Below are 43,542 nucleotides of genomic sequence, written 5' to 3'. Positions count from 1 at the left end.
TTAGGTTTACTGGCCATGGCGTGTTACAGCCTTCTAGCTTATAGTCTGCTACGTCTACAATTTCTGGATCTACATCATCTGGTGTAACAGTAAATGTTCTTTCACAAGTCATAACTTGTTCACACTCATCAGAAACCTCGTATCTAATGGTTATACTTCCTCCACAAGCATTTGGAGCTTCAAGCGTATTAACATCGACCTCGTTTTCACCTATATAATATTTTTCTACAACTGTTCCGTTTCCTCCTGAATAAGAGAACCCCGATAGCCAATTTCCAAATGCAGTATTAATGTCTCCTTGTGAAGTACACATGGGAATGGTTTGGTTATCTGGACACACTTGATTTAAAGGAATTAATGGCTCACCATTTACTTCAAAATCAGCTTCCGCTGTACATCCTACTACCCCTGGTGCAAACTCTAGTGTTGCAGACACTGAATAAGTTCCTGCTTCAGTAACCTCAAGAGTATTTCCTGTTTCGCCTATTATTTCTTCTCCATTTTTATACCAAACATACGTAAAGGTATTTCCATCTGGAGTTGCTGTGGCTGTTAGTGTTATACTGTCTTCTGTACAAGCAATGTCTTCACCTTCTATACTAACTGTAACCTCTGGCGTATCCGCTAAACTAAATGGACCTGCTAAATCTTTTAACTCTGCTGTAAATGAATCTGAAGATCTTGTTTTTACAATTACACTTCCTAAAGGACTTACACAATCTATTCCTGGAGAACTACTTGAATCAAACCCTAACGCTGATGCATTAATTGCTATTTCAGCAAAAGTTAATTCTGAATAATTTGCTACAATATCTCCCCCTTTACTAATTGTTCCCCATGGTCCTGCTGGCACACTTCCTCCATCATTTACCTGAGCAAATATAGCTTGTGATCCTGGTGGTAAATCACTTCTTAATTGAACTTGCGCATACCCATAATTACCTGCTCCATTACCTCCGTCATATTGCACATAACCATTATTATCTTGTGCAAATTCAAAAGGTCTTAGAGGCAATGTATTATGAGTATCGAAGTAAGAATCTGGCACTCCTACTAACTCAACCCACACATACAATTTAATAATTGCATTTTGTCCTCCATTTGCATAATTAACAGAAAGAATAATATCTCCATGCTGAGCAACTGACCCATCAGGATTAAATAAGTAAGGTGTTCTACCACCTGTTGCTGCTAAGTTCTCGACAGACTGAATAGTACCTCCTACTAAATTCACCTTCTTTCTAAAGTACTCGAAATCTAAATAGCTATCACCACTATCATTTCTTGTTGATGCACCTAATAGCGCCCATTCATCGGTACCAACTGTGGCACCTTCTCTTCTTAAATGCCCAAAAACATCAATGATATCGTTTTTCTGTGGTACTGAAGCGTCAGTAATTGTCCACGTATTTGGATTATCATTGTTTTTATCTGACCCTCCTGTAAACACATTGGAATCAGAATTGTTTCCTTGGGCATTTTGATCTCGAATAAACACCGCATCAATCCAAAGCCTACCATCAACAACTGAATAAATTGGAAAACTCATTCTAATTTCTGCCGAAGCATTATCGTCAACCAATAAATTTGCTGTAGTAGCCGTTGGAGTTTCGTCAATAACTCCTCTACCAGAAGTTCCTATGAACCAATCATCGGTTCCAAATCCTGCTAATGCCGAAAAACTTACTTCTCCTGAGTAAACATCTGAGTCTATACCAAAATTGGCATGAACAGATGATTCGGTATTAACTGTTTGCGCATTAATTGTTTGCATTGAAAACAAAAAAAGCACAGCAAGAAAACTTGCTATACTCATAGAGTACTCAAATAAATTTTTGTTAATGCGTCTTTTTAACGTGTTAAATCCCGTCTGCCAACAGACAGGTTTTGTTTCATCAAGCAACATATTGTAATATTTTACATAGTTATTGTATTTGATTTTTTGTTAATAAAAGGGTCACCCAACATACCAACCTAAAAAAATTAAGCCAGCTGTAAAACATCTTTAAAAGAGGTTGTTAAATAACTCAGGGTAATTCGTTAATTCTTAAACGAGAGGTTTAATTTTGAGAGGTAAGAGGGAATTTACTTGTGAGAGATTCAGCTCAGTAGAGAGTATGAGCCACTGTAAAGTTAATCAATTAACACACATTTAACAACTTTATTTCTTATAGCTTATAGTAAAAAAGGGGTTTTTCCTTAACCAGAAAATTACACTTCATAAGTGAATTAAATGCTACGGAGCTTATAAATGTGTTTGAATTTATGGAGTTATTTTTCAGGAAAAAAACTTTAATCAGGTATAAAACAACTTAGTTCTGAAAAGCTTTTAACTACGTTTGAAGTGTATTATTTATCCTTTAGTAAATCTTTATTTAGCTTTAAAAGCTCCTACTTATTATTTTTATCAAACCATTCTTGTGTTCTTAATAGAGAATTTTCTCTTACATCTTGCCAGAATAAATTAATATCTCCTGAGTGGTAATTCTTCAAAAAAGACATAAAAAAACGTAACGGAAATTTTGGGTTTGTAGACCAAATTAAGCCATTGTTGGTAACATCAATCTTTAATGCTTTAGTATATAATTTTCCATCACTATAAAGAAACCCCTTATGCTGTTCTATTGATGTGTTTAATTTTTCATCCCATGTTATTGGGTTAGAAGTTACTGCTCCTTTATACCAATATTTATTTTTAGGATATTTACCTTTTTTAAAGGTATTCCAAGAAACAAAACCACCAACTTCTCGAGGTGAACTCATTGGTCTTACAGTTCTAAATTCATCAGGGAGAATTTTTATTCCAGGTAAATACGCTGCGATTAATTTTTCTTGCAAAGGTGAGTTATCAAAAAAATCCTTTAACAATTGTACTCCGTGTCTAGCTCCTTGACTATGACCTGCTATAATAATTGGCCTATTATTATTATAGTTTTTTAAATATACTTTGAATGCTTCTTTAACATCTTCATATGCTAAATCTAAAGCATTTTTACCCTCACTTTTATAATCCTTAACAAAAGAACGGTAATGTGCTTGCCTATATAATGGAACATACATTTTACCTGACAACGCAAAAGCAGACGCCTGAAATAAAACGGCTTTATTAATTATTTTGCTTTTTTGCTCCTTATCTGTGATGGGAACATTCCAACGAATGTCTTTTTTGCTTGTATTTAAGGTTGGGTATATATAAAACACATCTGCCTTTAATGTATCTATATTATTGGAAGCATATTTTTTAAAATCATCACTATACTTAGATGGTAAAACAGCCCATGAGCTTTCTAATTCATAATTAGGTTTAATTGGTATGATTTTATCTGAAAAAGTTTGTGTTTTATACGTACCACAACTCGTTAACATAAAAAACAACTGTAAGAAAAGAAATTTCAACAATAACCTAACCACCATTTTCAATTTAGTTTTTTGGAATTCTACATTTAGGAAAATCTTCTCTCTATAATTTCGATTAATCTGTTTTCGTATTCTTCTTTCGAAGACCAATCGTAATCAGGTTTAATCATTTTATTGATGAACTTTTTTGCCTCTTTTTCTGTTTTAAAAGTATTGAGCTGTGAAACAACTCTATTAAAATCATTTTGATCACCATCAAACAAATGTTTTACAAAAGCAATTCGATCATTCAAATCTATTTGTATGGTTTTTTGAAAGTAGTCATTTACCGTTTTTTTAGGTTCTGCTTTGGTAAACAAATCGGTCATTACATCTACCGATATTGTGTCTTGCAACTCATCTTCTAAAGTTGGGGTTTTCTTTTCTCCAACATCTTTAACATCATTTTTTACATTGTCGTCATCACCGTGTAACAACTCTTCAAGCTCATCAAAAGGTTGTTCTAAGATTTCTTCAACAATTGTTTCACTTTCAATTGACTCTATAACTTTATCTGCAATTTCTTCTGCTTCTTGTTCCAGTTCTTCTTCTAATTCTTCCTCTAAATGATGTATAACTCTCTCCTCATTAACTTCTTCTTCATTTTCAGTTATCTCATCGTTTACCGTTTTTTCTACACTCCCTTCTGAAACATCTTCAACAACAACTTCTTCTTTATTTGTTATTTCAGTTTCTTCAATTAAAACCTCTTCTATCACAGCTTCAGAATTCTTCTTCTCTTCTGCTAGAATAATATCTTCTAACAACTCCTCTTTGGTTTTTGTAGGATTAGGAGTATTGTTAATATACTCTTCTACATACGCCAAAACCGAAAGCTTTTCGTACACTTCATACGCTTTCTGCTTTAACTCAAACACATCTTCTTTATTTTTCATTTGTAAGATACTGTGCGCTAAACTGGTTAAATCGGATGCTAGTTTTTTGTGCATAAGTTGTCGTTTGATTCTACTATTTGATAGTAAATTTTAATAAATTTGTTCCTTGTTCGAAAGTAATACAAAAATCAATAATTAGAGCTTAAAATTACAAAATGTTTCTTGAAAATACAGTAAATCACACAGAACAATTTGGTTGGATTGAGGTAATTTGTGGCTCAATGTTTTCGGGTAAAACCGAAGAATTAATTCGCAGACTTAAACGCGCGCAATTTGCAAAACAACGTGTAGAAATTTTTAAACCCGCAGTTGATACTCGATACGACGATGAAGAAGTAGTATCACATAACGAAAATAGAATTCGCTCTACTCCCGTACCTGCATCTTCAAACATTCGTTTATTAGCAAACGATGTTGATGTAATTGGAATAGACGAAGCGCAATTTTTTGATGATGAAATTGTAGCTGTATGTAACGATTTAGCTAATAGAGGTGTTCGTGTTATTGTTGCCGGTTTAGATATGGATTTTAAAGGAAACCCGTTCGGACCTATGCCAGCATTAATGGCTACTGCCGAATATGTTACCAAAGTACATGCAGTTTGTACTCGTACCGGAAACCTAGCACATTTTAGTTACAGAAAAGCACAAAGCGATGACTTGGTACTTTTAGGAGAAACTCAAGAATATGAGCCACTAAGTAGAGCTGCTTATTATAAAGCTATGAAAGAGCAACAAACTAAAAATAAAGAAAAAACCAACAATGAATAACAACCATGTTACTGTTTTAGAAATTGATTCGGAAGCTGTATTACACAACTTAGCGTATTTTAAACAAAAGCTACAACCACAAACAAAAATTTTAGTCGTTGTAAAAGCTTTTGGATATGGAAGTGAGGCTGTAGAAATTGCTAAAATTGTACAAGATAAGGTTGATTATTTTGCTGTTGCTTATTCTTATGAAGGAATTTTATTACGTGATGCAGGAATAAAAACTCCTATTTTGGTATTACATCCGCAAATTCAAAATTTAAAAGATATTGTTAAGTACAGACTAGAACCTAACTTATACAACTTTAAAATTTTTGATGCTTTTATGCAACTTGCTGATGAAGCTCCTTTAATGAATTACCCTATTCATATAAAGTTTAATACTGGCTTAAATAGGTTAGGTTTTTGGCATACTGATGTTCCAACTTTACTTACCGAGTTAAAAAAATCGAACAACGTAAAAGTTGAATCTATCTTTTCTCATTTAGCAGCTAGTGAAGACCCAAATGAGCAAGAATTTACTATTGGTCAAATTAACAATTTCGCTTATATCGTTAAACAATTTTACGAGCATTTAGGATACGAACCGATGATTCACATTTTAAATACTTCGGGAATTATAAACTACCCTCAAGCACAATTTGATATGGTTCGTTTAGGAATTGGTTTATATGGTTTTGGAAACAACGAGCAAGAAACTGCTCAACTTAAAAACACACACACGTTAAAATCTATTATTTCACAAATCCACCTAATTCAACCAGGAGAAACTGTTGGATACAACAGAGCTTTTGTTGCCAACCAACCAACGAGAACTGCTACTATTCCTGTTGGGCACGCTGATGGTATTTCAAGAAGACTTGGAAACAAAGAAGGATTTGTTATTATCAATAATCAAGCTGCCCCAATTATAGGAAATGTATGTATGGATATGATTATGGTAGATGTAACAAAAGTTGACTGTAACGAAGGTGATGAAGTAATCATTTTCAACCATCAACAACATATAGAATACATAGCTCATAAGTGTGAAACCATTCCTTATGAAATACTTACTGCGTTATCACAACGAATAAAAAGATTGGTGAAAAGCTAATTTTTTCATACTTTTCAATTCAATTAACTATTAAATCAAATATATGGGAATGCTTAAAGAGTTTAAGGACTTTGCAATGAAAGGTAATTTAGTTGACATTGCAGTAGGTTTTGTTATGGGTGCTGCTTTTAACAAAGTAGTTGCTTCATTTACAGGAGGAATTGTTTCTCCTTTAATCGGACTATTATTTAACGCTGACTTCAAAGACTTAAAATACGTGATAAAAGAAGGTGTTGCTGATGAAGCAGGCGCTGTAACTGGCGAAGTTGCTGTAATGTATGGAGAGTTTTTGACTAACGTAATCGATTTTCTAATTGTTGCTTTTGTAATGTTTATGATTGTAAAAGGTGTTAACGCAATGAAGAAAAAAGAAGAACCTGCTCCTGAAGCTCCAAAAGGGCCTTCTCAAGAAGAATTATTAGCTGAAATTAGAGATTTACTAAAAAAGTAAATCAGTAAAAATAAAAAAGGAGTTTTTTTTGAAAAACCTCCTTTTTTATTTTTATTACTCTTCTAACAATTCAATTACTCTTGGTTGAATTATCCATATTCCAATAGGAAAAAACCAAAAACCCAACATATACCATCCATAACCTTCTTTTTGATTCCTTAAAACTACTATAGATTTTGACAGAAAATAAATAGTATGAATCATAAAGAACATTATTACTAAATGTAAAGGGATAATCACATAAGCAACAACCCCATATTCATGAATGTTTTCATTAGTTATTTTATATCCTCCAAAGAATACCGCAACTAAAAAGTAAATAACTACAAATGCAATTTGAATTTTAAACCTCTTTAAATTAAGTATAGATTTATCTTTTAATTTACTATGTAGCTTTTCCCCTACACCTAAAGTCCAAAACGTGAATAATGAAAAAGCAATAACAAATAATAAGCTCTTTATTATTCCATCAGGAAAAACTGACAATACTATCATAGATAAAAACATTACCCATGGTTTTATTGTAATAATTTTATCGAAAAAATGTTTCATATTATTTTAAATATGTTTTCCTTTTTTCCAACCGTGTTTTCCTAAATACTGTTCTCCAGATTCTACTGCACCGTCTTCAATACTTGTCCCCATAGAGTCATTCCAACGATTTAAATATCCAAAAAGAGAAATTACCCCTAACATTTCAACAATTTCTCCTTCATTCCAATATTTATACAATTCTTCTTTAATCTTTTCATCTACCATATTTGGCACCATCGAAGCTGCTAGTGAAAAATCTAAAGCAGCTCGTTCAGCATCAGAAAAAGCAGGATGCGTTTTATATTCCCAAATATTATCTAATTGCTCTTGTTCTGCTCCGTAACGCTCTGCAGCACGAATTGCATGTGCTTGACAATAACGACAACCCGTTGCATTACTACTCACCCAAGCAATCATTCTTTTTAAAGCCGAAGTTACACGACCGTGATTCGCCATTACCGCCTTATTTAAATTGATAAATGCTTTGGAAATTTCTGGTCTGCGTTGCATGGTTAACACCGAATTCGGACAAAAACCTAAGGTTTCATTATAAAAATCAGACAACTGTTTTGTTTCTGCATCATGATTCGGATCTAAAGGAGTTACTAAAGGCATAGTTCTATTTTTAAATTTTTAATACTAACTTTTTACAGTAAGTTTGTGTTATTATTTCGAACAACTAAGTCGAAACACACAACAACATACTTACGCAAGAAACAAAAAAATATCAAAATATGGCAACGAATACTGTTACAACTGTTTGGAAAGAGAATATGCAATTTGAAAGTGATAATCCTAGCGGACATTCAATACTAATTGACACTTCTGCAGAGTACGGGGGAAATGACTCAGGATTGCGCCCTAAAGCTATGATGCTTTCTTCTTTAGCTGGTTGCTCTGGTTTAGATGTTGTTTCTCTTTTTGATAAAATGCGCTTAGATGTTGATGATTTTAAAATTGTAGTAACTGGAGAATTAACTGAAGAGCATCCAAAATACTACCACAAAGTTTTAGTAGAGTATCATTTTTATGGAAGTGATTTAGACGAGAAAAAAATTAACAAAGCAGTAAATTTATCCATAGAAAAGTATTGCGGAGTGATGGAAATGTTTAGAAAATTTGCTGATGTAACCACAGCTATTCACTTACACAACAACTAATTTATTTTCAGACTGAATTGCTATGCGTTGGAGTTTTAAACCAGAGCCAAATACTAACAAAGTAACTCAACTAGCTAAAGAATTAACCATTGATAAAACCTTGGCTAAAATCTTAGTACAACGTGGTATTGAAACTTTTGAAGATGCTAAACAGTTTTTTCGACCGTCATTAAACGACTTACACGATCCTTTTTTAATGAAGGACATGGAACTTGCAGTTCAGCGTATAGAAAATGCCATAGCAAACAACGAAAATATTTTAGTTTTTGGTGATTATGATGTAGACGGAACCTCTGCGGTTTCATTAATGTCGTCATACTTAAAAACAATTCATCCAAATATTGCAACTTATATTCCAGATAGATACGAGGAAGGATATGGTGTTTCTTTTCAAGGAATTGATTTTGCTGAAGACAATGGATTTTCTCTCATCATAGCTTTAGACTGCGGTATTAAAGCTATTGATAAAGTTGCCTACGCTACTGAAAAAAATATTGACTTTATTATTTGTGACCACCACAAACCTGGGAGTGAAATTCCTAAAGCAGTTGCCGTTTTAAATCCTAAGCAAATAGATTGTAACTATCCATATGATGAATTGTGTGGCTGTGGCGTTGGTTTTAAATTGATTCAAGCATTAGCTTCAAAAAGAAATCAAACTATTGAAGATTTAATTCCGTATTTAGATTTAGTAGCCACTGCAATTGCAGCTGATATTGTTCCAATGACTGGTGAAAATAGAGTTCTAGCTTATCATGGATTACAAGTTATTAATTCACAACCTCGTAATGGTATTAAAGCCATTATTCATCAGTTACAAAAAAAAGAACTCACTATTACTGATGTGGTTTTTATTATCGCTCCGCGAATAAATGCTGCTGGGAGAATGAAACACGGGAACTATGCTGTTGAACTGTTAACCGAAATGGATTTTGATTCAGCAGTTGAATTTGCTTCTGCTATTGAAAAATTTAATTCAGATAGAAGAGAACTGGATAAAGCTATCACTCAAGAAGCTTTATTACAAATTGAAAATAACAACGAACAAGAAAATTACACCACAGTCGTTTTTGATGAAAATTGGCACAAAGGAGTCATTGGTATTGTAGCCTCACGTTTAACAGAAACTTACTACAGACCTACTTTGGTCTTTACTAAAAGTGGTGAGAAATTAGCTGCCTCTGCTCGTTCGGTAAAAGGATTTGATGTATATAATGCTTTAGAAGCATGTTCTGAGTTTATAGAACAATTTGGAGGACATAAATATGCTGCTGGTTTAACACTCTTACCCGAACAATATGAAAACTTTAAAAAGAAGTTCGAAGAAGTAGTTAAAACTACTATTGATAAAAACTTACTAACTCCGGAAATTACCATTGACGCTGAAATTGATTTATCAGAAATTACTCCTAAATTTTTCCGTATCATCCAACAAATGGCTCCTTTTGGTCCACAAAATATGAAACCTGTTTTTACAACTACTGCTGTAAGAGATAATGGTTATGGTAAACAAGTAGGAGCAGACAATAGTCATTTAAAACTGAATATCATTTACGGCTCTGATCAAAAAACATACAATGCTATTGGATTTGGTTTAGGTAATAAAATATCTACCATTCAAAATGATTTTGATATTGCTTTCACGCTAGACGAAAACACATGGAATGGTTATACTTCTATTCAACTAATGTTAAAAGATTTAAAGTAGTAAAACCCTCTGTTTTTTTATTTAGAATAATTCCAAATAAACTTATATATTTGTTATCGAAATAAATATAGTTATGGACGGAATTACTAAAATATACGACAACAACATAGGTATTTCTTTTCATTGGAAAGAAAACGATTCAAACTTAGTTCAATTAATATTTAGAGACACAGGATTTCATTTAACTGAGCAAGAAATAGAATTATTTTTAGACAAAGTAACTGACTCTAAACTCCAAAAAAATTGTGCTACTTGTAGTAAGGGTAAAGATTGTAGATCCATTTTACTTCAAACTCCCTCTAATAAAGTAAGTATGGCTGTATCATCAGTTGAACTGTGGCAAATAGACGATCTTTTAAAAGGCACTTTATTTCAACTAAGAATGAATAATTATTTAAATGATATCTGTAAAAATTAAAAAGGCTTGCAAAATTTGCAAGCCTTTTTAATTATTTATCTTCTTTAATCAAGTACATATATACTGGATAATGATCACTATAACCTCCCGTATATTTCCCGTAAGAAAAACTCCTAAAAGGATACCCTTTATAACGCCCACTTTTTTGAGTCAAAAAGCGCTTGTTAAAGATCCCTGATTTAAACATTTTATAGGTTGAAAAATCTTTTTCCCCTTTATCTAATAAAGGAGAAGTAAACATAATTTGGTCAAATAAATTAATATTATCTCTGTATCCTAATGTATTAAATCCACGACGGAACATATCTTCATAAGGATTATAAATATCTCCTTCTTTTACATTCTTCTTCTTACTTTTAGTTTGTAAAACAGTTTTAAAGCTAGAGTTAATAGGATCATCGTTAAAATCTCCCATAATTAACACTTTCGGATTTGGATCGTTTTCTTTAATCTTCTCAATTATTTGTTTTACTTTATAAGCTGCTTTCTCTCTCAAAGGTCTACTCTTTGCTTCTCCACCTCTACGAGAAGGCCAGTGGTTAACGATTACATGAACCAACTCATCATCTAAATACCCAGTTACCAATAAAATATCACGCGTATCAACTTTGAAGTTTTGATCGTAAATATTAGGATTAAACGCTTCAAAATGAATTGGCTTAAAATAACGTGGTTGATATAATAATGCTACGTCAATTCCTCTTTTATCAGGAGAGTCAAAATGAATAATTTCGTAACGCTTGCTCTTTAATCTTTCAGATTTTACCAAGTCTTCTAAAACTTTTCTGTTTTCAATTTCAGCTACTCCTAAAATTGCTGGACTTGTTTTTGCTTTTTCCTCTCCTAGTTGTGAAATAACTTCACCTAGTTTATCTATTTTATCCCAATACACTTCTTCTTTATCTCCTTTCATTTCCATGATTGGACTTGCTTCATCATTTTTTTCAGAATCATTTTCTGTATCAAAAAGGTTTTCTAAGTTGTAAAACCCAACAGTTCTTATTTTAAATTTTTTCTGATTTTGTTGTGAGTATGTAGAAAACACAACAAAAGCACATACTAAAAAAGTAGCTATATTTCTCATTTAATAAATTTTACGCGGCAAAAATAAAACAATTTTCAAGCCAAAAGTTTTTATTTAACAGAATATTGCGTTTCATAATGTTAACTTAACATTAAGATAATTATAATTTTATTAATTTTGCATCCCTTTTGCTGTACTTTTAAGCAACTGGAATTAACTTAATTAAATATTTTATAAACAAACATTTATGAGAAATTTTACGATAGCAATGTTATTACTCTTTTTCAGCTCACTAGCTATAAATGCGCAAAACATTGTGAAAGGAGTCGTAATAAACAACGATTCTGAAAACCCTATGCAAGGTGTTTCTGTAAGTGTAAAAGAAGCAAACATTTCTAGTGTAACAGATGCTAGTGGTGCTTTTACATTAAATGAGTTACCAAACGGAAGACAAATTGTAACGGTATCCTTCTATGGATATGAAACTCAAAATTTTCCAGTAGAAATATCTGGCAAAGAAATAGATTTAGGAAACATCTATATGTATGAAGATATTTCTGAAGATCAAGACTTAAGTACTATTACTATTACTGATGATGAATTAAGTAGTGATGAAAGTGCTGCTGATAACATCTCTGGTTTATTACAAGCTACACAAGATGTATATTTACGTACAGCTGCTTTTGAATGGAGTAGTTCTTTTTACAGAGTTCGTGGTTTAGATTCTGAAAACGGTAAAGTTTTGATTAATGGTGTTGAAATGAACAAATTGTACAATGGAAGACCTCAATGGAGTAACTGGGGAGGCTTAAATGATGTTGTTCGTAACCAAGAATTCAATAATGGATTTTCACCTTCTTATTATACTTTTGGTGGAGTTCTAGGATCTACAAATATTAACACTCGTGCTTCTGAATACAGAGAAGGAGGAAGAATTAATTATGCTTCTTCAAATAGAAGTTATAATCATAGATTAATGGCAACGTACGCTTCTGGTTTAATGGAAAATGGCTGGGCAATAGCGGTTTCTGGTAGTAAAAGACATGCAGATGAAGGTTTTACAGATGGAACTTCATATAATGCACACTCAATATTTTTTTCTATAGAAAAGCAAATTAATAAAAATCATAGTTTAAACTTTACTGCTATACAAGCTCAAAACAATAGAGGTAAATCTGCAGCTAATACTGATCAAGTTTATGATATTAAAGGGATAAAGTACAACCCTTATTGGGGATATCAAAATGGAAAAATCAGAAACTCACGTATAAAGAGAGTAAATGAGCCGATTTTAATGTTAAATCATTATTGGAACATTGGAGACAAGACCACTTTAAATACAGGGGTAGCATATCAATTTGGTGAAATTGGTAATAGCCGTATTGATTTTAATGGAGGTAACGATCCTAATCCTACTTATTACAAAAACTTACCTTTCTATTATCTTAACAATCCTAATTACCCTAATAGTCCGAGTAGTTTTGATTATGCTGAAGCATACAAATCATTAACAAACTTCCAAAATGATGGTCAACTAAATTGGACAAATTTATATGCAGGTAATGAAAATAGTGGTGATAATGCTCGTTTTGCTTTATATGAAGATCGTAATGACGACACACAACTAACAGTTAATTCAATCTTAAACACTGAATTAACAGACAACATTACATTAACAGGAAGTTTAGAGTATAGAAAACTAGACTCAGAGAATTTTGCTTATATTCAAGATTTATTTGGTGCAACTGGATATTTAGACATCAACAAATTCGGAACTCAAGGTACTGATGATTATCAAAATGACTTATTAAACCCTAACAGGGTAGTAAAAGAAGGGGATAGATTTAAGTACAACTTTAAATTAGCATCTGAAGTATATGGAGGTTTTGCACAATTGCAATTTAAATATAATAAAGTAGATTTTTATGTTGCGGGTTCTGCACACAACACAACTCACCAAAGAGATGGATTATATAAAAACGGGATTTTCCCAGGAGACCCAACAGATTCTGCAATACCAAATTCTTTTGGAAAATCTAAAAAATTAGATTTCTTAGGTTTTGGAGCTAAAGGAGGGTTAACTTATAAAATTTCTGGTCGCCATTTATTAGACTTTAACGGAGGTTATATTAGTAAAGCCCCATCAATTCGTAATTCTTTTGCAAATTCTAGATCAAACAACTTAACTGTTGCTGATGTTAGTAGTTTAGAAAACGAAAAAATTATGTCTTTTGATGCTAGTTACATTTTAAGAACTCCTTTCTTTACAGGTAGATTAACAGGGTACTACACAGGAATTCAAGATGCTACGGATATCGCATTTTACTTTCTTGGAGGTAACAACTTATTTATCCAAGAAGTTGTAACAGGTATCGATAAAAAACACATTGGAGCTGAATTAGGTATTGAAGCACAAGTATTATCTACACTTAAATTAAAAGCTGCTGCTAACTTTGGTAAGTATACTTATGATAATAACCCTAATGTAGCTTTAGCAACAGAAATTAGCGACGCATCTGGGGCGCAAGGTTTTGATGAGAGAGGGATTAGAGATTACGGTCAAGCAAATCTTAAAGGTTATAAAGTAGCTTCTGGACCACAAAAAGCATATTCTTTTGGTTTTGAATATAGAGACCCAGAATATTGGTTTGTAGGAGTTACTGGTAACTATTTAGATGATGCCTATATAGATCCTTCACCTATCAAAAGAACAAATAGCTTTAGCATAGACCCTAATACAAATACTACTTTTACTGATTTTGACCCAGCAGTTTCTAAAAAATTATTGGCTCAAGAAGAGTTTGGAGGATACTTCACATTAAACGCTATTGGAGGTAAAACTTGGAAAGTTGGTAAAAATAAGTATATTGGTTTCTTTGCTAGTGTAAGTAACATACTTAACGAAGAATTCAAAACAGGAGGTTACGAACAAGGTAGAACAGGTAATTATCAATTAGAAAGAGATGATCATGCTGCAGGAAATCCTAACTTCGGAAGTAAATACTGGTATGGTAGAGGAACAACATATTTCTTTAATGTAAATTATAGATTCTAAAAACACGATTAAAATGAAAACAATAAGCATATTTAAATACGTAGCAATATTTTTTATTGCATTATCTTTTTCTTCTTGTGTAGAGGATTATGATTTTACTATTCCAAAGACTGGAGATGATATAAATTACGCAAACTTAAAATCGTTAAACGAAGTTGCGGCATTATACACCAATCGAATTGAAGATATTAAAGAGGATATCACTACATCTGGTTATGTAGTATCAGACGATAGAGAAAGTAATTTTTACAAAACGCTTATCATTCAAGATAAGCCAGAAGACCCAACAATAGGTTTTGAAGTTAAAATAAATAAATCAAACCTAGGAGCTGAATTTAGCCAAGGTAGAAAAGTATACATTAAACTTAATGGGCTTTCTATAGGTAAAGATTCTAGAACTCAATCTTTTCAAATTGGTGTAAGAGGCGGAAGCAGAATGTACTCAATTAGCGAAAATGATTATGCTAAACATATCGATCGTTCTTCTGAAATTGCAACTATTATACCTACTGTACTAAAAGCAGATGAGTTACAAGATTCTAACATTAATACGCTGGTTAAAATAAACAACTTACAATCTAAAACTAAAGGATTAACTTTTGCAGATCCTGATAGCACTTATGATCAAAACAGATACTTTGTAAGTTGTGACACCTTTGATGAAATAATCTTAAGAACTAGTGGTTTTGCTAACTTTAAATCATTACCAATTCCAGATAAAAAAGGAAGTATTACTGCAGTGTTAAACAAATACAACAGCTCTTATCAGTTAAAAATTAACGATGCAAAAAGTGTTGATTTCACAGAAGAATATGGGTGTTTTAACAATCCAACTCCTGCAACTTTAGCAGAAATTAAAGCTTTATATAATGGAGGCAGCACAAGAATTCTTCAAGGTTCAACAATAAAAGTAGTAATTACTTCTGATCTTGCTAAAGGTAATATTTCTAATAGAAATGCATTTGCTCAAGAAGGAAACACAGGTATTGCTTTACGTTTTAGTGACACTTATAATTTAAATTTAGGTGATGAAATTGAAATCGCTGTAGGTGGCTTAATATTAAATAAGTATAACGGTTTATTGCAGTTAAACTTAGCCACTTCAGATATTATTAATACAACTGCTGGTACTTTACCAACGCCAGAAGTAATTACTTTAGCACAAGCTTTAACTGGTGATTACGAAAGTAGATTAGTTAAAATTGAAGGTGTTCAATTTAAAGATATTGCAAAGAAATATCTTGGCGCAAACACTTTAACATCAGATTGTACAGACGAATTAAAAGTTGTTTCAATAAGAAGTAGCGCTTTATTCCAAGATAATCAAGTAAGTGATAAAAAAGGAAGTATTACAGGTGTTATGAGCAACTCTAATGGAGCACAAATTTATATTAGAGATGAAACTGATGTTAACTTCACAGAGGCTTATACTTGTACTTCTACTGGAGGTAGTGGTTCTGAGACTCTTTTCTTCTCCGAATTAGCTGACCCTAATAATCTTTATAAAGCTAGATTCATCGAAATTTACAATCCAACTTCAGCAAGTATTGACTTATCTGGATGGGTACTTAGAAGATACACTAACGGTAACACTACTAGTAGCACATTAGATTTAACAGGAAGCACAATTACTGCAGGACAAGCATTTGTTATTGCTGCCTATGCATCAGACTTCCAAGCTACTTATGGATTCGCAGCAGATTTAGATGGAGGTGGTATAGTTAATACAAATGGTGATGATAATTTTGAACTAGTTGATCCTTCTGGTAATGTAGTTGATGTTTTTGGTGTTCCTGGTGAAGATGGTAGTAACACTAACCATGAATTTGAAGACGGAAGAGCTTACCGTAAATCTTCTATAACACAAGGTAATCCAACTTATACTTTCTCTGAGTGGGAAATATTAAATGACACAGGTGCTGCTGGTACAACTAACTCACCTCAAGACGCTCCTGGTATTTTTACTCCTGGCGTAAGATAATCTCTTAACTTTATAAAATCAAAAACCCAAGTTTTAAAACTTGGGTTTTTTTATGCATATTTATCTTGTAAAAAAGCACCTATGTTTTCTTCTAAGCAAAGAATAAATAACGCATTTAAAAAAGCAAAAGAACTTCCTTTGAATAAGGAATCTAAGTATATTATATTTTCTGATTGTCATAGAGGTGACAATAGTTTTGCAGATGATTTTTCTCACAATCGTAAAATTTTTCATTTTGCATTATCCCAATACTTACAAAAAGAATTTACCTATATAGAATTGGGTGACGGTGATGAACTTTGGGAAAACAAGTTTGTAAATATTTTCAATGCGAATAAAGACGTATTCTTATTACTTCAAAAATTCCATCAGAAAAATAAGCTGTATTTTATTTGGGGGAATCACGATATGGATTATAAAAACCCTAAAAATATTACTAAAAACCTGAGTTCATTTTACGACACTATTGATGGAAAAGAAAAAGAATTACTTCCTAACGCTTCGTTTTCAGAAGCTATTCGACTAACGCAAAATGATGGTAAATCAATTTTTTTATTACATGGGCATCAAGCAGATTGGTTTAACTATATTTTTTGGAGATTGAGTAGATTTTTGGTTCGTGTTTTGTGGAGGCCTTTACAACTAATCGGAATTAAAGACCCTACAAGTCCAGCTCAAAACTTTAAAGAACTTATTAAAGTTGAACACCGATTAGAAAAATGGATAAAAGAAAACAATAATCAAATGATTATTACTGGACATACTCATCGTCCACGTTTTCCTTCTTGCGAAGAGTTACCACATTTTAACGATGGCAGCTGTGTTCATCCGAGGTGCATAACTGGTTTAGAAATTGAAAACAACGAAATAACCCTAATAAAATGGCATGTAATAACTAATGAAGACGGAACCATGCAAATAGTTAGAAGCATTTTAGAAGGTCCTGAAAAAATAGTCGATTATATATAGCATTTTAACTATTTACTTTCTCTTAACCTTACAGGTTTTTCTATAACAGTTTATTAAATTACGCTTAATATTAATATAAAAAGAAGAAAATACTTTTGAGTGTCCTTTTTATTTAGGACGCAGTCATTATAAATTTATTAGTTTTTGTCGACTATTTATTTGACTTACCATACTGCCTTGTTTCAAGGCAGTTTTTATTTAATGTTTGATTAACATAAACTTAACATAAATATTGGTTATTTGCCGCGACAAAAATTAATAAACAACACAACTAATGAACTGTAAAACTGCACTTACAATTGTAAGTATGTTTGTATTATCAAACATGTATGCGCAACAACCAAACTCACCTAAATTTGGCAAAGGATTATTTAATCTAATAGGAAAAGACAGCACTTGGTCTATGAAAATAGGTGCCAGAATGCAATTTTTAACAACAGCAGAATGGGATTCAAATAAAGACGGATTACACAACCCTACTTCTTCAATGTTAGTACGAAGAGCTAGACTTAAATTTGATGGTTTCGCTTTTTCTCCTAAATTAAAATATAAATTAGAGTTAGGTTTATCTAATAGAGATATCGGTAAAGCTTCTTCTGTTACAAATGACGCTCCAAGATATATTTTAGACGCCGTTGTAAAATGGAATTTTTATGAAAACTTTGAATTATGGGTAGGTCAAACTAAATTACCAGGAAACAGAGAACGCGTTATTTCTTCAGGAAACTTACAACAAGTAGATCGTTCTTTATTAAACAGTAGGTTTAATATAGACCGTGACATGGGATTCCAGATAAGACATCACTTTAACTTATCTAATAATTTTATCGTTCGTGAAGCTTTATCTTTTTCGCAAGGAGAAGGAAGAAATATTACTACAGGAAATTTAGGAGGTCACCAATATACGGGTCGTCTTGAGTTTTTACCTTTTGGGAAGTTTACTGGTAAAGGAGATTACTCTGGTAGTGATTTAAAATTTGAAGAAAAATCAAAATTATCAATTGGAGTTACTTACGATTACAACAATAATGCTGTTAAAAATAGATCTAACCAAGGTAGCTATATGCTAATTGATAATGATGGTGAAATTGAGAATAGCAATGTATTCAAATCTAACATTTCTACACTTTTTATTGATGCTATGTACAAATACAAAGGATTTTCTTTTATGGGAGAATATGCTGATAGATCTGCAGATAAAACATCATATGTTAATTCAGAAGGAAACACTAAATACGTTCAAGTTGGTAACTCATTAAACCTACAAGCTGGTTATCTATTATCAAAAACCTTAGAAGTATCTGGTAGATATACAAATGTTGATTGGGATAAAGCAATTGGTAGAAGTACCGAAAATCAATATACTTTAGGAGTATCAAAGTATATAGCTGGTCATAAATTAAAAGTACAAACTGATATAAGCTATTTAGATTTAGCTTCTAGCACAAACGAATTAATGTATCGCTTACAAGTTGACATTCACTTTTAAAAAAAATAACGTAAACCTAACATAAACACCAACAAGTGTTCGTAGATTTGCAAGTCGAAATTTAAAGATAAAAAATGGGAGATCCTTATATTTTAATGTTAGTCGCTCTAGCCGTTTTAGCTATTGTTGACTTAGTAGTGGGAGTTAGTAACGATGCTGTTAACTTTTTAAATTCAGCAATCGGTTCTAAAGCAATTAAAGTAAGAAACATTATGATAATTGCTAGTGTTGGGGTGTTTATGGGTGCTATTACTTCTAGTGGTATGATGGAAGTTGCTCGTAAGGGTATTTTTAACCCTAACATGTTTATGTTTCAAGACATCATGTTTATATTCATGGCAGTAATGATTACTGATATTTTATTATTAGACATCTTTAATTCATTAGGAATGCCTACCTCTACAACGGTTTCTATTGTATTTGAATTATTAGGAGCTGCTGTTTGTATATCATTAATTAAAATTGCTGCCAACGATAGTCAATCTATTTCAGACATTTGGAACTATATTAACCATAAAAAAGCAATTCAAATCATTAATGGTATTCTACTCTCAGTAGTGGTAGCCTTTTCTGTGGGTGCTATTGTTCAGTTTATATCTCGTTTAATTTATTCATTCAATTTTGAAAAAAGAGCTAACTACATTAACGCTTTGTTTGGTGGATTTGCAATTACTGCAATTACCTATTTTATCATTATAAAAGGAATGAAAGGAACTCCTTTTTATAAGGATGTAAAACACTTAATTGAAGGAAATACTTTAGCAATTATTGCCATAAGTTTTGCTGCTTGGAGTTTAATTTCACAAGCATTAATTAGCTTGTTTAAAATCAACATTTTAAAATTAATTATTGGGGTTGGTACTTTTTCTTTAGCAATGGCGTTTTCAGGTAACGATTTAGTAAACTTTATTGGTGTACCTATCGCTGCATGGAACTCTTACCAAGCTTGGGAGGTTTCGGGTATAGCACCTGATGCTTTTTCTATGGGAATTTTAGCTAAAAAAGTACCTTCTAACGTATGGTTATTATTATTAGCAGGTGCTATTATGGTTGTTACTTTATGGACATCTAGCAAAGCTAAAAACGTAATTAAAACAGGTATTGATTTATCTCGTCAAGGAGATGGGCACGAAAAATTCCAACCAAACCCATTATCAAGAATTGTTGTAAGGGGAGCTATGGGAATTAACGCTGCTATTAGCTATATAGTTCCTAAACAAACGTTGGCTTTTGTTGATTCTAAGTTTCAAAAACCAGTAATTGAGTTACCTAAAGATAAAACTTACGAAATGCCTGCTTTCGATTTAGTAAGAGCAGCTGTAAACTTAATTGTTGCTGGTATTTTAATATCTATAGCAACTTCTATGAAGTTACCGCTTTCTACTACTTATGTAACTTTTATGGTAGCAATGGGTACCTCTTTAGCTGATAGAGCTTGGGGACGTGAAAGCGCGGTATATAGAGTTGCTGGTGTAATTAATGTTATTGGTGGTTGGTTCTTAACAGCTATTACTGCTTTTATTGCTGCAGCAATCGTAGCATACTTAATTAGTTGGGATATGGTAATGGTACCTGTTCTATTGGCTATTGTTGCTATACTAATTGGTAGAAACACATTATTACATAGAAAAAAATCGAAAGAAGAGAAAAAACAAATGCATTTTGAAAGAGCTGAATTAATTACCATTAATGGTGTAATTGAAGAAAGTTCAGACCATATTGCAGGTGTTGCAGATAGAGTTAACAAACTTTACTCTAGCGTTGTAAAAGATTTAGCTACGCACGATTTAGTTAAGCTACGTAAAACGGACAAACACGTTACCAAGCTTAACGACGAAATTGACAGCTTAAAAGATGGTGTATTCTACTTTATTAAATCGTTAGATGACACCTCAGTTCAAGCAAGTAGGTTTTATATCCTAATTTTAGGATATTTACAAGATGTAGCACAATCTATCAGTTATATTTCTAGAGCTACTTATAAGCACGTAAATAACAATCATAAAAATCTTAAAAAAGGTCAGATTAAAGACTTGAAAAAGATTGACAACACACTTTCTAAATTATTAGAAGACATTAGTGCTACTTTTGGAAATAGAAGCTTTGATAATTTAGAGCACATCATTAACGAAAAGAAAGAGTTATTAAAAGATGTAGCTACTTCTATAGAAAAACAAGTAGAACGTATTAGAACGGACGAAACAAGTCCTAAAAACACTACTTTATACTTTAGTATTTTAATAGAAACTCAAGACTTAGTATCTGCTTTAATGAGTTTACTAGAAACTTACGAAGAGTTTCATATAAGTACAAAAGCTATCTAATTAATTTAGGCAGTTTACAAACTAAAAAACCGAGCAAATTGCTCGGTTTTTTTATTCTTTTATTTTCAATTTAACGTTTTTTCATCGGACGCATTAATCCTTCTTGTGCAACAGAAGCCACCAGCTTTCCTTCTCTGGTATAAATATTACCACAAGCAAAACCACGAGCCCCGAATGAATTTGGGCTTTCTACCGAAAACAACATCCAATCACTAAAATCAAAATCACGGTAAAACCACATCGAATGGTCTAAACTCGCCATTTGAGTATTCCCAAAATTAGCAACACTCGCATTAGGATTTAAACACGCTGTTAAAATATTATAATCTGAAATATAGGTTAAAATCTGTTGTTTTATTGCTAATTCTAAATTAGATGAATCTCCTTTTAACTTAAACCAAACATCAACAACCGGTGGTAAATCTTTTTTATCTAACGGATTTACAATTTGAACAGGTTTAAAATCAATAGGACGTTCAATACTTAAAAAATCTTTCATTTTTTGAGGTAAAAACGCACCAAATTGATCTAACATATCCGTCCAACTCAACAACTCCTCTGGTTGTTTTATAGCTGTTTTTATTGGCATTTGATGTTCATACCCTTCTTCTTTTCTGTGAAACGAACACGCTAAAATAAATATCGTTTTATCTTGTTGGTGTGCAGTAACTCTTCGTGTAGAAAAACTACCTCCATCTCTAATTATTTGAACGTTATATGTGATGGGTAGTTCTAAATTTCCTGCTTCTAAAAAATAAGAATGTAACGAGTGTAACATTCGCTCTTTAGGTACCGTTCTGTAAGCAGCGTTTAACGATTGTGCTAATACCTGACCTCCAAATACATTCGGACTCCCTATATCTCTACTTACTCCGTTATAGTTACCATTTCCTAAATCGTCGAGAGTAAGTATATTTAATAATTCTTCTGTGTTTTTCATTGACTAATTCTAATCGTAGTTACACTACTTTTTCTATATGTTTAAAAGGCTTTTTTTGATTGAATTCTGTTGGTTGAATCTTTTTCAAAAACAAGCTTAAAATCCTATTCGGAATACTGTTTTTATGTCGTAAATAAATGGTTAAATCTTGCGGAACCGCTCCTACAGAACTTTTAATTTCACTAGCAGTTCTACCAAAATTAATGGTTTTTAGTTGATGTTTTATTGATAAAGAAATATAATCGTACAACATTCGCTGATAAATAGCATAGGTTTTATTATACTGATAATCGATACCTACAAAATGCGCATCTAACGAGTTTTGACTAATAATTCCTGATAAAAATCCAACCAATTTATCTTCTAACCAATAGGCTTTTACAATGTAATTATCTCCTAAATTTTCTTTTAAGAGCTTATAGGTTTCTAAATTAAAATCTCCCAAATTAAAACTCGCTTTGTTAGATACTGTTTTGTACAACAACGTCATTTCTGGTAATAGCTGTTCTAAATTTTCCGTTTGAACATCTACCACTCGCAAATCAGCACTTTGTTTTAACGCTCTTCTTGCTTTTACTCTAAATTTGGTTTTAAAAGCTGCTAAATAATCATCAAACGTATGCCAATTGTCTTCTAAAACCAATAGCATATTCGGATCTACGTTAAAAGAATTGTACCCTTCTTTATACAGTGTATCGGTAATAAAAAGCGATTCGTTTACAAAATCTTTTAGCATAAAAGCATCTATTGTGTTCTTTGAAACTTCCTTTTCAAAATCGATAATAGCTTGTGCTATTTCTTTTAAAACTTGCTTTTTGTCTTGATTGTGTTTGATGAAAACTCCGTGTTCGCCACTTACAAAAGTATTACCACAAGTAAGTACTTTAAAAGGTCTTTCGGATGGTAGAATATGGAGTTTCCTTCCCATACATTTTACCCATTCTACAATTGATTGTAAATTATTCTGAACACTTTCTAGGTAAAAATCTATTACTTGAACCGTTGCTAAAGCAATTGCATTTTTTGCTTCATCAAACAATAAAATATAAGCGAATTGAATTTGTGGATTTCCTTTTTCTAGCGCAGCTAAATAATTAGGGTGGAAATATAAATTATCAGAACATTGAAGTTCTTGCCAAACTTCTTCAGGAATATCATCAACCGACGAAAAATAACATACGTTCGATGATTTTTTTTTACACAATAGTTTACTTACCAAATCCCTTAAATTAATTGAGTGTAAATTACTAAAAGTTTATCAATTATTTCTTTTTCAAATTTTTCTAAAACAAAGCAAAAAACCACTGCTAAAATAACAGTGGTTTTTTTTAATGGATGTTTTTGCAATTATTTACAATAAGGTATTGTAACAAAACCTTCTACAAAATTATCTGCGCTCGAATCTGCTTTTAATTTTACTGTAATCTCGTTGCTTGTAATTCTAACAACCTCAACAGTTCCTTGAAAATAATTTATAGGTGTCGTGCCTTTTTTATTAAAAATAACGTTTACATCCTTATAAATTCCTAGTTCAGGTTTCACATAAGCAGAAATTGCCAATTCAAAATTAAAAATATCTGAATTACAATTCGCTTCAACGTTGGTAATATTTATTGAAACTTCATCACCAGACATAAATGCTTTACCTCCTTGAGCTGTAAAACTCGTACCAAATACTTTTCCTGATAGTTTTGTGTTTGCTATTCCTGAAATATCTGAATCATTATCAGAACAAGCGCTTATAAATAGCATTGAACACACTAAAACTACATAGCTAATTTTAAAAATTCTTCTCATTTTTTATACTAATTATCCTACAATATTGATGATTTTACCCGGAACAATAATTACTTTCTTTGGCTCACGTCCTTGTAATTGTTGTTGTGTTTTTTCGTGTGCCATCACTACTTTTTCTATCTCGTCTTTGCTTAAATCTAGTGGTAACTCTAAAGTAAAACGCATTTTTCCATTGAAAGAAACCGGATAGTTTTTAGAGCTCTCAACCAAGTGTTTTTCTTCAAATTTTGGAAAATCTACGGTTGAAATTGATTCGCTATGTCCTAACTGACTCCATAATTCTTCTGCGATATGCGGTGCATACGGAGAAATTAATACTAACAATGGTTCTAAAATAGCACGTTTGTTACATTTTAAAGCCGACAACTCGTTTACCGCAATCATAAAAGTAGAAACGGATGTGTTGAACGAGAAATTCTCAATATCTTCTTCTACTTTCTTAATTGTTTTATGTAAGGTTTTTAACTCGTCTTTGGTTGGTTCTGCATCAGAAACGTTGATACCGTTTTCATCTGTGAATAATTTCCATAATTTCTTTAGGAAAGAATATACTCCTGAAATCCCTGAGGTTTTCCAAGGTTTTGTTTGCTCTAACGGTCCTAAGAACATTTCAAATAAACGTAAACTGTCTGCTCCGTATTCTTCACAAATTAAATCTGGATTTACAACATTGTATTTCGATTTCGACATTTTTTCAACCTCGCGAGAAACTTTAAAAGTTCCGTCTTCTTCATAGATAAATTCTGCATCTTTAAATTCTGGTCTCCAATTTCTAAAAGCTTCAGTATCTAATTCATCAGATGCATTTACCAAAGACACATCAACATGTATTGACGTACCTTTATCTCCAGTAATGTACCTTTCAGAAACAAAATCATCTCTTTCTTCAGAAGGTAAAACTTTAGAAATAGCATCTTTATATTTAGAATTCTTATATTTAAGAATATCTAAATCGAAACTTTCATTTTCATTTACACCTCTTTCTTTTAAGTATTCCTTTAGATCACGTATTTTATGAGAAATTAAAACTGGTTTATTTAACTTAATTTCTCTTACCATTTCTCCTAATCCTACTGAACCTTCTTCACTACCATCCAATTTTTCGTAAAAAATTATACTATCAACCCTTTCCACAAAAGCAGAAGTTCCTAAGATCATTCCTTGGTTGATGAGTTTTTTAGCAAATTCATCCACAGGTAACAACCCTCTATCAAATAAGAATTTTTGCCAAAAACGCGCATATAATAAGTGTCCTGTAGCATGTTCAGAACCTCCAATATATAAATCTATTTGCTTCCAATAGTCAACCGCTTCTTTACTCACAAACTCTCCTTCGTTGTTTGAGTCCATATAACGGTTAAAATACCAAGAACTTCCTGCCCACCCCGGCATTGTGTTTAGTTCTAGTGGAAAAACAGTTTCGTTGTCTATCAACTCATTACTCACTACTTTGTTCTCAATACTATTCCATGCCCAAACCTCAGCATTTCCTAGTGGTGGTTTTCCATCTTCAGTTGGTAAGTATTTTTCAACTTCTGGCAATACAATTGGCAAATGCTTTGCATCAATCATTTGCGGCATTCCGTCTTTGTAATATACTGGGAAAGGTTCTCCCCAATAACGTTGACGACTAAATACAGCATCGCGTAAACGATAGTTTATCTTTCCGTAACCAAATCCTCGTTTTTCCAATTCATAGATTACGGTTTTCATTCCTTTCTTATAATTTAAACCATCTAAGAAATCAGAGTTTGCTAATTTAATTCCATCTTTAGCATCGTTCGCTTTTTCAGAAATATCAACATCTGCAAAAATATTCGGAATCTCTAATCCGAAGTGTTTTGCAAAATCGTAATCACGTTGGTCACCACATGGTACTGCCATAACTGCTCCTGTACCGTAGCTTGCTAATACATAATCACCAATCCAAATCGGTACTTGTTTTCCTGTAAAAGGATGCAACGCATACGCACCTGTAAACACTCCTGAAATAGTTTTTACATCTGCCATACGATCACGCTCTGAACGTTTTGCTGTAGCTTCTACATAAGCTTCTACAGCCTCTTTTTGTTCTGCAGTGGTAATTTTCGCCACCAAGTCATGCTCTGGAGCTAAGGTCATAAAAGACACTCCAAAAATAGTATCAGGACGTGTTGTGAATACGTCTATTTTAGCATCATGACCATCCACATCAAAAGCAACCATTGCTCCTTGCGAACGACCGATCCAGTTAGTTTGAGAATCTTTTAATGGCTGTGGCCAATCAATATTTTGTAATCCGTCTAATAAACGTTGTGCATACGCAGAAATTCGCATAGACCATTGGGTCATTTTTTTACGAACTACAGGGTGTCCTCCACGTTCTGAAACTCCATTTACAATTTCATCGTTTGCTAATACCGTTCCTAGTGCTGGACACCAGTTTACTTCGGTATCAGATAAAAATGTTAAACGGTATTGTAATAATATTTCTTGTTGTTCTTTGTCAGAAAAGCTCTTCCATTCTTCCGCAGAAAACACCTTAATATCTTCATCAGAAACGGCATTTACATTTGCATTTCCTTCTGCTTCAAACTTAGCTACTAACGTTGCAATATCTTCTGCTTTATCCGTGTCTTTGTTATACCAAGAGTTGAATAGTTGAATAAAAATCCACTGCGTCCATTTGTAGTACTTAGGATCTGAAGTACGAACTTCGCGAGACCAATCGAACGAAAACCCGATATTATCTAACTGACGACGGTAAGTTTTAATATTCGTTTCTGTCGTAATAGCTGGATGCTGCCCTGTTTGAATCGCATATTGTTCAGCAGGTAATCCGAAAGAGTCATATCCTTGTGGATGCAATACATTAAACCCTTTATGGCGCTTATAGCGCGCATAGATATCAGATGCGATATATCCTAACGGGTGCCCTACGTGTAATCCTGCTCCTGATGGATAAGGAAACATGTCTAACACATAATATTTTGGTTTATCAGAATTATTTTCAGCTTTAAATGTTTGGTTTGTTGCCCAAAATTCTTGCCACTTCTTTTCTATTTCTTGATGATTGTATTGCATTATCTTATTTTGGTTTCAGTCATTACGAGAAATGAAATAACAAAGTAATCTTTGTTTGAGATTACTTCACTTAGCTCGCAATGACGTGATTTTGAAGCTGCAAATTTACAATTATCGTTTGGAAGTGAAAAGCCATAAAAACAAAAAGGCTTTATTGGTAAATAACCAACAAAGCCTTTTACATAATTTATTAAATTTTATCCTTTAACAGGCACCGTAACTATCGTGTCACCCCACCCTAAGTACATGTTAAAAGTATCATCTTCTCCTTCAAATACAATTGAAAAAACTTCAATAGATTTATTGGCTTTAGACACTGTTCCTTTAACTCTAACAACATCATCTGATTCGTTATAAAAAAATGCTCCCCAAACATTGGTTGAGGTATTTAAAATAACCGTCCACTCTTTGTCTCCAGGAATCGTAAACATCGTGTAAGTTCCTGATTTTACCTCTTTACCTCCAAAAACTACATCTTTATAAAATGTGATTTCGGTAGCTTCATCAGCTCCTGTTCTCCATATTTTTCCTGCTGGAGCAAGTTTAGCTAACGATCGTTTTTTTAATTGAGGTCGGCTATAAATAACTTTTACTTTTTTATCTATAACCCTATAACTACTTGGGTATGTAGCAGCATCCATAGGACTTTTATCTAGCCCAGGAAATTTTTGTGCTGCTACTTCATTAGACAACACCAGCATTACAGCGAATATGATGATTGATAAAATTGAATTTTTCATCTCTATATTTTTTAATTATTCATAAAGTATTTAAGATACTTTCTTCTAGTTTTCAGGCTACTAAAATACAAATACAAACGATTTTTAAAAGTTAAGACCTCTAAAGTTTGTTTTTTATTTTTATTTATTCTAAATAAAATATTTATATTTGCGCAGATTTTTACAAATACAATGATCGTTTTTTACACTCAAACTAAGAAAGAAATCCCTGTTTATCAGATAAAAACAACAACTAAAGTAACTACTACATGTAGTGCTGTTTGCAGTAGCAATTGTATTAAACCAAAAAATAAATGCTGTAATAAATATCAGAAAAAAGGAGTTAATTGTAAAAGATGCCCTTTAACTTATGATTTTAAGGCAGTTTCATAAAAATTTTCACTTGTTTATATATTACAAAAAAGCCCTTAAAAGAAATTTCTTTTAAGGGCTTTTAGTTTTACTCTATTTTTAACTATTCTACTCTTAATAAGAAATAGTTTTTCTTTCCTCTTTGTAACAGAACATATTTATCAGCAATTAAGTCTTTTGACGTAATTACGAATTCTTCGTTTACTTTTTCTTTATTTACTGATATTGAGCTTTCTTTTAAAGCTCTACGAGCATCTCCGTTTGATTTTAAAAACCCTGTTTTGGCTGCCAATGCTGCAATCATATCTAAACCTTCATTTATATCTTCTTGAGAAACTTCAGCTTGTGGCACACCATCAAATACATCTAAAAAAGTCTGTTCATCTAAACTCTTCAAATCTTCAGCAGTTGATTTTCCGAATAAAATATTTGAAGCTGCTATAGCTTTATCTAGCTCTTCTTTAGAGTGTACAAAAGTAGTTACTTCTTCAGCTAACTTCTTTTGTAAAGCTCTTTGATGCGGCGCTTCTTTATGTTCTGAAATTAAAGCATCAATTGTTTCTTTATCTAAAAACGTAAAGATTTTGATATACTTTTCTGCATCTTCATCAGAAGTGTTCAACCAAAATTGATAGAATTTATACACCGAAGTTTTATCGGCATCTAACCAAACATTTCCACCTTCAGATTTTCCAAATTTTGAACCGTCGGCTTTGGTAATTAACGGACAAGTTGCTGCAAATGCTTTGGCATTTTCATCGGTGGTCATTCTACGAACCAATTCTGTACCTGTAGTAATATTTCCCCACTGATCAGATCCTCCCATTTGAAGTTTACAATTATGCGTTTTATACAAATGATAAAAATCGTATCCTTGAATTAACTGATATGTAAATTCAGTAAAACTCATTCCGCCGCCACCTTCTCCAGAAATACGTTTTTTAACCGAATCTTTTGCCATCATGTAATTTACAGTAATACGTTTACCTACATCACGAGCAAAATCGATAAAAGAAAATTCTTTCATCCAATCGTAATTATTTACTAAAACTGGAGAGTTTTTTGAACCATTGTCAAAATTTAAAAAACGCCCAAGAGTTCTTTTAATACCAGCTACGTTTTTTGCTAAGGTTTCTTCATTTAACAAGTTACGCTCATCAGATTTTCCTGACGGATCACCAATCATTCCTGTAGCCCCACCTACTAAAGCAACGGGTTTGTGTCCTGCTTTTTCAATATGAACTAATAAAATAATTGGCACCAAGCTACCAATATGCAACGAATCTGAAGTAGGATCAAAACCGATATATGCTGTGGTCATTTCATTTTGCAATTGCTCTTCAGTTCCTGGCATTATATCGTGAATCATTCCACGCCAACGTAATTCTTCTACTAAATTCTTGGTCATTTTTCTTTGATTTTAAAGACGCAAAGATAAGTTTATCAACTAAAAAAAACTAAATTCGCTGTATGATTTTAGTTACCGGGGGAACAGGTTTAGTAGGTTCGCATTTGTTGTTTCATTTAAGCGAAAAACACGAGGTTATTCGAGCTATTTATAGAACGGATGAAAAGCGTGAGCACGTTAAAAAAATCTTTTCTTTTTATACAGATGATGTACAACACTCTTTTTCTAAAATTCAATGGGTGAAAGCTGATATTGCTGACGTTACTTCATTAGCCCCTGTTTTTACTAATATTACTGAAGTGTATCATTGTGCTGCCTTGGTGTCTTTTAACCCGAGAGATTACAGAAAAATGCGTCAGGTTAATATTGACGGAACCGCAAACTTGATTAATTTTTCGATTGAAGGAACTGTAAAAAAATTCTGTTTTGTAAGCTCAATCGCTGCGGTAGGCGATGCCATAAATGGCAAGCCAATAACTGAAGAAAACGAATGGAATGATGCTTCTGAAAACCACGGATATGCTATAACCAAATATGGTGCTGAAATGGAAGTTTGGAGAGGAAGTCAAGAAGGTTTAGATGTTGTAATAGTAAACCCGGGAGTGATTTTAGGTAGCGGATTTTGGCAAGAAGGCTCAGGAAAATTATTTACACAAATATATAACGGATTTAAATTTTACACCGAAGGCGTTACGGGATTTGTTGGCGTAAAAGGTGTGGTAAAATCGATGATTCAATTAATGAATTCCAACATTAAAAATGAGCGTTTTGTTTTAGTTTCAGAAAATAAATCGTTTAAAGAAATTTTGTTTGCTATCGCTGACGGACTCAATAAAAAAAGACCTTCAATAAAAACAGGTAAACTAGCTACAGAACTGTTTTGGAGACTTGATTGGCTACTCACCAAATTAACTGGAAAAGAACCTTTGTTAACTAAAAATTCAGCAAAATCTTCTCATAACAAATCTTATTATTCTGCTGAAAAAATTAAAGAAATGTTAGAATTCAAGCTTGAGTCAATAAATTCAGTCATTAAAAATATTTGTACTGATTACAAAAGATAAATTATTTACGTTTTACCTTTAATTTTTCCTTTATTATTTAATAACTCATTAGGAATCTCTTTTGGTAACAATTTTTTCTTGTAAAGTGAATCTTTATTTAGTTTAACTTTTCCCTCTAATCTTTTTAAAGAATCTTTAACTGATTGTTCTTCTCTGTACAAAACATCTAAAGAATCAATGTTCGATTTTACTCTTTTTAAAATATCAGTGTATTCATCAACTTTTGAAGTATAATAAGCGTTGCTTAAATCAAAACGTGTACTATCAATTTTGTATTTTTCATACACCAAAACCACATAGTTCTTTTCTCGTTGTAAAAACTTATTCTTTTGATTTTTTGCTGATGAAGCTATATACATATCAGTTAATAAAGAAACCATCGAATCTTTCGGAATCAAATTTTCTGGTTTTTTATAAATCGTATTGCTGGTACACGAAACCAACAACAAACCAACAGCTATGTATAAAACAACTCTCATTTATCTATTAAATAATAATCTTTTTCCCTTAACTTCTTCGTTAAAATTCCCTTGATTAAACATCAAATTTCCGTTTACAAAAGTATGGGTTATTTGATTTGAAAACTCAACTCCTTCAAACGGAGACCAACCACATTTATATAAAACATTCTCATTTGCAACCGTCCATTTTTTGTCAGTATCCACCAAAACTAAATCAGCATAAAAACCTTCTTTGATAAATCCTCTTTTTTCAATTTTGAAGATTTTTGCTGGATTATGGCTCATTTTTTCCACCGCTTTTTCAATCGACAACACACCTTCTTTCACTTTTTCTAAAACAGCAATAACAGCATGTTGCACTAACGGACCTCCACTAGGTGCTTTGGTATACACGTTGTCTTTTTCTTCTAAAGTATGCGGAGCATGATCGGTAGCAATAATATCAATCCTATCATCTAATAAGGCTTTCCATAATCCGTCTTTATCTTTTTGAGTTTTTACTGCGGGATTCCACTTTATATGAGTTCCTTTTTTGTCATAATCTGCATCGGTAAACCATAAATGGTGCACACAAACCTCAGCAGTAATTTGTTTTTCTTCTAAGGGAATATCATTTCTGAATAAATGCGTTTCTTTCTCGGTAGATAAGTGAAAAATATGTAAACGCGCACCTGTTTTCTTCGCTAACTCTATCGCTTTTGAAGATGATAAATAACATGCTTCTTCACTACGGATTAACGGGTGATATTTTACAGGAATATCTTCCCCATACTTTGCTTTATATTCCTCAGTATTTTTTCTAATGGTTGCCTCATCTTCACAGTGCACAGAAATTAACATTTTGGTTGATGAAAATATTTTTTCTAACACTTCTTCATTATCAACCAACATATTTCCTGTTGAGGAACCTAAAAACAACTTAATTCCTGCTACATCTTTCGGATTTGTTTTTAACAACTCTCCTAAATTATCATTCGTTCCACCAAACATAAACGAATAGTTTGCGTACGAAGTTTTAGAGGCAATCTCGAATTTATCTGCTAATAATTCTTGAGTAGTAGCTTGCGGAACTGTATTTGGCATCTCAATAAACGAAGTAATTCCACCAGCAATAGCAGCCTTACTTTCAGTTGCTATATTTGCTTTATGAGTTAAACCAGGTTCACGAAAATGCACCTGATCATCAATCATACCAGGAATTAAGAATTTTCCTTTAGCATCAATTACTTCAACAGAATCTGTAGGAGTTATACTTTCTGCTATTTGCTTAATATATTCTCCTTCTATTAAAACATCACCTTTAAAAATGTTGTTTTCGTTTACGATTTGTGCGTTTTTAAGTAAGTATGATTGCATGTTGTTATTTTGGTAATCCGTTAATTCTCATTTTTATCACTCCAAAGACTGCTTCTCTGATAATTCCTTTACTCAGTTTCGATTTTCCTAAAACTCTATCAGTAAAAATGACCGAAACTTCTCTAATATTAAACTTGTGTTTCCAAGCTTTGTATTTCATTTCAATTTGAAATGCGTATCCAACAAATTTAACCTTATCTAGCTTAATTGTTTCAAGTACTTTTCTTTTATAACATACAAAACCCGCAGTAGTATCATGAATTGGCATTCTGGTTATTAATCGCACGTATTTAGATGCAAAATACGACAACAACACCCTACTCATTGGCCAGTTTACAACATTAACTCCCACTGAATATCGTGACCCTATAGCAACATCAGCTCCTTCATTTTCACATTCATTGTACAATCGGATTAAATCATTAGGGTTGTGCGAAAAATCGGCATCCATTTCTATAATGTAATCGTATTTTTTTTCGATTGCCCATTTAAATCCATGGATATACGCTGTCCCTAATCCGTTTTTGCCAGTTCTTTTCTCAATAAAAAGTTTTTCTGGGAATTCATTTTGTAGTTTTTCTACAATTGTTGCGGTACCGTCAGGAGAATTATCATCAACAACCAACACATGAAATACCTTTTCTTGATTGAAAGCTGCTCGAATAATAGCTTCGATATTTTCTTTTTCGTTATAGGTAGGAATTATGACTAAAGCGTCTGACTTCATGTAATTTTCATATAAAACAGGGCAAAGATACACTAATTTATTACTAATTTTGTGTTAATTAAAAGCAGAAAACGATTGCAAGCAATAGAGAGAATTATTACTAATGATAGCTGGATAACGTTGGTTATTGTATTAGCAATTGTGTTGTTGGCTGTAATGAAAATGCTTAAACCAACAAAACTATACGGTTATTCTATAGCTTTTATTACTTCTGGTTTTTTTCATAAAAGAATGGAAGAAAGAGCTTCTTTTTTTTCTCCTTTTAACTTGTTATTATTCTTTTTTACAACACTCATTATCTCTTTATTTTTATACTTAACCATCGTTGCTGAACTTTACACACAAAGTTTTTTATCTTTTTCAGGTGTATTCTTCTTTGTTCTTGTGTATTTTTTAGTCAGGTTTTTGTTAGATTATATCATATCTCACGTATTAGGGTTATCTTCAATAATTAGTTATTTCCTATATACAAAATCTGGATATTTATATGTGTTAAGTATGTGGTTATTCCCCGTAATCATATTATACCAATACACGTTTACTAATAAATTATTCTTAATTTCCTCTTTCTGTGTTTTACTTATTATTAGGGCATTTTTAATACTAAGCAACAATAAAAAGCTTGTTATTAGCAAGTTGTTTTATTTTATTTTGTACTTTTGCACCCTTGAAATAGCACCGCTATTAATTCTTTATAAAACAACAACTACGTAATAAAGAGAAAGTTTATGAAAGTGAAAACTATTTTAGTCTCTCAACCTAAACCAAAGACAGAAACTTCACCTTATTTCGACTTAGCCGAAAAACAAAAAGTAAAAGTTGACTTTCGTTCATTCATTCATGTCGAAGGTATTCCTGTTAAAGAAGTTAGAGCTCAAAAAGTAGATTTAAAAAACTACACAGCTATTATACTTACAAGTAGAAACGCTGTTGATCATTTTTTCAGAATTGCTGAAGAAATGCGTTTTACTGTGCCTGATGACATGAAATATTTCTGTCAATCTGAAGCGGTTGCTTATTATTTACAAAAGTACGTCGTGTACAGAAAACGTAAGATTTATGTTGGAAACAGAACGTTTCCTGAGTTAACTAAATTAATTAAAAAACACAAAGACGAAAAGTTCTTATTACCATCTTCAGACAAATTAAAAGATTTAATTCCTGAAGAATTAGACAAATTAGGAGTTGATTGGAAACGTGCTGATTTGTACAGAACTGTTGTAAGCGACTTATCTGATTTAGAAGATGTTTTTTATGATATTTTAGTATTCTTTAGTCCATCAGGTATTGATAGTTTATTTGAAAACTTCCCTGATTTCAAACAAAACAATACTAGAATAGCTGTTTTTGGTAACACTACTGAAAAAGCTGTTGAAGATAGAGGTTTACGTGTAGATATTGCTGCACCAACCCCAGAAACACCTTCAATGACAATGGCTTTAGAAAAGTACATTAAAGAAGTAAACAAAAAGTAGGCAACTACTCACAAAATAAAAAACCGCTAGATTACTAGCGGTTTTTTATTTTTTACCCTATTTGTAACCGAGGTAACATTTTAAACCTATCTATTTACTTACTTTTATAAAAATATTTTCTTACTAAAACAATGAACAAATACCTTGACATTATAAAAAACTCTTATTCTGATTACTGGAACTACTTAAAGCAATCTGTTTTATTTGAATTGAACTGGGAAAATTATTTTTATGGTTTAATTGTAATTTCTTTGATTGTTTGGGGATTAGAAATCATTTTTCCTTGGCGAAAAAATCAATCGTTATTTCGAAAAGATTTTTGGTTAGATACCTTTTATATGTTTTTTAATTTCTTTTTGTTAAACCTCATCGTTTTAATAGCATTATCTAACACAGCAGCACAATTATTTAACGATGTTTTAGGTGTTGTTGGTTTATCAATTTCAGATTTCCAGTTATTCGACATCAATGCGTTTCCGTATTGGGCAAGATTATTAGTTTTCTTCATTATTATTGACTTTATTCAGTGGTTTACCCACACGCTTTTACACAGATATGAGTTTTTATGGAACTTCCACAAAGTACATCATTCAGTAAAACAAATGGGATTCGCAGCTCACTTACGCTACCATTGGATGGAACCCGTTGTCTATAACTCTATGAAATATATTCCGCTTGCAATTATGGGTGGATTTACCGCACAAGATGTGGCCTTTGTTCATTTTTTTAATATTACCATCGGGCATTTAAACCATGCAAATATTAATTGGGATTACGGATGGTTAAAATACATCTTAAACAACCCGCGAATGCATATTTGGCATCATGCAAAAGAACTTCCAGAGGACAGAAAAATGGGAGTCAACTTCGGAATTACTTTAAGTATTTGGGATTACCTTTTCAAAACCAATTACATTCCATACAACGGAAGAGATATTGAAATTGGGTTTGAAGGTGATGAACATTTTCCACAGGATTTTATCAGTCAAGAAATCTATCCTCTTAACAAAAAATAAAATAGGGAATTGTATCTTTATCCGATAAATAACAAAATCAGATGAAGTACATAAAAATTCTATTCTTATTTCTAGTTGTTCAAGTAGCTGCACAACAAGGTGGAATGTGGATTCCTTCACTCTTAGAAGGAATGAACGAACAAGAAATGAAATCGTTAGGTGGTAAATTAACCGCTAAAGATATTTACGATGTAAACAACTCAAGTTTAAAAGATGCTATCGGGCATTTCAACGGAGGTTGTACTAGTGAAGTAATTTCCAATAAAGGATTAATCTTAACGAACCACCACTGTGGTTTCGGGCAAATTCAATCGCATTCTTCTTTAGAAAACGATTATTTAAAAGATGGTTTTTGGGCAATGAATTTAAATGAAGAATTGCCAAATGAAAACTTATATGTTGAATTTATTGTTCGTATTGATGATGTAACCAATCAAGCGTTAGCGAATGTTACGGATGCAATGACTGAGCGCGAAAAGCAATCAACAATCGACAAAAACATTAATGAGCTTACTAAAACAGTACAAAAAGAAGAGTGGCAACATGTAAAAGTGCGTCCATTTTACAAAGGAAATCAGTATTTCTTATTTGTAACTGAAAAGTTTGAAGATGTTCGTTTGGTTGGAGCTCCACCTAGCAGTATTGGTAAATTTGGTAGCGATACCGATAACTGGGTATTCCCACGTCATACAGGAGATTTTTCTTTATTCAGAATTTATGCTGACAAAAACAATCGCCCTGCAAAATATAGTAAAGACAACATTCCATACACACCAAAACACTTTTTACCAGTGTCTTTAGACGGAGTAGAAGAAGGTGATTTTACCATGGTTTTTGGGTTCCCTGGTCGTACTAACGAGTATTTACCAGCTACAGCTATCAAACATATCACTCAAGAATTTAACCCAAGTAATATTGCTATTAGAGAAGCTGCATTAAAAGAGATTGATGCACAAATGAAAGCTAGCGATGCTATTAGAATTAAATACGCATCTAAACAAGCACGTATTGCCAACGCTTGGAAAAAGTGGATTGGTGAAAACCTAGGGATTCAAAAAAGTAACGCGATTGCTCAACGTAAAGCTTTTGAAGCTACCTTTAACAAAGCATTACAAGAAAAAGGTTTAGAAGGAAAGTATGGTGACATTTTACCTCAGTTTGAAACTTTATATAAAGACTTTGCAAACATCAATATTAAAAGACGAAATTTTATTGAAGTATTTTTAGTAACCAACGAATTGATGCAAATGGCGTTTAGAACCTATCAATTTGAACAAGCTATAACTAAAAAACCAGAAGATTTTGAAAAAGCAAAAACTTCTTTAATTACTACTTTAAAAGGAATTCAAAAAAATTACGATGCTTCTGTAGATAAAGGAGTTTTTACGAATGTAATGCCTTTTTACACTAAAAATAGTGATGCTTCAATTTATGAAAAAACAGCTTTTACCGATTTAGAAAAAGCTCTACAATTATTAGATGGCGATGCAAACCAAGTTGTTGAAAATCTTAATAAAGATGCGGCATACCTATATGCAAAACCTATGATTGAAGAGTTTTACACTACGATTAATCCTGAATTTCAACAAAAAAACGAGCCTATTACTGCCTTGCAAAAAACATACATGAAAGCGTTGATGGAAGCCTTACCTAACGCTCGTTATTTCCCAGATGCAAATAGTACTTTACGTGTAACTTACGGTCAAGTGCGTGGGTATTCTCCAAGAGATGCTGTCTATTATAATCCTGTAAGTTACTTAGATGGTGTTATTGAAAAATACGTTCCTGGAGATTATGAATTTGACGTACCAAAAAAGTTACGTGATTTATACGATGCAAAAGATTACGGACAGTATACCGATAAAAACGGAAAAGTTCCTGTGTGTTTCTTAGGAACCAACCATACCACAGGAGGGAACTCTGGAAGTCCTGCAATTGATGCAAACGGAAATTTAGTAGGATTAAACTTTGACCGTGTTTGGGAAGGAACTATGAGTGATATTAACTACGATCCTGAAATTTGTAGAAACATCATGGTAGATCTTCGTTATGTATTGTTTATTATTGATAAATATGCAGGCGCTAAACACTTAATTGATGAAATGAAATTGGTACATCCAAAGAAAAAATAAGATTTTAATATTCGTCATTGCGAAAAAACTAAAAAAAGAAGTTTTTGTGGCAATCTTTATTTTTAAGAGATTACTTCAGCCATTAGGCTTCGTAATGACGAGTATACTTTAAAAATACTGTCCAACTCCAAAGACAAACCCTTTAGAAGAGTTCGGAGTTAAACCATGTCCATAATCAATTCTAAAAACTGCATTGAATATCTTTTTATTAATAAATCGAAGTCCAATTCCTGAGTAAATCCTCACATTATTACTATCAATAAAATCCGAAAAACTACCTCCAGGGTTTCTCCAAGTACCAAAATCAGTAAAAATATTTCCTTGAAGTATAAACCACTTCTTTTCGTACAACGTATGTCTATATTCTGAGTTTAAAACAATGCTTCCAGTACCTCTATCAACCAAAATTCCAACACCTCTTAAGTTCACATTATTATCTAATGCAAAGGGCGCAAAAGGTGTTTTATCATTTGAAGATAGTCCAATTCTTAAACGGTTAGCCCAGTTACCTTTGCTCCCAATACGTTTGTAATAAAATAAATCGTTCCAAAACACTAAAAAATCGTTTTGATATTCATTTTCGGAAGTAACATACTGTCCGTAAAACTGAGTTTTAAATCCGTTGATGTATTGGTAGTAGTAATCTAAATTATTGTAGGTATAAATTAGTTTGAACAACTGTTTGTTTACATCTAAATTTTGTGGAACATTCGAAGAAATAGCACCTGTTAAATAGCTGTATTTTTCTTTGAAAAAATTAATTCCAAATTGTAGCTGATGCTTATTGTTTACTTGATACAAGGCAAGCGTTTCAAAAGAGATATTTTGATAACGATAATTTGCAGTTCCATTTTCAAAATACAGCGGTTCTTCACTATTCCAATTTTGATGGTGAAATGCTATTCCCCATTTTCTTGAAAACAAGGTCGGTGCTCTAAGATTAATTCCGTAAGAATCAAATCCGTTATTCTGATAAAAACCACCAAAAACAATGTTTCTACCTAAGAAATTATAATCGCTAATTCCTATTTTATAGGCTAATCTTTTATTTGTGGTAGTCCATAAATTGAATTCAGGAATGATTGTGAAATTTTCTTCAACTTTTACAACAACTTCGTTTTTGTTGTCTTCTAATCGAATAACCTCGTAATAAACATGCGATATAGCAGGTAAACGTTTTAATCGTATTATCTCTTCGTTTAGTTGAATAGAATCTAATACTGTATTTTCTTTAAAAAAAAGTATCTTTTTTAACTCGTTAACTTTTGTTTTTTTTGCTCCTTTAATCGTAATTTTTTCAATCATTTGTTCTTGTGCAGAACAAACAACTGTAACAAAAATTAATAACAAAAAAAATGTGTTGTTAATGAGTTTCATAAGTTTGTTTAATTACTTTTTCAGCAGGTTTATTTTGAGGTGTAAATCTGTTATTCTCTATCCCACCAACTTCATCATAGTTCATAAACCATTTCCAAAGAAACCCACCTGCGAACCAATCTTCTTTCCAAAACTGATTATAAATTGCTTGTAATGCTTTTGATTGATTTTCTAAATTTACTTGTCCTTCAACTCTGTTGGAATCCCACGGTTCTTTTCCTGTGTAATCTATACTTCGGTAACCATATTCTGTAAATAAAACAGGTTTACGAACCTCTTCCCTAACTTTTTTAATTTCTTCTTTATGCTTTTGCCATCCGTTTTCAAAATCCTGAATAGAAGGCGATTGTTTTTCACTTAACGGAAAATATGCATCAATACCAATAAAATCTAACTCTTTCCAAAAAGGAGTTCTTTTAAATTCATCCCAATTTGCTGCATAGGTAAGTTTTCCTGAATATACTTTTCTAATTTTTTTAATCAACTGCTTCCAATACTCAGGTCTATTTTCTATAAACTTTTCAAGTTCTGTTCCTATACAGAAAATATCCGCTTTAATTTCTTCTGCTGTTTTTGCAAAATTTAAAATAAAGGCCTCGTATGTTGTTTCTAAAGTTTTCCAATTTTCTTCAGAGGTCATTTCAATTTTACCTGTATAGGTTCCTTTATGTACCCATATTTGAGGTTTAACCATTATTTTAAACGATTCTTTTTCTAATTCATAAGCATATTGCTTTAAACCTTCATCCGTTTCTCCAAACCATTGCCATTTTGCGTTGTAATTTACTTTGGGGGAAGAAATATCTCGAATAAAACCAAAAGGCATCAACGCTATATAATTCGCTGACACCTTTTTTATGGGTTGAATATGCTCTTTGTTTATCACTTCTGAAGAAGCCACAAAACTAATTCCGTTTATTTTTTTTGTTTGACTAGAGCATGATACACACACTAAAACAACGAATAGGAGTCTGCAAATTTTCATAACTCCAAGATAATCATATTTTTAAAACAATGCTCTTAGTCCTAAATTAAAACTTTGCCCTAAACCGTTGTCAGTTCCTCTTACAAACTTGCTGTATAGTATTTCTAAGTTTAAAATTTTTGAAAGTTGATACTTCCCTCCTAAACCTAAAGCAGTATAATCTTGCGTAAAATCTCCAAATCTTTGTGAATGTTGTACAAATCCTAAAATGGTAGATTTATCAGATGGAAAATAACTCATAAAAACTGCTGGAACTAACAAAAATGTATTATTAGCAAAACTAGTTTCTTCACCAAAACTATACTCTGTATTCAACTCTGTAAATAATTGCCATTTTCCACTATCAAATGTATAATCATAGAAAAATCTATTTTGGAATATCCAGCTGCTTTGATCTAAAAACACATTGTTTTCTGATTCTTTTTCAACTAATGGAATATGAATTGCCGATTGTATAGAAAAATTACCAACACTCTCTATAGGTTGCCATTTAATAGTTGGAGCAATAGACGTAATTCCTTTTCTTTCTGAATTTGGATCATCATTCAAACTAAAAACTGATAATGCTTGTCTTCCACCAATCGTATTAGAACGAAACTCAACAATAGCACCAATATTAATTCTATTATTCGCTGAAATTCCTGTAAAAGCTTCAATAGTTGATGTGAAATAATTTTCTCTAAATTTATCTTGAGAATCTCCATTACTATTCGCAAACTTTGTTTCTGTATATAAATTGTTAAACCATTTAATATCCCACTGTCCCTTGTTTAATAATTTTGAAGGAGTATATGTTTGAATATTAGATTTTGTATCGTTTTCTTGGGAATACCCATTAGAAACAAATAAGGAACTAGCTACAATAAAAGCTAAAGCGATTTTATTTTTCATGATTAAAAATTTAACAATTAGTTGCTGAGTCGTTGGCTTGAGAAAACTCTTACAGATGTTTTTTATTTATATTCATTCTAAATTTAAGCTTCAGTTTTAAGTTCTTAACTTTAACAACGACCTAATTCGCAAATCAACTTATATGGAACACGTTGTAATAATTGGTAATGGAATTTCAGGAGTAACTGCCGCAAGACATATTAGAAAGTTATCTGATAAAAAAATTACCATCGTTTCTGGTGAAACTGATTATTTCTTTTCGAGAACCGCTCTTATGTACGTTTACATGGGGCACATGAAGTTTGAACATACACAACCCTACGAATCTTGGTTTTGGAAAAAAAACAACATCGAGTTAAAAAAAGGGTTTGTTACTAAAGTTCATACCTCTAACAAAGAGCTAGAATTTACAAACGGTGAAAAACTATCGTATGACACCTTAATTATTGCTACGGGGTCAAAACCCAACAAATTTGGTTGGCCTGGACAAGATTTAAAAGGTGTTATGGGAATGTACCATAAACAAGATCTTGAAAATTTAGAAAAATATGCTCCAGATAATAAAACGTGTAAAAGAGCTGTCATAGTTGGTGGTGGGTTGATTGGAATTGAATTGGCTGAAATGTTACACAGCAGAAATATTCCCGTAACTTTTTTAGTGAGAGAAAGTAGTTTTTGGAACGGAGTATTGCCTGAGCAAGAATCGGCAATGATTAACAGAGAAATCTTAGACAATCATATCGATTTACGTTTGGGTGTGAATTTAAAAGAAATTAAAGCAGATGCGAACGGTAAAGCAACATCGGTTGTTATCGCTGAAACAGGTGAGGAAATTGCTTGTGATGTCGTTGGACTAACCGCAGGAGTTTCACCTAACATCGATTTTATAAAAAACTCTGGTATTGAAACAGGTAGAGGCGTAAAAGTGAATCGTTTTTTAGAAACCAACATCAAAGACATTTATGCTATTGGTGATTGTGCTGAACAGCATGAAGCTATTGATCAACGCCGACCAATTGAAGCGGTTTGGTACACTGGTAGAATGATGGGTGAAACCGTTGCACAAACTATTTGCGGAAATCATATTGAATACAAACCTGGTCATTGGTTTAATTCTGCTAAGTTTATCGATATTGAATATCAAACCTACGGTTGGGTTTGGGCACAACCTAAAGAAAATGAAGCCCGTTTTTATTGGGAACACGAAAGTGGTAAAAAATGTATTCATATAAATTATGATAAGAATTCAAGAGAGTTTATTGGCATAAACACCTTCGGAATTAGAATGCGTCATGAGTTTTTTGATAAAATTCTTACCGAAAAAAAGACTGTAGATTACGTTTTAGAACATTTAGCCGATGCTAATTTTGATCCTGAATTCTACAAACTTCACGAACCAGAAATCGTAGCAAAATTCAACAAAGAAAACAATACTAACATCCAACTTAAAAAGAAAAGTTGGGCTAGAATCTTTAGCGCATAATTAATATGAAAGCAATAAAACAAACAGGGTTAGTTATTTTTTTAATTGCCTTATCTATATTTACAGGAAGTATTTTCTTAGGTTCTTTTAATTTAACTTCTAGTGAGTTAGATTCGTTTTTACAAGAAAAGAATTATAAAAGTGAAATCATAAAAGAAGAACTTACAAAAGCTACAGTTACCTCTGAAAAACTAAACATTTTTGAGTTTTCTAGCAGGGTACGAAATGCATATCAAACTTCAAACGATCATTATGATGCACTCATTGCAAAATACGATGCCGAAAAAAATTGGGATGCTAAAGGGCAACAATATCAATATAAAATCTACGGAAAACCTCATACACTCAGTTTTGATTTAGCAAAAAAAGCAGGAAAAGGGTTTGTAAAAGAAAACCAAGCTGTATTGTGGTGGCTAACTTTCGGATTAGGAATTTTAGGCGCTTTACTATTCATTTTTCCTAACCTTAATTTATTAGGAAGAAATGCAGGGATAAAAAACAACGGAATTTATTTAGAGTCCGCAACTAATAGAGGAGCTATCGCGTGGTTGGTATTAGTGTATTTAGTTGTATTCTACTTATTACTTTATTTTATGCCCGATTATGTAGTGAATTGGACGTATATATTAGACCCTATCAGTAAGACGTTAAATGGTGGTTTAGCCTCTCAATGGTTTGTGTATGGTTTCTTATACTGTGCAATCATGGTGGTTATGGCTACAAGAATGTATATTAAATACAGACACAATAAATATCAAGTTATAAGAACTACTTCTGTGTTATTTTTTCAAATAGTATTTGCCTTTTTAATTCCAGAAATTATGACCAGCTTAAACATGCCTGGGTATGATTTTAAAAACGCTTTTCCGTTAGATTATGATTTCTTCTTTGAATGGAACTTAGACAGCTTAAGAAATAGTGGAACAATTGGTCTATTCATTTTAGTTTGGGGAATTATACTTACACTTATAATTGTTCCTGTAATGGTCTATTTCTTCGGAAAAC

Annotated in this window: 35 protein-coding genes and 1 pseudogene (1 of these 36 running past the window's edge); 18 read left to right on the top strand and 18 right to left on the bottom strand. The window is 32.2% G+C overall.

All coding sequences use genetic code 11. The features are described 5' to 3' along the window. From ACKTST_RS00935 to ACKTST_RS00925, 3 genes and pseudogenes are all read right to left on the bottom strand, one after another. Positions 1 to 1,774: pseudogene (locus tag ACKTST_RS00935) on the bottom strand (hypothetical protein); the annotation flags it as partial. A gap of 617 nt (positions 1,775 to 2,391) precedes the next feature. Further along, positions 2,392 to 3,366, bottom strand: a complete 975-nt coding sequence (locus ACKTST_RS00930; protein ID WP_408045919.1) for a DUF3089 domain-containing protein — start codon at positions 3,364 to 3,366, stop codon at positions 2,392 to 2,394. Between the two features lie 77 nt (positions 3,367 to 3,443). Further along, positions 3,444 to 4,346, bottom strand: coding sequence for a hypothetical protein (locus ACKTST_RS00925; RefSeq protein ID WP_408045918.1), 903 nt, complete (start codon positions 4,344 to 4,346; stop codon positions 3,444 to 3,446). Between the two features lie 101 nt (positions 4,347 to 4,447). On the opposite strand from ACKTST_RS00925, the gene ACKTST_RS00920 reads away from it, so the two are divergent. Genes ACKTST_RS00920 through mscL form a run of 3 tightly spaced genes read left to right on the top strand, consistent with a single transcriptional unit; the run spans position 4,448 to position 6,609 of the window. Continuing rightward, positions 4,448 to 5,062, top strand: coding sequence for a thymidine kinase (locus ACKTST_RS00920; RefSeq protein WP_408045917.1), 615 nt, complete (start codon positions 4,448 to 4,450; stop codon positions 5,060 to 5,062). Beyond that, on the top strand, positions 5,055 to 6,158 hold the full coding sequence (alr, locus tag ACKTST_RS00915) for an alanine racemase (RefSeq protein WP_408045916.1): 1,104 nt from the start codon (positions 5,055 to 5,057) through the stop codon (positions 6,156 to 6,158). The genes ACKTST_RS00920 and alr overlap by 8 nt, the downstream gene beginning before the upstream one ends. Before the next feature lie 49 nt (positions 6,159 to 6,207). After that, positions 6,208 to 6,609 (top strand): large-conductance mechanosensitive channel protein MscL, encoded by a 402-nt coding sequence (gene mscL / locus ACKTST_RS00910; protein ID WP_408045921.1) that lies wholly within the window; start codon positions 6,208 to 6,210, stop codon positions 6,607 to 6,609. A gap of 54 nt (positions 6,610 to 6,663) precedes the next feature. Here the strand turns inward: mscL and ACKTST_RS00905 are convergent, their stop codons facing one another. Beyond that, positions 6,664 to 7,161, bottom strand: a complete 498-nt coding sequence (locus tag ACKTST_RS00905) for a hypothetical protein (RefSeq protein WP_408045915.1) — start codon at positions 7,159 to 7,161, stop codon at positions 6,664 to 6,666. Positions 7,162 to 7,167: 6 nt separating this feature from the next. Next, complete coding sequence (locus ACKTST_RS00900; RefSeq protein WP_408045914.1) at positions 7,168 to 7,758, bottom strand: carboxymuconolactone decarboxylase family protein; 591 nt, start codon at positions 7,756 to 7,758, stop codon at positions 7,168 to 7,170. A 119-nt stretch (positions 7,759 to 7,877) separates the two neighbouring features. On the opposite strand from ACKTST_RS00900, the gene ACKTST_RS00895 reads away from it, so the two are divergent. From ACKTST_RS00895 to ACKTST_RS00885, 3 genes are all read left to right on the top strand, one after another. After that, positions 7,878 to 8,303: an OsmC family protein gene (locus ACKTST_RS00895; protein ID WP_408045913.1), complete on the top strand. Its 426-nt coding sequence runs from the start codon at positions 7,878 to 7,880 to the stop codon at positions 8,301 to 8,303. A 22-nt stretch (positions 8,304 to 8,325) separates the two neighbouring features. After that, the gene (gene recJ / locus ACKTST_RS00890) at positions 8,326 to 10,011 is read left to right on the top strand and encodes a single-stranded-DNA-specific exonuclease RecJ (protein WP_408045912.1); all 1,686 of its coding nucleotides are present in this window, start codon (positions 8,326 to 8,328) and stop codon (positions 10,009 to 10,011) included. Positions 10,012 to 10,084: 73 nt separating this feature from the next. Next, on the top strand, positions 10,085 to 10,429 hold the full coding sequence (locus ACKTST_RS00885; protein WP_274639051.1) for a hypothetical protein: 345 nt from the start codon (positions 10,085 to 10,087) through the stop codon (positions 10,427 to 10,429). Between the two features lie 31 nt (positions 10,430 to 10,460). Here the strand turns inward: ACKTST_RS00885 and ACKTST_RS00880 are convergent, their stop codons facing one another. Further along, positions 10,461 to 11,513 (bottom strand): endonuclease/exonuclease/phosphatase family protein, encoded by a 1,053-nt coding sequence (locus tag ACKTST_RS00880; protein WP_408045911.1) that lies wholly within the window; start codon positions 11,511 to 11,513, stop codon positions 10,461 to 10,463. Between the two features lie 187 nt (positions 11,514 to 11,700). Here ACKTST_RS00880 and ACKTST_RS00875 point away from each other — a divergent pair, with 187 nt between their 5' ends. The 5 genes from ACKTST_RS00875 to ACKTST_RS00855 all read left to right on the top strand — a co-directional run bounded on the left by ACKTST_RS00875 (position 11,701) and on the right by ACKTST_RS00855 (position 21,271). Next, positions 11,701 to 14,508: a carboxypeptidase-like regulatory domain-containing protein gene (locus ACKTST_RS00875; protein ID WP_408045910.1), complete on the top strand. Its 2,808-nt coding sequence runs from the start codon at positions 11,701 to 11,703 to the stop codon at positions 14,506 to 14,508. Positions 14,509 to 14,521: 13 nt separating this feature from the next. After that, on the top strand, positions 14,522 to 16,489 hold the full coding sequence (locus tag ACKTST_RS00870; RefSeq protein ID WP_408045909.1) for a DUF5689 domain-containing protein: 1,968 nt from the start codon (positions 14,522 to 14,524) through the stop codon (positions 16,487 to 16,489). 81 nt (positions 16,490 to 16,570) lie between these two features. Beyond that, positions 16,571 to 17,458, top strand: coding sequence for a metallophosphoesterase (locus ACKTST_RS00865; RefSeq protein ID WP_408045908.1), 888 nt, complete (start codon positions 16,571 to 16,573; stop codon positions 17,456 to 17,458). 274 nt (positions 17,459 to 17,732) lie between these two features. Continuing rightward, positions 17,733 to 18,947 (top strand): porin, encoded by a 1,215-nt coding sequence (locus ACKTST_RS00860; protein WP_408045907.1) that lies wholly within the window; start codon positions 17,733 to 17,735, stop codon positions 18,945 to 18,947. A gap of 74 nt (positions 18,948 to 19,021) precedes the next feature. Beyond that, positions 19,022 to 21,271, top strand: a complete 2,250-nt coding sequence (locus ACKTST_RS00855) for an inorganic phosphate transporter (protein WP_408045906.1) — start codon at positions 19,022 to 19,024, stop codon at positions 21,269 to 21,271. Positions 21,272 to 21,341: 70 nt separating this feature from the next. On the opposite strand, the gene ACKTST_RS00850 is transcribed toward ACKTST_RS00855, so the two are convergent. The 6 genes from ACKTST_RS00850 to tyrS all read right to left on the bottom strand — a co-directional run bounded on the left by ACKTST_RS00850 (position 21,342) and on the right by tyrS (position 29,570). Continuing rightward, complete coding sequence (locus tag ACKTST_RS00850; RefSeq protein ID WP_408045905.1) at positions 21,342 to 22,211, bottom strand: acyl-CoA thioesterase; 870 nt, start codon at positions 22,209 to 22,211, stop codon at positions 21,342 to 21,344. 19 nt (positions 22,212 to 22,230) lie between these two features. Further along, positions 22,231 to 23,430, bottom strand: a complete 1,200-nt coding sequence (locus tag ACKTST_RS00845) for a GNAT family N-acetyltransferase (RefSeq protein ID WP_408045904.1) — start codon at positions 23,428 to 23,430, stop codon at positions 22,231 to 22,233. A 128-nt stretch (positions 23,431 to 23,558) separates the two neighbouring features. Continuing rightward, positions 23,559 to 24,008 carry a hypothetical protein gene (locus ACKTST_RS00840; RefSeq protein ID WP_408045903.1) on the bottom strand — a complete coding sequence of 150 codons (450 nt, stop codon included), beginning with the start codon at positions 24,006 to 24,008 and terminating at the stop codon, positions 23,559 to 23,561. A gap of 12 nt (positions 24,009 to 24,020) precedes the next feature. Next, entirely contained in the window at positions 24,021 to 27,071 is a 3,051-nt protein-coding gene (locus ACKTST_RS00835; protein ID WP_408045902.1) for a leucine--tRNA ligase, read from the bottom strand. A gap of 197 nt (positions 27,072 to 27,268) precedes the next feature. Further along, positions 27,269 to 27,811, bottom strand: coding sequence for a DUF2911 domain-containing protein (locus tag ACKTST_RS00830; protein WP_408045901.1), 543 nt, complete (start codon positions 27,809 to 27,811; stop codon positions 27,269 to 27,271). A gap of 454 nt (positions 27,812 to 28,265) precedes the next feature. Beyond that, positions 28,266 to 29,570, bottom strand: coding sequence for a tyrosine--tRNA ligase (tyrS, locus tag ACKTST_RS00825; RefSeq protein ID WP_408045900.1), 1,305 nt, complete (start codon positions 29,568 to 29,570; stop codon positions 28,266 to 28,268). 62 nt (positions 29,571 to 29,632) lie between these two features. Between tyrS and ACKTST_RS00820 the strand changes: the two genes are divergently transcribed. After that, positions 29,633 to 30,634: an SDR family oxidoreductase gene (locus ACKTST_RS00820; protein ID WP_408045899.1), complete on the top strand. Its 1,002-nt coding sequence runs from the start codon at positions 29,633 to 29,635 to the stop codon at positions 30,632 to 30,634. A 5-nt stretch (positions 30,635 to 30,639) separates the two neighbouring features. On the opposite strand, the gene ACKTST_RS00815 is transcribed toward ACKTST_RS00820, so the two are convergent. Genes ACKTST_RS00815 through ACKTST_RS00805 form a run of 3 tightly spaced genes read right to left on the bottom strand, consistent with a single transcriptional unit; the run spans position 30,640 to position 33,178 of the window. Beyond that, on the bottom strand, positions 30,640 to 31,113 hold the full coding sequence (locus tag ACKTST_RS00815) for a DUF4296 domain-containing protein (protein ID WP_408045898.1): 474 nt from the start codon (positions 31,111 to 31,113) through the stop codon (positions 30,640 to 30,642). Further along, the gene (locus ACKTST_RS00810) at positions 31,114 to 32,451 is read right to left on the bottom strand and encodes a dihydroorotase (RefSeq protein ID WP_408045897.1); all 1,338 of its coding nucleotides are present in this window, start codon (positions 32,449 to 32,451) and stop codon (positions 31,114 to 31,116) included. It abuts the gene before it with no gap. Between the two features lie 4 nt (positions 32,452 to 32,455). Beyond that, positions 32,456 to 33,178 (bottom strand): polyprenol monophosphomannose synthase, encoded by a 723-nt coding sequence (locus ACKTST_RS00805; RefSeq protein ID WP_408045896.1) that lies wholly within the window; start codon positions 33,176 to 33,178, stop codon positions 32,456 to 32,458. A 75-nt stretch (positions 33,179 to 33,253) separates the two neighbouring features. Here ACKTST_RS00805 and ACKTST_RS00800 point away from each other — a divergent pair, with 75 nt between their 5' ends. The 4 genes from ACKTST_RS00800 to ACKTST_RS00785 all read left to right on the top strand — a co-directional run bounded on the left by ACKTST_RS00800 (position 33,254) and on the right by ACKTST_RS00785 (position 37,801). Beyond that, positions 33,254 to 33,892, top strand: coding sequence for a DUF4271 domain-containing protein (locus ACKTST_RS00800; RefSeq protein WP_408045895.1), 639 nt, complete (start codon positions 33,254 to 33,256; stop codon positions 33,890 to 33,892). Positions 33,893 to 33,906: 14 nt separating this feature from the next. Beyond that, a complete protein-coding gene (locus ACKTST_RS00795; protein ID WP_408045894.1) occupies positions 33,907 to 34,653 on the top strand; it encodes a uroporphyrinogen-III synthase in 747 nt (248 codons plus the stop codon). A gap of 131 nt (positions 34,654 to 34,784) precedes the next feature. After that, positions 34,785 to 35,669 (top strand): sterol desaturase family protein, encoded by an 885-nt coding sequence (locus ACKTST_RS00790; protein ID WP_408045893.1) that lies wholly within the window; start codon positions 34,785 to 34,787, stop codon positions 35,667 to 35,669. Positions 35,670 to 35,710: 41 nt separating this feature from the next. Further along, positions 35,711 to 37,801: a S46 family peptidase gene (locus ACKTST_RS00785; protein ID WP_408045892.1), complete on the top strand. Its 2,091-nt coding sequence runs from the start codon at positions 35,711 to 35,713 to the stop codon at positions 37,799 to 37,801. 108 nt (positions 37,802 to 37,909) lie between these two features. Here the strand turns inward: ACKTST_RS00785 and ACKTST_RS00780 are convergent, their stop codons facing one another. The 3 genes from ACKTST_RS00780 to ACKTST_RS00770 are packed head-to-tail and all read right to left on the bottom strand — an operon-like array spanning position 37,910 to position 41,054. After that, a complete protein-coding gene (locus ACKTST_RS00780; protein WP_408045891.1) occupies positions 37,910 to 39,178 on the bottom strand; it encodes a POTRA domain-containing protein in 1,269 nt (422 codons plus the stop codon). After that, complete coding sequence (locus ACKTST_RS00775) at positions 39,165 to 40,163, bottom strand: glycoside hydrolase family 113 (RefSeq protein ID WP_408045890.1); 999 nt, start codon at positions 40,161 to 40,163, stop codon at positions 39,165 to 39,167. The genes ACKTST_RS00780 and ACKTST_RS00775 overlap by 14 nt, the downstream gene beginning before the upstream one ends. Before the next feature lie 21 nt (positions 40,164 to 40,184). Further along, positions 40,185 to 41,054, bottom strand: coding sequence for a transporter (locus ACKTST_RS00770; RefSeq protein ID WP_408045889.1), 870 nt, complete (start codon positions 41,052 to 41,054; stop codon positions 40,185 to 40,187). A 142-nt stretch (positions 41,055 to 41,196) separates the two neighbouring features. Here ACKTST_RS00770 and ACKTST_RS00765 point away from each other — a divergent pair, with 142 nt between their 5' ends. Continuing rightward, entirely contained in the window at positions 41,197 to 42,537 is a 1,341-nt protein-coding gene (locus ACKTST_RS00765; protein WP_408045888.1) for an NAD(P)/FAD-dependent oxidoreductase, read from the top strand. A 5-nt stretch (positions 42,538 to 42,542) separates the two neighbouring features. Continuing rightward, a protein-coding gene (locus tag ACKTST_RS00760; RefSeq protein ID WP_408045887.1) for a 4Fe-4S binding protein crosses the window boundary here: on the top strand, positions 42,543 to 43,542 show its 5' portion. Its footprint extends 626 nt past the window's final position; 1,000 of the gene's 1,626 nt are visible here — the first part of the coding sequence; its start codon is at positions 42,543 to 42,545; the stop codon falls past the right edge of the window.

The organism is Tenacibaculum crassostreae (assembly GCF_964512405.1).
Classification (GTDB): domain Bacteria; phylum Bacteroidota; class Bacteroidia; order Flavobacteriales; family Flavobacteriaceae; genus Polaribacter; species Polaribacter crassostreae.
The sequence above is the reverse complement of the archived record's forward strand: the minus strand, read 5'-3'. Positions and strand labels throughout refer to the sequence as shown.

What these genes read in the sequence shown, in the direction of transcription:
- ACKTST_RS00930 (WP_408045919.1), bottom strand. Translation starts at nt 3,366, where the DNA reads ATGTTAACGAGTTGTGGTACGTATAAAACACAAACTTTTTCAGATAAA.
- ACKTST_RS00925 (WP_408045918.1), bottom strand. Translation starts at nt 4,346, where the DNA reads ATGCACAAAAAACTAGCATCCGATTTAACCAGTTTAGCGCACAGTATC.
- ACKTST_RS00920 (WP_408045917.1), top strand. Translation starts at nt 4,448, where the DNA reads ATGTTTCTTGAAAATACAGTAAATCACACAGAACAATTTGGTTGGATT.
- alr (WP_408045916.1), top strand. Translation starts at nt 5,055, where the DNA reads ATGAATAACAACCATGTTACTGTTTTAGAAATTGATTCGGAAGCTGTA.
- mscL (WP_408045921.1), top strand. Translation starts at nt 6,208, where the DNA reads ATGCTTAAAGAGTTTAAGGACTTTGCAATGAAAGGTAATTTAGTTGAC.
- ACKTST_RS00905 (WP_408045915.1), bottom strand. Translation starts at nt 7,161, where the DNA reads ATGAAACATTTTTTCGATAAAATTATTACAATAAAACCATGGGTAATG.
- ACKTST_RS00900 (WP_408045914.1), bottom strand. Translation starts at nt 7,758, where the DNA reads ATGCCTTTAGTAACTCCTTTAGATCCGAATCATGATGCAGAAACAAAA.
- ACKTST_RS00895 (WP_408045913.1), top strand. Translation starts at nt 7,878, where the DNA reads ATGGCAACGAATACTGTTACAACTGTTTGGAAAGAGAATATGCAATTT.
- recJ (WP_408045912.1), top strand. Translation starts at nt 8,326, where the DNA reads ATGCGTTGGAGTTTTAAACCAGAGCCAAATACTAACAAAGTAACTCAA.
- ACKTST_RS00885 (WP_274639051.1), top strand. Translation starts at nt 10,085, where the DNA reads ATGGACGGAATTACTAAAATATACGACAACAACATAGGTATTTCTTTT.
- ACKTST_RS00880 (WP_408045911.1), bottom strand. Translation starts at nt 11,513, where the DNA reads ATGAGAAATATAGCTACTTTTTTAGTATGTGCTTTTGTTGTGTTTTCT.
- ACKTST_RS00875 (WP_408045910.1), top strand. Translation starts at nt 11,701, where the DNA reads ATGAGAAATTTTACGATAGCAATGTTATTACTCTTTTTCAGCTCACTA.
- ACKTST_RS00870 (WP_408045909.1), top strand. Translation starts at nt 14,522, where the DNA reads ATGAAAACAATAAGCATATTTAAATACGTAGCAATATTTTTTATTGCA.
- ACKTST_RS00865 (WP_408045908.1), top strand. Translation starts at nt 16,571, where the DNA reads ATGTTTTCTTCTAAGCAAAGAATAAATAACGCATTTAAAAAAGCAAAA.
- ACKTST_RS00860 (WP_408045907.1), top strand. Translation starts at nt 17,733, where the DNA reads ATGAACTGTAAAACTGCACTTACAATTGTAAGTATGTTTGTATTATCA.
- ACKTST_RS00855 (WP_408045906.1), top strand. Translation starts at nt 19,022, where the DNA reads ATGGGAGATCCTTATATTTTAATGTTAGTCGCTCTAGCCGTTTTAGCT.
- ACKTST_RS00850 (WP_408045905.1), bottom strand. Translation starts at nt 22,211, where the DNA reads ATGAAAAACACAGAAGAATTATTAAATATACTTACTCTCGACGATTTA.
- ACKTST_RS00840 (WP_408045903.1), bottom strand. Translation starts at nt 24,008, where the DNA reads ATGAGAAGAATTTTTAAAATTAGCTATGTAGTTTTAGTGTGTTCAATG.
- ACKTST_RS00835 (WP_408045902.1), bottom strand. Translation starts at nt 27,071, where the DNA reads ATGCAATACAATCATCAAGAAATAGAAAAGAAGTGGCAAGAATTTTGG.
- ACKTST_RS00830 (WP_408045901.1), bottom strand. Translation starts at nt 27,811, where the DNA reads ATGAAAAATTCAATTTTATCAATCATCATATTCGCTGTAATGCTGGTG.
- tyrS (WP_408045900.1), bottom strand. Translation starts at nt 29,570, where the DNA reads ATGACCAAGAATTTAGTAGAAGAATTACGTTGGCGTGGAATGATTCAC.
- ACKTST_RS00820 (WP_408045899.1), top strand. Translation starts at nt 29,633, where the DNA reads ATGATTTTAGTTACCGGGGGAACAGGTTTAGTAGGTTCGCATTTGTTG.
- ACKTST_RS00815 (WP_408045898.1), bottom strand. Translation starts at nt 31,113, where the DNA reads ATGAGAGTTGTTTTATACATAGCTGTTGGTTTGTTGTTGGTTTCGTGT.
- ACKTST_RS00810 (WP_408045897.1), bottom strand. Translation starts at nt 32,451, where the DNA reads ATGCAATCATACTTACTTAAAAACGCACAAATCGTAAACGAAAACAAC.
- ACKTST_RS00805 (WP_408045896.1), bottom strand. Translation starts at nt 33,178, where the DNA reads ATGAAGTCAGACGCTTTAGTCATAATTCCTACCTATAACGAAAAAGAA.
- ACKTST_RS00795 (WP_408045894.1), top strand. Translation starts at nt 33,907, where the DNA reads ATGAAAGTGAAAACTATTTTAGTCTCTCAACCTAAACCAAAGACAGAA.
- ACKTST_RS00790 (WP_408045893.1), top strand. Translation starts at nt 34,785, where the DNA reads ATGAACAAATACCTTGACATTATAAAAAACTCTTATTCTGATTACTGG.
- ACKTST_RS00785 (WP_408045892.1), top strand. Translation starts at nt 35,711, where the DNA reads ATGAAGTACATAAAAATTCTATTCTTATTTCTAGTTGTTCAAGTAGCT.
- ACKTST_RS00780 (WP_408045891.1), bottom strand. Translation starts at nt 39,178, where the DNA reads ATGAAACTCATTAACAACACATTTTTTTTGTTATTAATTTTTGTTACA.
- ACKTST_RS00775 (WP_408045890.1), bottom strand. Translation starts at nt 40,163, where the DNA reads ATGAAAATTTGCAGACTCCTATTCGTTGTTTTAGTGTGTGTATCATGC.
- ACKTST_RS00770 (WP_408045889.1), bottom strand. Translation starts at nt 41,054, where the DNA reads ATGAAAAATAAAATCGCTTTAGCTTTTATTGTAGCTAGTTCCTTATTT.
- ACKTST_RS00765 (WP_408045888.1), top strand. Translation starts at nt 41,197, where the DNA reads ATGGAACACGTTGTAATAATTGGTAATGGAATTTCAGGAGTAACTGCC.